The organism is Eoetvoesiella caeni (assembly GCF_003315175.1).
Taxonomy (GTDB): Bacteria; Pseudomonadota; Gammaproteobacteria; order Burkholderiales; family Burkholderiaceae_B; genus Eoetvoesia; species Eoetvoesia caeni.
Genome location: NZ_QNRQ01000001.1, coordinates 512,239 through 568,874, shown reverse-complemented (window position 1 = coordinate 568,874; position 56,636 = coordinate 512,239). Strand labels below are relative to the sequence as shown.

Annotated in this window: 54 protein-coding genes and 2 tRNA genes (2 of these 56 only partly in view); 42 read left to right on the top strand and 14 right to left on the bottom strand. The window is 57.9% G+C overall.

Translation table 11 applies throughout. The annotated features are described in order from the left end of the window. Positions 1-1,293, top strand: the 3' portion of a protein-coding gene (locus DFR37_RS02610) for a YdgA family protein (RefSeq protein ID WP_113931675.1). 150 nt of this gene lie to the left of the window's left edge; 1,293 of the gene's 1,443 nt are visible here — the last part of the coding sequence; its start codon lies beyond the left edge, outside the window; it ends in the stop codon at positions 1,291-1,293. 18 nt (positions 1,294-1,311) lie between these two features. Here the strand turns inward: DFR37_RS02610 and DFR37_RS02605 are convergent, their stop codons facing one another. Both DFR37_RS02605 and DFR37_RS02600 read right to left on the bottom strand, forming a co-directional pair. After that, positions 1,312-2,328, bottom strand: a complete 1,017-nt coding sequence (locus tag DFR37_RS02605) for an AraC family transcriptional regulator (protein ID WP_211317197.1) — start codon at positions 2,326-2,328, stop codon at positions 1,312-1,314. A 204-nt stretch (positions 2,329-2,532) separates the two neighbouring features. Then, positions 2,533-3,618, bottom strand: a complete 1,086-nt coding sequence (locus tag DFR37_RS02600) for an LLM class flavin-dependent oxidoreductase (RefSeq protein ID WP_113931673.1) — start codon at positions 3,616-3,618, stop codon at positions 2,533-2,535. A gap of 364 nt (positions 3,619-3,982) precedes the next feature. Between DFR37_RS02600 and acnA the strand changes: the two genes are divergently transcribed. From acnA to DFR37_RS02520, 16 genes are all read left to right on the top strand, one after another. Continuing rightward, complete coding sequence (gene acnA, locus DFR37_RS02595) at positions 3,983-6,793, top strand: aconitate hydratase (RefSeq protein ID WP_113931672.1); 2,811 nt, start codon at positions 3,983-3,985, stop codon at positions 6,791-6,793. A gap of 67 nt (positions 6,794-6,860) precedes the next feature. Then, positions 6,861-7,229 (top strand): succinate dehydrogenase, cytochrome b556 subunit, encoded by a 369-nt coding sequence (gene sdhC, locus DFR37_RS02590; protein WP_113931671.1) that lies wholly within the window; start codon positions 6,861-6,863, stop codon positions 7,227-7,229. Beyond that, positions 7,169-7,564 carry a succinate dehydrogenase, hydrophobic membrane anchor protein gene (gene sdhD / locus DFR37_RS02585; protein ID WP_113931670.1) on the top strand — a complete coding sequence of 132 codons (396 nt, stop codon included), beginning with the start codon at positions 7,169-7,171 and terminating at the stop codon, positions 7,562-7,564. Before sdhC ends, sdhD begins: the two co-directional genes overlap by 61 nt. Positions 7,565-7,600: 36 nt before the next feature. After that, positions 7,601-8,299: a succinate dehydrogenase iron-sulfur subunit gene (locus DFR37_RS02580; protein WP_113931669.1), complete on the top strand. Its 699-nt coding sequence runs from the start codon at positions 7,601-7,603 to the stop codon at positions 8,297-8,299. Positions 8,300-8,371: 72 nt separating this feature from the next. Continuing rightward, complete coding sequence (locus DFR37_RS02575) at positions 8,372-9,103, top strand: nitroreductase (RefSeq protein WP_113931668.1); 732 nt, start codon at positions 8,372-8,374, stop codon at positions 9,101-9,103. A 31-nt stretch (positions 9,104-9,134) separates the two neighbouring features. Then, complete coding sequence (locus tag DFR37_RS02570; protein WP_113931667.1) at positions 9,135-10,082, top strand: LysR substrate-binding domain-containing protein; 948 nt, start codon at positions 9,135-9,137, stop codon at positions 10,080-10,082. A gap of 188 nt (positions 10,083-10,270) precedes the next feature. Beyond that, on the top strand, positions 10,271-11,755 hold the full coding sequence (locus tag DFR37_RS02565; protein WP_242341670.1) for a 2-hydroxymuconic semialdehyde dehydrogenase: 1,485 nt from the start codon (positions 10,271-10,273) through the stop codon (positions 11,753-11,755). A gap of 56 nt (positions 11,756-11,811) precedes the next feature. Then, on the top strand, positions 11,812-12,618 hold the full coding sequence (locus DFR37_RS02560; RefSeq protein WP_113931666.1) for a 2-keto-4-pentenoate hydratase: 807 nt from the start codon (positions 11,812-11,814) through the stop codon (positions 12,616-12,618). 49 nt (positions 12,619-12,667) lie between these two features. Next, complete coding sequence (locus DFR37_RS02555) at positions 12,668-13,627, top strand: acetaldehyde dehydrogenase (acetylating) (RefSeq protein ID WP_113931665.1); 960 nt, start codon at positions 12,668-12,670, stop codon at positions 13,625-13,627. Positions 13,628-13,637: 10 nt separating this feature from the next. After that, positions 13,638-14,684 (top strand): 4-hydroxy-2-oxovalerate aldolase, encoded by a 1,047-nt coding sequence (gene dmpG / locus DFR37_RS02550; RefSeq protein ID WP_113931664.1) that lies wholly within the window; start codon positions 13,638-13,640, stop codon positions 14,682-14,684. Further along, on the top strand, positions 14,681-15,454 hold the full coding sequence (locus tag DFR37_RS02545; protein ID WP_113931663.1) for a 2-keto-4-pentenoate hydratase: 774 nt from the start codon (positions 14,681-14,683) through the stop codon (positions 15,452-15,454). Before dmpG ends, DFR37_RS02545 begins: the two co-directional genes overlap by 4 nt. Further along, on the top strand, positions 15,451-15,870 hold the full coding sequence (locus DFR37_RS02540) for a RidA family protein (RefSeq protein WP_113931662.1): 420 nt from the start codon (positions 15,451-15,453) through the stop codon (positions 15,868-15,870). Before DFR37_RS02545 ends, DFR37_RS02540 begins: the two co-directional genes overlap by 4 nt. 63 nt (positions 15,871-15,933) lie before the next feature. After that, the gene (locus DFR37_RS02535; protein WP_113931661.1) at positions 15,934-16,497 is read left to right on the top strand and encodes a 3-hydroxyanthranilate 3,4-dioxygenase; all 564 of its coding nucleotides are present in this window, start codon (positions 15,934-15,936) and stop codon (positions 16,495-16,497) included. Between the two features lie 57 nt (positions 16,498-16,554). After that, positions 16,555-17,565: an amidohydrolase family protein gene (locus DFR37_RS02530; protein ID WP_242341671.1), complete on the top strand. Its 1,011-nt coding sequence runs from the start codon at positions 16,555-16,557 to the stop codon at positions 17,563-17,565. A gap of 239 nt (positions 17,566-17,804) precedes the next feature. After that, positions 17,805-19,127, top strand: coding sequence for an aromatic ring-hydroxylating oxygenase subunit alpha (locus DFR37_RS02525; protein WP_113931660.1), 1,323 nt, complete (start codon positions 17,805-17,807; stop codon positions 19,125-19,127). Next, positions 19,124-19,609: an aromatic-ring-hydroxylating dioxygenase subunit beta gene (locus tag DFR37_RS02520; RefSeq protein ID WP_113931659.1), complete on the top strand. Its 486-nt coding sequence runs from the start codon at positions 19,124-19,126 to the stop codon at positions 19,607-19,609. The genes DFR37_RS02525 and DFR37_RS02520 overlap by 4 nt, the downstream gene beginning before the upstream one ends. A 78-nt stretch (positions 19,610-19,687) precedes the next feature. On the opposite strand, the gene DFR37_RS02515 is transcribed toward DFR37_RS02520, so the two are convergent. Next, complete coding sequence (locus DFR37_RS02515; RefSeq protein ID WP_147251579.1) at positions 19,688-20,932, bottom strand: DUF3300 domain-containing protein; 1,245 nt, start codon at positions 20,930-20,932, stop codon at positions 19,688-19,690. A gap of 301 nt (positions 20,933-21,233) precedes the next feature. Here DFR37_RS02515 and DFR37_RS02510 point away from each other — a divergent pair, with 301 nt between their 5' ends. The 4 genes from DFR37_RS02510 to DFR37_RS02490 all read left to right on the top strand — a co-directional run bounded on the left by DFR37_RS02510 (position 21,234) and on the right by DFR37_RS02490 (position 24,209). Next, positions 21,234-22,091: a M90 family metallopeptidase gene (locus DFR37_RS02510; protein ID WP_113931657.1), complete on the top strand. Its 858-nt coding sequence runs from the start codon at positions 21,234-21,236 to the stop codon at positions 22,089-22,091. Between the two features lie 377 nt (positions 22,092-22,468). After that, positions 22,469-22,843 carry a glutaredoxin family protein gene (locus tag DFR37_RS02500; RefSeq protein ID WP_113931655.1) on the top strand — a complete coding sequence of 125 codons (375 nt, stop codon included), beginning with the start codon at positions 22,469-22,471 and terminating at the stop codon, positions 22,841-22,843. A 79-nt stretch (positions 22,844-22,922) separates the two neighbouring features. Continuing rightward, complete coding sequence (locus tag DFR37_RS02495) at positions 22,923-23,285, top strand: DUF2784 domain-containing protein (protein ID WP_113931654.1); 363 nt, start codon at positions 22,923-22,925, stop codon at positions 23,283-23,285. A 75-nt stretch (positions 23,286-23,360) separates the two neighbouring features. Further along, positions 23,361-24,209, top strand: coding sequence for a ParB N-terminal domain-containing protein (locus DFR37_RS02490; RefSeq protein ID WP_113931653.1), 849 nt, complete (start codon positions 23,361-23,363; stop codon positions 24,207-24,209). Between the two features lie 128 nt (positions 24,210-24,337). Here DFR37_RS02490 and DFR37_RS02485 read toward each other — a convergent pair whose 3' ends face one another. Continuing rightward, complete coding sequence (locus tag DFR37_RS02485; RefSeq protein ID WP_113931652.1) at positions 24,338-25,465, bottom strand: aminotransferase class V-fold PLP-dependent enzyme; 1,128 nt, start codon at positions 25,463-25,465, stop codon at positions 24,338-24,340. A gap of 350 nt (positions 25,466-25,815) precedes the next feature. Here DFR37_RS02485 and DFR37_RS23235 point away from each other — a divergent pair, with 350 nt between their 5' ends. From DFR37_RS23235 to DFR37_RS02410, 15 genes are all read left to right on the top strand, one after another. Next, positions 25,816-26,697, top strand: a complete 882-nt coding sequence (locus tag DFR37_RS23235) for a DUF4142 domain-containing protein (RefSeq protein ID WP_242341672.1) — start codon at positions 25,816-25,818, stop codon at positions 26,695-26,697. 211 nt (positions 26,698-26,908) lie between these two features. After that, complete coding sequence (locus DFR37_RS02475) at positions 26,909-28,450, top strand: ABC transporter substrate-binding protein (RefSeq protein ID WP_113931651.1); 1,542 nt, start codon at positions 26,909-26,911, stop codon at positions 28,448-28,450. A gap of 79 nt (positions 28,451-28,529) precedes the next feature. Beyond that, the gene (locus tag DFR37_RS02470; RefSeq protein WP_113931650.1) at positions 28,530-29,534 is read left to right on the top strand and encodes an ABC transporter permease; all 1,005 of its coding nucleotides are present in this window, start codon (positions 28,530-28,532) and stop codon (positions 29,532-29,534) included. Next, a complete protein-coding gene (locus DFR37_RS02465) occupies positions 29,527-30,402 on the top strand; it encodes an ABC transporter permease (RefSeq protein WP_113931649.1) in 876 nt (291 codons plus the stop codon). Before DFR37_RS02470 ends, DFR37_RS02465 begins: the two co-directional genes overlap by 8 nt. Before the next feature lie 5 nt (positions 30,403-30,407). Further along, a complete protein-coding gene (locus DFR37_RS02460) occupies positions 30,408-31,295 on the top strand; it encodes an ABC transporter ATP-binding protein (RefSeq protein WP_242341674.1) in 888 nt (295 codons plus the stop codon). Further along, on the top strand, positions 31,285-32,121 hold the full coding sequence (locus tag DFR37_RS02455) for an ABC transporter ATP-binding protein (RefSeq protein ID WP_113931647.1): 837 nt from the start codon (positions 31,285-31,287) through the stop codon (positions 32,119-32,121). The genes DFR37_RS02460 and DFR37_RS02455 overlap by 11 nt, the downstream gene beginning before the upstream one ends. A gap of 417 nt (positions 32,122-32,538) precedes the next feature. Beyond that, positions 32,539-34,869 (top strand): xanthine dehydrogenase family protein molybdopterin-binding subunit, encoded by a 2,331-nt coding sequence (locus DFR37_RS02450; RefSeq protein WP_113931646.1) that lies wholly within the window; start codon positions 32,539-32,541, stop codon positions 34,867-34,869. Continuing rightward, positions 34,862-35,746: an FAD binding domain-containing protein gene (locus DFR37_RS02445; protein WP_113931645.1), complete on the top strand. Its 885-nt coding sequence runs from the start codon at positions 34,862-34,864 to the stop codon at positions 35,744-35,746. The genes DFR37_RS02450 and DFR37_RS02445 overlap by 8 nt, the downstream gene beginning before the upstream one ends. Beyond that, complete coding sequence (locus tag DFR37_RS02440; protein ID WP_113931644.1) at positions 35,743-36,222, top strand: (2Fe-2S)-binding protein; 480 nt, start codon at positions 35,743-35,745, stop codon at positions 36,220-36,222. Before DFR37_RS02445 ends, DFR37_RS02440 begins: the two co-directional genes overlap by 4 nt. Then, positions 36,212-37,024 (top strand): SRPBCC family protein, encoded by an 813-nt coding sequence (locus DFR37_RS02435; RefSeq protein WP_113931643.1) that lies wholly within the window; start codon positions 36,212-36,214, stop codon positions 37,022-37,024. The genes DFR37_RS02440 and DFR37_RS02435 overlap by 11 nt, the downstream gene beginning before the upstream one ends. Positions 37,025-37,158: 134 nt before the next feature. Next, the gene (locus tag DFR37_RS02430) at positions 37,159-38,334 is read left to right on the top strand and encodes an ABC transporter substrate-binding protein (protein WP_113931642.1); all 1,176 of its coding nucleotides are present in this window, start codon (positions 37,159-37,161) and stop codon (positions 38,332-38,334) included. Positions 38,335-38,409: 75 nt separating this feature from the next. After that, positions 38,410-39,459 carry a branched-chain amino acid ABC transporter permease gene (locus DFR37_RS02425; protein ID WP_113931641.1) on the top strand — a complete coding sequence of 350 codons (1,050 nt, stop codon included), beginning with the start codon at positions 38,410-38,412 and terminating at the stop codon, positions 39,457-39,459. Beyond that, a complete protein-coding gene (locus DFR37_RS02420) occupies positions 39,456-41,234 on the top strand; it encodes a branched-chain amino acid ABC transporter ATP-binding protein/permease (protein WP_113931640.1) in 1,779 nt (592 codons plus the stop codon). The genes DFR37_RS02425 and DFR37_RS02420 overlap by 4 nt, the downstream gene beginning before the upstream one ends. Beyond that, positions 41,231-41,950 (top strand): ABC transporter ATP-binding protein, encoded by a 720-nt coding sequence (locus DFR37_RS02415; RefSeq protein WP_113931639.1) that lies wholly within the window; start codon positions 41,231-41,233, stop codon positions 41,948-41,950. Before DFR37_RS02420 ends, DFR37_RS02415 begins: the two co-directional genes overlap by 4 nt. 46 nt (positions 41,951-41,996) lie before the next feature. Then, on the top strand, positions 41,997-42,485 hold the full coding sequence (locus DFR37_RS02410) for a MarR family winged helix-turn-helix transcriptional regulator (protein WP_170139809.1): 489 nt from the start codon (positions 41,997-41,999) through the stop codon (positions 42,483-42,485). Positions 42,486-42,631: 146 nt separating this feature from the next. Here the strand turns inward: DFR37_RS02410 and DFR37_RS02405 are convergent. Next, a tRNA-Thr gene (locus DFR37_RS02405) sits at positions 42,632-42,707 on the bottom strand. Positions 42,708-42,983: 276 nt separating this feature from the next. Here DFR37_RS02405 and DFR37_RS02400 point away from each other — a divergent pair. Together DFR37_RS02400 and DFR37_RS02395 are read left to right on the top strand one after the other, a co-directional pair. Further along, entirely contained in the window at positions 42,984-44,432 is a 1,449-nt protein-coding gene (locus DFR37_RS02400) for a carotenoid oxygenase family protein (RefSeq protein ID WP_170139808.1), read from the top strand. Between the two features lie 63 nt (positions 44,433-44,495). Next, positions 44,496-44,909, top strand: a complete 414-nt coding sequence (locus DFR37_RS02395; protein ID WP_170139807.1) for a DUF2141 domain-containing protein — start codon at positions 44,496-44,498, stop codon at positions 44,907-44,909. A gap of 114 nt (positions 44,910-45,023) precedes the next feature. On the opposite strand, the gene DFR37_RS02390 is transcribed toward DFR37_RS02395, so the two are convergent. From DFR37_RS02390 to DFR37_RS02380, 3 genes are all read right to left on the bottom strand, one after another. After that, positions 45,024-45,785: a flagellar brake protein gene (locus DFR37_RS02390; RefSeq protein ID WP_170139806.1), complete on the bottom strand. Its 762-nt coding sequence runs from the start codon at positions 45,783-45,785 to the stop codon at positions 45,024-45,026. 205 nt (positions 45,786-45,990) lie between these two features. Then, a complete protein-coding gene (locus DFR37_RS02385) occupies positions 45,991-46,737 on the bottom strand; it encodes a flagellar brake protein (RefSeq protein ID WP_113931634.1) in 747 nt (248 codons plus the stop codon). A 108-nt stretch (positions 46,738-46,845) separates the two neighbouring features. Beyond that, positions 46,846-47,910, bottom strand: a complete 1,065-nt coding sequence (locus DFR37_RS02380) for an AI-2E family transporter (protein WP_113931633.1) — start codon at positions 47,908-47,910, stop codon at positions 46,846-46,848. Between the two features lie 172 nt (positions 47,911-48,082). Between DFR37_RS02380 and DFR37_RS23230 the strand changes: the two genes are divergently transcribed. Then, on the top strand, positions 48,083-49,756 hold the full coding sequence (locus DFR37_RS23230; RefSeq protein WP_242341675.1) for a glycosyltransferase family 39 protein: 1,674 nt from the start codon (positions 48,083-48,085) through the stop codon (positions 49,754-49,756). On the opposite strand, the gene DFR37_RS02370 is transcribed toward DFR37_RS23230, so the two are convergent. Both DFR37_RS02370 and DFR37_RS02365 read right to left on the bottom strand, forming a co-directional pair. After that, positions 49,753-50,019, bottom strand: a complete 267-nt coding sequence (locus DFR37_RS02370) for a hypothetical protein (protein ID WP_113931632.1) — start codon at positions 50,017-50,019, stop codon at positions 49,753-49,755. The two genes, DFR37_RS23230 and DFR37_RS02370, sit on opposite strands and share 4 nt — an antisense overlap. A 203-nt stretch (positions 50,020-50,222) precedes the next feature. Continuing rightward, positions 50,223-51,344: a 5-methyltetrahydropteroyltriglutamate--homocysteine S-methyltransferase gene (locus DFR37_RS02365; protein ID WP_113931631.1), complete on the bottom strand. Its 1,122-nt coding sequence runs from the start codon at positions 51,342-51,344 to the stop codon at positions 50,223-50,225. A gap of 250 nt (positions 51,345-51,594) precedes the next feature. Here DFR37_RS02365 and DFR37_RS02360 point away from each other — a divergent pair. Together DFR37_RS02360 and DFR37_RS02355 are read left to right on the top strand one after the other, a co-directional pair. Further along, positions 51,595-51,670, top strand: a tRNA-Asn gene (locus tag DFR37_RS02360). Positions 51,671-51,898: 228 nt separating this feature from the next. Beyond that, on the top strand, positions 51,899-52,108 hold the full coding sequence (locus DFR37_RS02355) for a cold-shock protein (RefSeq protein WP_113931630.1): 210 nt from the start codon (positions 51,899-51,901) through the stop codon (positions 52,106-52,108). 133 nt (positions 52,109-52,241) lie between these two features. On the opposite strand, the gene DFR37_RS02350 is transcribed toward DFR37_RS02355, so the two are convergent. Continuing rightward, positions 52,242-52,514: a hypothetical protein gene (locus DFR37_RS02350; RefSeq protein ID WP_113931629.1), complete on the bottom strand. Its 273-nt coding sequence runs from the start codon at positions 52,512-52,514 to the stop codon at positions 52,242-52,244. Between the two features lie 642 nt (positions 52,515-53,156). Then, a complete protein-coding gene (locus DFR37_RS02345; RefSeq protein WP_113931628.1) occupies positions 53,157-53,585 on the bottom strand; it encodes a multidrug/biocide efflux PACE transporter in 429 nt (142 codons plus the stop codon). A gap of 244 nt (positions 53,586-53,829) precedes the next feature. Between DFR37_RS02345 and DFR37_RS02340 the strand changes: the two genes are divergently transcribed. Further along, positions 53,830-54,249, top strand: coding sequence for an HIT family protein (locus DFR37_RS02340; RefSeq protein WP_113931627.1), 420 nt, complete (start codon positions 53,830-53,832; stop codon positions 54,247-54,249). Between the two features lie 29 nt (positions 54,250-54,278). Here the strand turns inward: DFR37_RS02340 and DFR37_RS02335 are convergent, their stop codons facing one another. Beyond that, positions 54,279-55,868, bottom strand: a complete 1,590-nt coding sequence (locus DFR37_RS02335; RefSeq protein ID WP_113931626.1) for a DHA2 family efflux MFS transporter permease subunit — start codon at positions 55,866-55,868, stop codon at positions 54,279-54,281. Continuing rightward, positions 55,865-56,636: the 3' portion of an HlyD/EmrA/EmrK family protein gene (locus tag DFR37_RS02330; RefSeq protein WP_113931625.1), read on the bottom strand. 413 nt of this gene lie beyond the right edge of the window; the window shows 772 of its 1,185 coding nt (coding positions 414-1,185); its start codon lies beyond the right edge, outside the window; it ends in the stop codon at positions 55,865-55,867. Before DFR37_RS02330 ends, DFR37_RS02335 begins: the two co-directional genes overlap by 4 nt.

Here is a 56,636-nt window from a genome sequence, read left to right as displayed (position 1 = left end):
AACGTCCCGGAAAATGGCTTCAAAGTGGCCATCAGCGAATACAAGCGCCATGTTTTCTCGTCGGACGTCGTCTATACCTTGCAAATGCAGGACAGCCAGGGTGCTCCCGTCGAATACCTGCTAAGCGACCATTTGCAGCATGGGCCATTTCCTCTGGGCGCGCTTCAGTCGGGGCATTTTGCGCCGCTTATGGCACTAAGCCGGGCACAAATGATTCCGTCGGTGGCAACTCAAAAATGGTTCGACAGCCTGCAAGGCCAGTCGCCCGTGGTTGCCACGACCCGGGTCACATTTTCCGGAGAAGGAAATTCAGTTTGGCAACTCAAGCCTTTGGCCGTAAAAGAAGGGGGCGACAGCCTGAAATTCAGCGGCGGGGTCATCAACGCAACGCTTAGCAACAACTTTCAGGACAGCGTGGTCAAGGGTACATTCGAGGCCCTGGAGTACGCATCGGCGCGTAGCGGCGACAGCGTGCAAATCCACGGCATCGTTCTTGGCAGCACAACGAATGTGGCGGGCGAACCCAGCACGGTCAAAAGCAGCAGCCAGGCCGTTGCCGAACAATTCACACTGGCTTCGGCCGACAGCGTGCCTGTGCAATTAAGCAAGGTGGCCATCAACCTGGACAGCCAGCAGCGTAATAACCAGCTTGAAGGCGCATTGCAATATAGCCTTGGCGGGATCCGCTTGGGCGAGGCCGACTTCGGCAGCCTGACCGCCGGTTTCAAGGGCAGCAATCTGGACGTTCAGGCACTTACCGACCTGGTCGTAACTTACGACCGGATCAAGGCGCTGCACAACCTGGGCCCGGATGACGAACTCGAGCTTACCCCCGACGAAGCGGCGCAACTGCGCAACAAGCTTTGGGCGGTGCTGGACAGCCAGCCGACAGTCTCGATAGATCCGTTCATCTGGAAGAACGGCCAGGGCGAAAGCACCTTGAAGCTGGCCGTCAACCTGGCGCGTCCGGCGGGCTCCGACGCTTCGGAGGCCGCTTTGCTTTTGCCTCAGGTCATCAAGCGGCTGGAACTGAACCTTGCCATAGCCAAGCCCATGTTCATTCAGACCTTCAGTCAGTTTCAGGGCGTGCCGGGCGGCAACGGCAATGCAGCCATGATGGGCGCCATGGTGTTCGATATGTATGCCGCCAGGCTGGGGCGAGCAGGCCTGGCCGTGCAAGCGGAAGACAAGCTCAGCACCGCCATACGTTACGAAAATGATAGCGTCGAAGTCAATGGCAAGGCCATGTCGGTGCCTGAGTTCTTGCAGCGGGCGATAAGTGCCGTAATGTAGGCTTTGCTGGAAGCCGGCTTAGCGGCGCGGCTCGCGCCCGCCGGCGCGCTGCAGGGTAAGCGACGGCGTTTCGCCGTAGCGTTGCCGGTAAGCGGCCGAAAACTGCCCAAGATGGGAGAATCCCCAGCGCATGGCAATGCGCGTGACGCTTTGCGCCCCGGGCGGGGGCGAGACGAGGTCGGCCCGTACTTTTTCAAGGCGCAATGCGCGCAAGTGGGCCATGGGCGTGGTGTCGCGATATTTTCGAAAACCCGCAAACAGGCTGCGCGTACTTACGCCGGCATGAGTCGCAATATCGCTTGCGCTTAAGGGTTCGTGCGCGTGGTGCTGCATGTATTCTTCGGCGCGACGCACGAAATGCGGTGCTACCGAAAGGGGGAAGTGTGGCTGGCTGCCCTGGTTATGCGGTAGCGTGCTAAGCAATGAAGCCATGAGCGTGTCTTCGAATTGCGCGGCAAGCAAGGGATAGTCCAGCAAGGGCCCGTCGGAGGCTTCTTGCATAAGCCAGCTTATAAAGCGGTACAGAGCCTGGCCTTGCGCGGTGTCCAGGGCAATGCCCGGTGCGAATTTCAAAGGACCTTTAAGGGCGCGGCCCGAATAGCTGACAAGCTCGTGCTCGAGTGCCCGGCGGTCCAGCCGGACGAACAGTTTTTCGGTGCATTGTCCATGGCGCATCCGAAAGTCCACGCCGGGGCTGACGATGGTTGCCATATTGGCCGTGGAAGATACCGACTGTCCTTCGGAAATAATGGTTTCTTCTCCGTGCAGCGGAAACTGAAGCAGAAAAAAATCATCAAGACGGCCCGGGTCGATATCGACGGTGGCGCCGTAGCTCATGCGTCCATAGCCGGCGTAGCGCCCTGGCCGAAAATACATTTGCGTACTGAGCCGCTGCGATTTGCCGACGACGTTCAGGCGGTGATCGCAGAAAACGTGGGCGACGCGGTCACGGACTTCTTCCAGGTCGCAGGAGGCTATAACGGGGAAACGGCTGAACAAACGGGTACGGCCAACGGCGAAATCCGATCGCAACACGATAGCTCCCTGGGTAACGGAAAATTGGCATAGGACGAGGCGCCCTATGCCTGGATTTTCCTATAACTGTTTGAATTCAAAAAGTTTATACCTGATCGGGCGTTATTGCTGCGAGGGTTTTCCTTAATCTTCAGCATGCCGCAACGGTATGGCTTCGGTCCAAATGGCCGTACGGATTGCGGGCACGGGCGCGGCGCCAGCCGCCTATCTGATACCGCGCGCATGCAGGATGGGAAGCACCTCATCGCGGAAGTAGGGAAACTCTTCAACATAGTCGAAGAACGAAAGCGTAGTGCCCCGAAAGCCTGCTTCATGCAGGGCACAAATGCCGTCGGCCACTTGTTGGGGCGTGCCTACCAAAGGGTAGCCGCCGTGGCCAGCCGCCATGCGTTCGCGGATCAGGGCCAGCAGGTCGTGCGGAAACGATTGGGCATGGGCGAACTGCAAGGCAATCAGGTTGTCCACGGCGGCCCAGTCGGCGTTGTCCTGCAGCTCTTGCCACTTGGCCTTGGCTTCGGCTTCGGTGGGCCGGCAAATGACATGCGAGAACGTCAAGACATCCACGCGGCGCTGATTATCACGGCCTTGCTGCTTAAGGTCGGCAACTTCTTGCTTGGAGCGGCCCAGGTCAATGGCCGGTGTAAACAGGAAATTGGCGTTGCGGCTGGCAAACTCGCGTCCCAGGCCGGACCCCGCCGCATTGAAAATAGGCGGCATGGTGTCGGGCTTGGGGTCGCCGTAAGTGTTCTTGAGCTGAAAGTATTTGCCGTCCCAATTGAATGCGCCCTCATGGGACCAGAGTTTCTTGACGATATCGAACCATTCCTGGGCATAGCCGTAGCGGGTTTCGTGATCGTCGGGCAGATTCAGGCCCAGCGCCTCATATTCGGGTTTGTTCCAGCCGGCCACAATATTCAGGCCGACGCGGTTATTGCTTATCTGCGCAATCGTAGCCAACTGCTTGGCAACAATGACGGGATGGTTTGCAACCGTATGGACCGTTGCAAAGACCGTAATATTCTTGGTGTTGGCCAATAGGGCGGTTGCCCAGGTTACGGTTTCCAGTACATAGCCATGGAAATTGGTTTCACCACCGTAACCGATCCAGCGGGCAATCGGCAACATGAAATCGATGCCCGCATCGTCCAGCATTTGCCCCAGCTTCAGGTTGTTCTGCCAAGTTGCCTGCCAGCGTTTGGGCAGCTTGGAGACAGTCATGCCGCCGGAACAATTGCTTGAAAATGTACCCAATAAAAACCGTTCGCCGGCAAGAAAAGGATGGCTGTCCATGAGGGTCTCCGTGATGGTGATGCGCCATTGCGTATGGCTGCGTATTTGTTCATCACAGTACGGGATACATGGGACCTCAGCTATCTATTTTGTGCAGGCAATGTCCAATTAGCGCAAATATTCCTTTGACCTCGCTATGGACATGTTCTGCGACTATAGTCAGAGAGGTCGGCTTCGGTCGTAATGTCGCACTGCGTAGATCGGACTAAGGCAGGACCGCGGGCTGCTTGATCATATCTCTTAACCGTTTTCTGGCTCATTAATCCCCTAGTCGCAAGAATGCTATGAGAGCAGCCGGCTTATGTGGATGGTACAAGCGATGTACAGGCTACAGTCAAGTGATACCACACAGGAGGAAAGCATCATGGGCAGTATTGACACCTTCAAAGCCAAAGGTTCCCTGCAAGTTGCCGGCAAGTCCTACGCCATTTACCGGCTTGATGCACTGTCAGATGCCGGATTCGATATTGCCAGCCTTCCTTACAGCCTTAAAATTCTCTTGGAGAATCTGCTAAGAACCGAAAACGGCGTCGACATCACTGCGGACGATATTCGCGCGCTGGCGGGCTGGGGGGTTGAGTCGCAATCTGAACGCGAGATTTCGTTTACGCCTGCCCGGGTAGTGTTGCAGGACTTCACAGGAGTTCCGGCCGTCGTCGACCTGGCTGCCATGCGTGAAGCAATGCATACGTTGCGAGGGGACGCAGGTCGCATCAACCCACTTGCTCCTGTCGAATTGGTCATAGATCATTCGGTCATTGTGGACGCTTTCGGTGACGAAACGGCGTTTGATCGGAACATCACGATCGAATACGAACGCAACCTTGAGCGATATCAATTTCTACGCTGGGGGCAGACCGCTTTTGACGATTTCAAAGTAGTGCCGCCCGACACAGGAATAGTGCATCAAATCAATCTGGAGCATTTGTCGCGCGTTGTCTTCACCCACGAAGTGGAGGGGGGTACAGCAGCCTATCCAGATACTTGCGTGGGTACGGACTCACACACGCCCATGGTCAACGGATTGGGAGTCGTGGCATGGGGAGTCGGCGGCATCGAGGCCGAAGCCGCCATGCTCGGCCAGCCAATTTCAATGCTGATTCCCAAAGTGGTGGGTTTCAAGCTTATCGGTTCATTGCCCGCGGGTACCACGGCTACTGACCTTGTTCTGACCATAACGGAAATGTTGCGCGAACACCGGGTGGTAGGAAAGTTTGTTGAGTTTTACGGTCCCGGCGTAGCAGCGGTGCCATTGGCCAACCGCGCGACTATCGGCAACATGAGCCCAGAATATGGTTCCACCATTGCAATATTTCCCATAGATAACGTTACGTTGCGATATCTTGAGCTCACGGGCCGTTCTTCCGATCACATCGCGCTCATCGAAACCTACGCAAAACAGCAAGGCCTGTGGCATGATCCCGGGCTTGAGCCGCGTTATTCCGAGCGCCTTGAGCTGGACCTCTCCACGGTGGTGCCGTCTATAGCAGGGCCCACGCGCCCTCAAGACCGAATTTCGCTGACTGATGCCAAGCGGGCCTTTCGCAGAACGTTGCCGGCCTTTGTAAGCGAGGCCCCGCACAAGCTCAAGGGTTATGACGTAGCTGTAGCTCAGTCATTTCCCGCGTCGGACCCTCCCTCTCACGAGCAACCGGAAAGCTTTTCCGATGCTCCCAATATCAACAATGACCGAACATCCGAAGGCGGAGAGCGAAGCGCCAATCCAATGCCGGTGCTCCTTGGCGATGGGACGACATGTCATGTCGACCATGGCGCGGTCGTCATTGCCGCGATTACCTCGTGTACGAACACATCCAATCCCACAGTGATGTTGGCGGCGGCGCTGCTGGCTAAAAAGGCCGTGGAGCTCGGCCTGTCGCGCAAGCCCTGGGTCAAGACAAGCCTGGCTCCTGGATCGCGCGTGGTGACCGACTATTTCAAAAAGGCCGGTCTAATGCCGTATCTTGAAGCGCTTGGCTTTTATCTAGTCGGTTACGGCTGTACCACCTGCATCGGTAACTCGGGCCCGCTCATCCCTGAAGTCAGCGACGCGGTCGCCAGTGGCGATTTGTCGGTCGTTTCGGTACTGTCTGGCAACCGCAACTTCGAGGGTCGCATTCACGCGGAGGTCAAGATGAACTATCTTATGTCGCCACCGCTGGTAGTCGCCTATGCTCTGACCGGAACGATGGACACAGATCTGTCCAATGACCCATTGGGCTACGGCAAGGATGGTCTACCGGTGTACCTTCGCGACATCTGGCCGTCAAGCCAAGAAGTGGCGGCGGTCGAGCATTCGATTTCCACCGACATGTATACTCGCGGTTATACCGATGTGTTCGCCGGGAATGAACGTTGGCGTGGGCTGCCGACTCCACAGGGCGAGCTGTTTGCGTGGGATGACACCTCCACCTACGTGCGCAAGCCGCCCTATTTTGCCGAAATGCAGCGCAAGCCCGCACCCGTGAGCGATATCGCGGGCGCGCGAGTACTGGCCAAGCTTGGCGATTCGGTCACTACCGACCACATCAGTCCGGCTGGCTCCATTGCCCGAAATTCGCCCGCTGCGCAGTATCTGACCGATCACGGCGTCATGGCCAAAGACTTCAACTCTTATGGCTCGCGGCGCGGCAACCACGAAGTAATGATACGTGGCACCTTCGCCAACGTGCGCCTGCGCAATCAGCTCGCACCTGGCACAGAGGGCGGCTATACGCGTGACTTCACCCGCACGGGGGCACCCGTTACAGCTATCTTCGACGCTTCATGCAATTATCTGGACGAAGGCATTGCGTTGGTGGTGCTGGCCGGCAAGGACTACGGCTCGGGCTCATCGCGTGATTGGGCTGCAAAAGGAACGAGCCTGCTGGGCGTGCGCGCCGTCATAGCGGAATCTTACGAGCGCATTCATCGTTCGAATTTGTTGGGGATGGGCGTATTGCCGCTGCAGTTTCCGCCAGGAGAAACAGCCGAGTCGCTCGGTTTGACTGGCGAAGAAGTGTTCAGTATTGCAGGAATCACGGCGCTGAACGGGGGAGGCATCCCGCCTACGGTTAAAGTGCGCGCGGGCGACGTTACGTTCGAGGCTGTGGTGCGTATCGATACCCAGACTGAAGCGGACTATTACCGTCACGGAGGCATTATGCAATACGTCTTGCGCAATCTTTTGAACTAGGGGCTATGCATCGTAGCGTCAGAACACCAGCGTATTTTGACATGATCCAACATAATATGGGGCGACTATGCGAAGACCTGTTTTTTTCAACGTGCTGCAGATCCAGATGCCGGTGGGTGCTATCACTTCCATCTGTCACCGAATCAGTGGGGTATTGCTTGCCCTCGGTCTCCCCTTCAGCATTTACGCGCTTGATTTGTCGCTGAAAGATCCCGGTGGCTACGAACGGGCGATCGGCCTGCTTCACAGTATTCCCGTTCGATGTGCGGCAGTTCTCTTCGCATGGGCGCTGGGTCACCATCTGCTGGCCGGCGTGCGCCATCTGCTCAGCGATATCGATATCGGATCCGGACTGCATCAAGCCCGGCGCAGCGCATGGATAGTCAACTGCGTCAGCCCTTTATTTGCGGTCCTTGCCGCAATGGCCTTCCTATGAAAAAGTCACCTGTAAGCGGATTGAAGCCCTGGCTCATTCAGCGGTTTACCGCTATTTATCTGCTTTTTTTCTTTTTGTTTTTGTTGATCTACTTCGCTTTTTACCAACCAGTGTCGTACGAAATATGGCGTGACTCGATGTCGAGCGCGGAGTTCATCGTCCCAACCAGCGTATTTTTTATAGTTCTGCTCGTTCACGCCTGGGTCGGCCTTCGTGATGTGGTCTTGGACTACATCAAACCCCTGTCTCTTCGGATTACCGCGCTGGCGTTACTTGCGCTCTTTTTAATCAGCATGGCTGCCTGGGTGATGCTGGTATTGTTCGCCGCAACCTGACGAGCGCGATACTTACTATTAATATCGGAGCCATCCATGCGATTCTCTATATATAGATTTGATCCAGACACGGATTCCAGACCCAGGATGCAAGAATTCGACATGGAGATTCGGCCCAACGAACATATGCTGCTAGATGTCATTCTGCGTATTAAAAGCGAGAAGGACGATTCACTGACGTTACGCAAATCATGCCGCGAAGGTGTGTGTGGGTCGGATGCCATCAACATCAATGGTCGTAACGGGCTCGCCTGCATTACGCCAATCAAGGACCTGAAAGATCCGGTTGTGCTTCGGCCTCTGCCCACTTTTCCGGTCATTCGGGACCTGGTAGTGGATATGACCCAATTCTATAAGCAGTATTGGTCGATCAAGCCCTATTTGATCAATCATGAGCCTCCACCCGAAAAGGAACGTTTGCAGTCTCCCGAGCAACGCGAGTCGCTCAATGGCCTTTACGAATGCATCCTTTGTGCGTGCTGTTCGAGTCAATGTCCGTCGTATTGGTGGAATCCGGACAAATTTGTAGGACCTGCGGGGCTATTGAATGCATATCGGTTTATTGCCGATAGTCGCGACCAGGCGACCGAGGAGCGGCTGGATGAATTGAACGACGCTTACCGGCTTTTCCGTTGTCGCACCATCATGAACTGTACCGAAGTCTGTCCAAAAGGCCTCGAACCATCTCGCGCCATAGAGCATATTCGGCTGGCGATGGTCAACCATACACTATAAGATCTGCATTTATTGGGGCGGCTTTCGGGCCGCCGCCAATCCGTGCATCAAGAATCAGGAGCTTTTCGCATCATGTCCAGCAGCAGTACTGTTGAAAACCATTCGTCCGAGGCTGCCGCATTGGTCGACCAGGCCATCGAGGGCCGCCAATCCATTCGCGCGTTTACCGACAAGCCTGTGCCCCGTGCCCTGATCGAAGAAATACTTGCCGTTGCCAGCCGGGCGCCGTCGGGCGCCAATACCCAGCCCTGGAAGACCTACGTGCTGCAGGGGGCTGTCAAAGACAGCCTGATCGACAAAGTATGTGCGGCCCATGATGCGCTGCGGGCCGACCGCTCTTTGGCAGACGAATATACCGAAGCCTTTGATTATTACCCGCGCACCTGGGTCAGTCCTTTTATCGACCGCCGGCGCGAGAACGGCTGGGGCTTATATGGCTTGCTGGGTTTGGAACGTGGCAATAAAGACGGCATGCACGCGCAGCACCAGCGCAACTTTCGGTATTTCGGCGCGCCGGTCGGGCTGATGTTTACCGTCAATACCGTTATGGGCAGCGGATCGCTGATGGACTACGGCGGGTTCCTGCAAAGCATTATGATTGCCGCCCGCGCCCGCGGCCTGGATACCTGCCCGCAGGCAGCGTGGAATTCCTACGGGAAAATCATCCTGCCGCATATCGGGGCGGGGCCGGACGAAATGATAGTCTGCGGCATGGCGCTGGGCTATGCCGACGAGTCGGCATTGGTCAATACCTTTCGTACGCCGCGGGTGCCGGTCAGCGATTTTACGGTTTGGCTGGGCTGAGCCTTCAGCCTGCAATTTATAGTGGCATTCCATGGAACATTCCAAAAGCTCGTTGATTCGCCGGCTTAAATTGCAGCAAATAGCCATTTTTGAAAAAGTCGTGGAAACCGGTTCGATGCTGGCTGCATCGCGCGAACTTCACATGACGCAGCCCGCGGTCAGCAAGTCCATCCGCGAGCTGGAACAGCATTTCGAAGAAACCTTGTTCACGCGCGGCAAGCGCGGCGTGCAATTGACCGAGTTTGGCCAATTGCTGCAGCGGCATACGCAGTCGCTGCTGGCTGGCCTGCGCTTTCTTGCGGACGATGCAAACTCATGGAATGCGGGCATCTCCGGTCAGGTCGTGGTCGGAACCTTGTTGACGGCGTCGGCCAAATTGCTGCCGCGGGCTATTTTGCGTTTGCGTGAAATAGCCCCCAATATCATTGTGAAGGTTCGGGTTGGGTCCAATGATGCACTATTTCCGGAGCTGGCGCGGGGCCAGTTCGATGTGGTCATCGGCTTTCTCCCGGAAGAAAACGTCAATCCGGCATTCGTCCATGTTCCCCTGTACGACGAAACATTGTGCGCCGTCGTGTCGCGTCACCATCCCCTGGCCCTGGAGGCGACGGTCGACGCCCACCAGTTGGAAGAGATGACCTGGATAGTGCCGACGACGGAGTCTGTTGCCAGGCGCTCGGCCCAGTCTTTTTTTGAAAAGGCGGGCATGGCCATGCCCCGCAAGCTGGTGGAATCGGTCTCGTTTCTGACCAACCTGGGTTTGTTGCTGGAGTCGTCCCTGGTTGCGCTGATGCCTTACGCTGTGGCCGAGCAGTTCGTGCGTGCCGGCTTGCTAAGCATCCTGCGCCTGGGCGTAGTCAGTCCTGTCGGCAAGGTTGGCTATACCTTGCTTGCCGAGAGGGCGCCCACTGCGGCAACCGCGCGCCTGCTGGCCGCGCTGGAGGAAGTGGCCGGTATCGAAGCATTGGGCGGCCTGTAGGCGGTGGATACCTACGGCGCGCCGGACATGCGTTGATACGGCGGACAGTGCGGCCTAGGATATATGTATTGATTTTGGTTATACATGACCGCTTATTTTTCAATAGTCACCGCCTCGGAATGAATCTATAGTTTCCAGAGAAAACCCGCAGTAGCGTTATTTGCGGATGCCCCTCTCAGGAGACAGTTTTGAACCACAGATTTCCTTTGCCGGATTCCCTTGCGGAGCTGCGCAATTACGTCAACGGCGAGTTCGTCGCGACCGGCAAACTATTTGCCAATGTCAGCCCCATCAACGGTGCGGTGCTGGCCCAGGTGCACGAGGCCGACGCGGCCCTGGCCGATCGCGCGGTGAAGTCCGCCAAGGCGGCGCTTGACGGCCCATGGGGCAGTATGTCTGTGGCGGAACGAGCCGCGGTCCTGGACAAAGTCGCGGACGCCATCGAGCGCCGCTACGACGAGTTCGTTGCCGCCGAGGTCGCCGACACAGGCCGCTCGATCGAGCAGGCCCGCACGCTTGACGTTTATCGCGGCGTGGCCAATTTCCGCACATTTGCCGACTTGGTCAAGGTCGCTGGCGGCGAAACCTACGATATGCGCACGGCCAGCGGGCATGACGTCATGAATTACACCGTACGCAAGCCGCATGGCGTCATTGCGATTATTTCACCCTGGAACCTGCCGCTGCTCTTGTTGACCTGGAAGGTTGCGCCGGCGCTGGCCTGCGGCAATACCGTGGTGGTCAAGCCTTCGGAAGAAACCCCTTCGTCGGCCACATTGCTCGCGCAAGTCATGGACGAAGCCGGCGTTCCGCCGGGTGTGTTCAATCTGTTGCACGGCTTCGGGCCCGACTCGGCCGGCGAATTCCTGACCGGCCATCCCGATATTGACGCAATTACATTTACGGGCGAGTCCAGCACCGGCTCGACCATCATGAAAGTGGCCGCCGAGGGGGTCAAGGAAGTATCGTTCGAGCTGGGCGGGAAAAATGCCGCCGTTGTCTTCGCCGACGCCGATTTCGATGCTGCCGTGGCCGGCGTCATCCGCTCGTCGTTTACCAACTCGGGCCAGGTTTGCCTGTGTTCCGAACGCGTCTATGTCGAGCGTCCCATCTTCGATCGTTTTGTCGCCGCCCTGAAAGAAAAAGCCGAGGCTCTCAAAGTCGGTTATCCCGACGAGCCGGGTGTCGACATGGGCCCTCTTATTTCCAAAGGCCATCGCGACAAAGTCCTGTCGTACTACAAGCTGGCTTTGGAAGAGGGCGCAACATTGGTCTGCGGAGGCGGGGTGCCGGCATTCGGCGATGAACGCGACGAGGGGGCTTTCGTGCAGCCAACCATCTGGACCGGCTTGCCCGACACCGCGCGCTGCGTGCGCGAAGAAGTGTTTGGTCCGGTGTGCCATATTGCGCCGTTCGATACCGACGAAGAAGTCATTGCCAGGGTCAACGACAGCCCTTACGGCCTGGCGGCAAGCGTCTGGACGACCAGCCTCAAGCGCGCCCATAACGTATCGCGCCGTTTACGCACCGGAATCACCTGGGTCAATACCTGGTTCTTGCGCGATTTGCGCACTCCTTTCGGGGGCGCCAAGCAGTCGGGCCTGGGACGTGAAGGGGGGCAATACTCGCTTGATTTTTATTCCGAGATCAGCAATATCAGCATCCAGCTTTAGTATCGTAAGCTGCAAGTATGCGATTATGTATTTTGTCTTTTAGTCCGGAGTGAAAAATGGCTTTATCCCTGAATGAAATAGCTGAATTGTTGTGGCAGGCCGAGAGCACTGGCACCCCTTGTGCGCCGCTGCGCGAGCAGCTTGCCGAGGCAGCGGCGTCAAGCAGCACAGAAGATATCGTCGCCGCGGCCTACGCGGTGCAAAGCATGAATATCGAACGCAAGCTCAAGACGGGCGAGCGCCTGGTGGGCCGGAAAATCGGCTTGACCTCGGTGGCCGTGCAAAAACAGCTGGGCGTCGATTCGCCCGACTTCGGAACATTGCTGGCCAGCATGGCGGTGGGGCATGGCGAAGAAATCGCCGCCGGCCGCGTCATGCAACCCAAGGTCGAGGCCGAGATCGCCCTGGTCCTTGAGCGCGACCTCACACACGAGCAAAATACAGTGGCAGACATCATCAACGCCACCGCCTATGCCTTGCCAGCCATCGAGGTCGTGGGCAGCCGCATTGCAAATTGGGACATCCGCCTTGCCGACACGGTGGCCGACAACGCTTCGTCGGGCCTGTTCGTCCTTGGCGCCCGTCCGGTCAAGCTTTCCGATTTCGACCTGATCGGTTGCGGCATGGTCATGGAACGGCGCGGCGACCAGGTTTCCCTTGGCATAGGTTCGGCCTGCCTGGGCAACCCGTTGAATGCCGCCGTGTGGCTGGCCAATGTCATGGCGCGTGCCGGTTCGCCCTTGCGCGCCGGAGACGTGCTGATGTCCGGAGCGCTGGGTCCCATGGTGGCCGTGCAGCCCGGCGATGTGTTCAGCGCGCAAATTGAAGGCCTCGGGTCGGTAAGCGCTTATTTTTCCGCCTGATCCCGAATGTCCGGCGGGCAGCCGCCGAATCGAATTTCTGAAGAGTTTCATGAATCAACGAGACAACGCAATTTCAGTTGCAATTATTGGCTCGGGCAATATCGGCACCGACCTCATGATCAAGGTCATGCGCAACGGCCGCAATCTGCGCATGGGCGCCATGGTCGGCATCGACCCCGCTTCGGAAGGGCTGGCGCGTGCCGCAAGACTGGGCGTGCCGACTACTGCCAACGGCATAGAGGGCTTGCTGGAACTGCCCAATTTTGCGGAAATCGGCATTGTGTTCGACGCCACCAGTGCTGGAGCTCATGCCCGGCATAACGAACTGCTTCAGCCTCATGGCGTAAAGGTGGTCGACCTGACGCCTGCCGCCATCGGCCCGTACGTCATTCCGGTTGTGAACCTGGAACAGCACCTGGAGGCTTCGAATATCAATATGGTGACCTGCGGCGGCCAGGCTACGATTCCCATGGTGCACGCGGTTTCGCGCGTGGCGCCGGTGCATTATGCCGAGATCGTTGCCTCGATCGCCAGCAAATCGGCGGGCCCCGGTACCCGGGCCAATATCGACGAATTTACCGAGACCACTTCCAAGGCCATTATCGAGGTGGGCGGGGCGCGCACCGGCAAGGCCATCATTGTGCTGAATCCCGCCGAACCGCCCATGATCATGCGCGATACCGTGTACTGCCTGGCCGATGTCAATGCCGACCAGGACGCCATCGTCGAATCCGTAGAGCGTATGGTCAAGGACGTCACGGGCTATGTGCCTGGATACCGCCTAAAGCAAGAGGTCCAGTTTGAAAAGTTCGATGCCGCGCATCCGCTCAATGTGCCGGGGCTGGGCCGCATGCCGGGCCTGAAAGTGTCGATATTTCTCGAGGTCGAGGGTGCGGCGCATTATTTGCCATCCTATGCCGGCAACCTTGACATCATGACCAGCGCCGCGCTTGCCGCAGCAGAGCAACAGGCCCTGGGCCTGATTTCCCGCGATAGCGTGCGGGTCTAAGGAGCTTCCCATGTTCGACAAAACGAAAAAAATCTATGTCTCCGACGTTACGTTGCGCGACGGCATGCATGCCATCCGCCACCAATATTCGCTGGAGCAGGCCGTGCAGATCGCCCAGGCTCTTGATGAAGCAAAAGTCGACAGTATCGAAGTCGCCCATGGCGACGGCCTGCGCGGTTCCAGCTTCAATTACGGCTTTGGCGCGCATACCGACCTGGAGTGGATCGAAGCCGTGGCGGGCGTCCTTAAGCACGCGCAAGTAGCGACCTTGCTGTTGCCGGGCATAGGCACCATTCACGATTTGCAGGCGGCGTACGACGCCGGCGCGCGTGTTGTGCGGGTTGCCACCCATTGCACCGAAGCCGACATTTCGCGCCAGCATATCGAATACGCCCGCAAACTGGGCATGAACGCAGTCGGCTTTTTGATGATGAGCCATATGAATACGCCGCAGGGCCTGGCCGAACAGGCCAAGCTCATGGAAAGCTATGGCGCGCAATGCGTCTATGTGGTCGACTCAGGCGGTGCAATGAATATGTACGACATTGCTGATCGCTTCAAGGCTTTTAAAGACGTGCTCAAGCCGGAAACCGAAACAGGCATGCACGCCCACCATAACCTTAGCCTGGGCGTGGCCAATAGCCTGGTTGCGCTAGAGCACGGCTGCGACCGCATTGACGCCAGCCTGGCAGGGATGGGCGCGGGTGCGGGCAATGCGCCGCTTGAAGTATTTATCGCTGCCGTGGACCGCATGGGATTGAATCACGGCTGCAGCGTCAAGAAGCTGATCGACGCCGCCGAAGACATCGTTCGCCCGATCCAAGAGAGGCCGGTGCGGGTCGACCGCGAAACGCTGGCTTTGGGCTATGCGGGGGTGTATTCAAGCTTTCTGCGCCACAGCGAAGCGGCTTCCGCGAAATATGGCATCCCGGCCTTCGATATCCTGATCGAGCTGGGCCGCCGCAGAATGGTTGGGGGGCAAGAAGACATGATCGTCGACGTCGCGCTGGACATGCTCAAGGCCCGCGCCGCCAATCCACAGAAGGCACACGCATGAACCAGACCACTGAACACATTGCCGGCTTGCTCGATGATGCGGCCGCCAAAGCCCAGGCTATAGAGCAATTCGTTCCGGGCAGCTTCGACCTGGACCAGGCCTATCGCATCCAGCGTGCCTCCATCGAACGCCGCATTGCGCGCGGCGATGGTACGCGTGGCATCAAGCTGGGGTTCACCAGCCGCGCCAAGATGATACAGATGGGTGTCAACGACCTGATTTGGGGCTGGCTGACCGAGCGCATGCTGGAAGAAGAGGGCAGCACGGTGGACCTGGCCCGCTATATTCATCCTCGCGTAGAGCCTGAAGTCTGCTTCCTGACACGCCGCGACATTACCGGCCCTATCAATGCGCTCGAGGCCGCCGACTATCTGGAAGCCGTTGCGCCCGCCATGGAGATCATTGACTCGCGTTATCAAAACTTCAAGTTCACGCTGGAAGACGTCGTCGCGGACAACTGTTCCTCTGCTGGCCTGGTCGTGGGCGCCTGGTCGCGCAGGTTCGACCGTCTGGGCAATGCGGGTGTTTCCATTGCTTTCAATGGCCGCTCCGTACTGGCCGGTTCTACTGCCGCAATTCTCGGCCATCCGCTGCGCAGCGTGGTTCAGGCGGCGCGCCTTGTGGCCGCGTCCGGCCATACGCTGCCTGCGGGTTCGCTGATCATGGCGGGGGCGGCGACGGCGGCGCAAGAACTGGTGCCGGACGCACATATACGATGCGACGTGGGCGGTCTTGGCCATGTTGAATTCTTTACGGTAAAAAAATCATGACATCCACACAAGCTGGGGTGATCCCCGGTAAAGCCGTCCCTCGCGGCCGTTTCCCGCACTTCAAGCGCGCCGGCGATTTCATCTTTGTCTCGGGCACCAGCTCGCGCCGGGCCGACAATAGTTTCGAAGGCGCGCAGGTGGACGCGATGGGCACCACGGTCCTCGACATCCGCGCGCAAACGCGCGCGGTCATCGAAAACATAAGCGACATTCTTGCCAGCGCCGGTGCCGGGTTGTCGGACGTCGTCGAGATCAGCGCCTACCTGGTCAACATGAACGATTTCGGCGGCTACAACGAAGTGTATGGCCAGTTCTTCGATGAAACCGGCCCGGCCCGGACCACAGTCGCAGTGCATCAGCTTCCGCATCCGCACTTGCTTATCGAGATCAAGGCAATCGCGTACAAGCCTGTTTGACAAAAGCAATTGCACCGACTGACTGCTGGGTCAAGAAAATAGCTATAGACAAAGGAGACAATCATGTACAAGTACGGACGCCCCCTGAATTTCCAGCGCTGGCTGGACGATAACGCCCATTTGCTCAAGCCGCCCGTCGGCAATCAGCAAATATGGAAGGATGGCGATTTCATGGTTACCGTTGTTGGCGGACCCAACCAACGCAGCGATTTCCATGACGACCCCATTGAAGAATTTTTCTATCAGTTCAAGGGCAATGCCCATCTGCTGATGTGGGACCGCGGGCAATACGAGAAAGTGCCGCTGAAAGAAGGGGATATGTTCCTGATGGCGCCCCACACATTCCATTCCCCCCAGCGTGAAGAGAACAGCCTGTGCCTGGTCATAGAGCGCCAGCGCCCGAAGGGCCAGCAAGATGCGCTGCAATGGTGTTGCGCCAGTTGCGGCACGATGGTCAAGCGCTATGAGTTCCAGCTGGAAAGCATAGTCGAGGACCTGCTGCCGGTATACGAGCGTTTCTACAGCACCAGCGAAGCAGAGCGAACTTGCCCAAATTGTGGGCTTGTCCATGCGGGCCGGGATTTTCAAACCTGGCACAGCGACCTTAACAAAGCGCATAAGCTATAGCAGTCCAGCTTGCTGGAACACAATGACAAAACGCCAAGCATCACACGAAAAGCAGCCATGACCACACCTAAAAAAATTGATATGCATTCCCATCACTTTCCTCGCCTGTCCGAGAAGGAAGGTGCGGCCCTCGGCAACGAAAGCAGCTTGTGGCTGAGCGTTGATCCCAATGGTGAAACCGGCCAGATCATGACGGGAAGCAAGGCTTTCCGGCCGGTCGAGCGAGTGCTATGGGACGCGCATGCGCGCCTGGCCCAAATGGACGAACAGGGTGTGGATATTCAGCTTAGTTGCGCTACGCCGATCATGTTTCGATATAGTGCGCCCGCTACCGTTGCCGCCGACTGGTCCGCACGCATGAACGATCACGCCCTAGAGTTTGCCAGCGCCGATCCGGCCCGGCTGAAAGTCCTTGCCCAGATACCGCTGCAAGACCTCGACATGGCGTGCGCCGAGGCAAGCAGCGCCAAGGCCAAGGGCCATGTGGGCGTTCAAATTGGCAATCATCTGGGCGATCTCGATATGGACAGCGACCATCTGGTCGGTTTTCTGACGCATTGCGCGAACGAAGGCATACCTGTCCTGGTTCATCCCTGGGACATGATGGGCGGCAAAGAACGCATGCAAAAGTGGATGTTGCCTTGGCTTGTCGCCATGCCCGCCGAAACGCAACTGAGCATACTTTCATTGATACTTTCGGGCGCCTTCGAACGAATTCCAAAAAGCCTGAAACTATGTTTTGCCCATGGCGGCGGGGCGTTCGCCTTTTTGCTGGGCCGGGTGGAAAACGCCTGGACGCACCGCGACATAGTCAGGCAGGACTGCCCCAATCCCCCTTCCAGTTATGTCGATCGCTTCAGCGTGGACAGCGCGGTGTTCGACCCGGGGTCGCTGCGTTTGCTGACCAGCGTCATGGGGGTAGAGCGCGTCATGCTCGGTTCGGACTACCCCTTCCCTTTGGGCGAACCGAGAATCGGATCTCTGATCCGGGGCGCCGACTTTCTATCGGAAGACGAAAAGGCCCGCATGCTCGCCCGTAATGCCTCGGATTTTTTCAACTTGACGTGATGCGGGCTGGCCCTTTGCGGCCCGCGTAAGTCTCAACGCCATTGCCATGCCTGTGACAGTCCTTCCGCCAGCAACCTCGCTTGTTCCGAGGCTGGTCTCTGGCGGGCTTCGGCATTTTCAGGGTCCCGTGTGGCGGTATGTATGCCGGGGTTGTCCACATCGCGTCGTTTCAGATATGCTTTTAAGGCAAGAGCCATACTGGAGCCTCCAGGAAAGACTCTGGAGCACAGGAGGTAATCATGATAGGTTACAGAAAAGATGCCGATGCCGTTGCGGGGCTGTTTGTCGACAACCAGATTCATCGCGACGCTTATATCAGCGAAGAGATATTTCAGCTCGAGCAAGAGCGGGTCTTTGCCCGTTCGTGGCTTTACGTCGGCCACGAAAGCCAGGTGCCGGCCATCGGCGACTACATAACGCTTGATCTGGCCGGCAGTCCTGTGATTATGATCCGGCACACTGACGACAGTGTGCGCGTGCTGATCAATCGCTGCGCCCATAAAGGCGCTGGCGTCTTGTCGCAGCCCAAGGGTAATGCGGGCCGCATGCTGCGCTGCCCTTATCATGCATGGTGCTACAAGACCGACGGCTCCTTGCTTGCGGTGTCTCTCAAGGCCGGCTATGAGGACACAGGGCTTGACCAAAGCCCTGCTTCACAGGGCATGTCGACGCCGGGCGGTGTGGCGACGTATCGCGGCTTTGTCTTTGCGCGGCTCAGCAAGCAGGGCCAGTCTTTCCATGAGTATTTTGGGCAAGCATTGACGGCCTTGGACAATATGGCCGACCGTTCGCCGCAAGGCGAATTGCAGATAGCGGGCAGTTGCATACGCAGCGTCATTCGCTGCAACTGGAAGATGTACCTGGAAAACATCAACGATACGGTCCATCCTATTTCGGTGCATGAGTCCGCGTCGGCCACCGCCGGGAAGGTAGGCCAGGAGTTCCTGGAAACCGATCCGACCGCGCTGGAACAATTGCTGCCCTTCGGTGCCGGCTACGATTTTTATACCAAGATGGGTGCCCGGACGCTGCCTAACGGCCATAGCATTCTGGGTACCAAGTTCAGCATCCACACAGGTTATGCCGATGTCCCGAGCTACCGGCAGTCGCTTGAACAGGCGCACGGAGAGAGCCGGGCTCAGGAGATTCTTTCGTTCTCTCCGCAAAATGTAGTGTTTTATCCAAGCCTGGCCACGAAAGGTTCGCCGCAAATCATCCGTGTATTGCGGCCCTTGTCGGCGGGCCTGACCCAGCTTGAAGTGTGGGCATTCCAACCCAAGGGCGCTCCCGACATCATGCTCAAGCGTGGGCTGACCTACAGCCGACTGGTGTTCTCGCCCACAAGTGTCGTCGCCCATGACGATATTCATTTGTTCGAAAGCCAGCAGGCAAGCCTGGCGGCGGCCGGGAATCCGTGGGTGAACCTGCAGCGCCAATTCAATCCGGCCGAGCTGGGGGCTGGCGATTGCCAGTTTGAGGACGGCAACAACGAACTGGTCATGCGCAATCAGCATCGTGCTTGGCATTCCATGTTAATGAACCCCGCGGGAGACCAAGCATGAGCACAGCGGACTTGCACGATAGCCTGGTTGATTTCGTGTACTACGAGAACCGCCTGCTGGACAACCGGCAGTTCGGGCTATGGTACGACTTGTTCACCGATGACGGCGTCTATTGGATGCCGTCGCAGCCGGGGCAAACGGATCGCGAAACGCAGGCTTCGATTTCCCTAGAGGACAAGATGCTCTTGAAGCTTCGTATCGAACGCTATGAGCATCCGCGAGCGTATTCGCTGCAGCCGCAAGTACGCGGCATGCGCGTCGTGCAACGCCCTGAAATCGAAAGCGCGAAAGCCGGGGACGGATTGCCGGCGGTATCCTGCAATGTCATATACATGGAGTACCAGGCCGGCAACCCGCTTGTGCTGGGCGCACGCGTGCGCTATTGCCTGCGCCAGGTCGAAGGACAACTGCGCATCGTTGAAAAGAAAGTCGAACTGCTGAACATGGACAGCTTCTTGCCGGCCATACAGTTGTTTATTTGATGCTGGCGCTTAAGCGGCCGCCGCAAAAAACCGAGTCAGGTGCAGGTTAGCAGGGTTGGCGCTCAACCGTTGTTGCGGCTATCCGTCACGGTCTTTTCCTTTGCCGCCTGAGTTCTCGTGGCGCGATGAGCGCCGTTCTTGCCGTTCGGCCTGACGCTGCTCCCGCGGCCTGGCCGCCTCGCTGCGGCCGCCTCCGCGATTGCCGTAACCATTGCCGCTATTACCGGATTCCCGCGGTGTGCGCGTTATGTTCGCCGGCCGTTCCATGCGGGGCGCACGGTGCGATTCTGAAGACGGCATTTGGCTTTCTCTTTGAGCTTGTGGGCGCGCCGGCCTTTCGGTACGGCTGTCGTGACGCGGCGCACCGCTTTCGTTGCTGCGGCGTTTCTGGTCTGGATGACGGTCCCTGTTGCTGCTACGACTCGGAGTGTCCTGGCCTCTGCGTTCTTGCTTGAAATCCCCACGCGCCGGCGCTTGCATATTGTTACGCCGTTGATCCTCAAAACGATCGCGCGCAACGGAATTGCGGTGCACCGCTGCGGTGCGCCTGCGCTCGAAGTCCCGATGCCAGCCTTCGCTGGTAATGCGCGTGCGGTTAAAGCGGTTGTAGCGGTTTACATCGACATGAAAGCGGTGGTGGTGCCAATCGTAGCTGCTCCACAGGACGCTGCCTACGACAAGCGCGCCGGCGAAGGTGATGACCGGGCCGCTTACTGCATAACGGGGCGGATGCCAGTAATAAGGCGGATAGTCCGGATAAGGCCAGGCGCCGTAGATGACGGTGGGGTTATAGATGGGAACGTAGACGACGTCGGGTCGCGCCGGAACAATGGTGATGATGGCGGGGTTGCCCGATGCGCTGACGACTTGCTGCGGACTTGATTGCAGATGGCCGGCGGCCTGCGCCCTGGTTCGCAGGCGTTGTACTGCATCCATCACATCTTCCTGCTGGTCGAGAAATGCATCGCCCAATTGATCGGTCCAGCTGATGTTTTCGTTCATCATGTTCAAGACATCGGGGAATGCGGCCACTGACTTCACGCTCGGGTCCCAGGGCTGATCTTGCAGCATTTGCCCCAGTTGCGCGTCTGAAAGTTTTTTAGGCTGATCGGCACGCCAGCGGGCCGCCTCTACGACTTCGACAGGGTAGGTGGCGGCCATCAGTACCTGCGACAGCAAGGGATCGGGATAAAGCGCGACGGGAGCCACCAACTGTTCGATTTCTTGCTGGCTGTAGGCGTCAGCGGCATGGGCGGACGTGCTGCCGAAAATAAAGGGCAAGCATATCAACATGAGCGCTATGCGAGAAAATAAGTAAGTCACGGCCTGCTCCAGATTACGAAACGGCAACTTGCCTTGAAGTGCCTGTTTCACTATAGAGCAGCATATGTTTCCAAGCGCTACAGCCTTGTAGCCGTTTGGAGCAGTCCGTATCTGAATGTCGGTTTGGCTGCCAGTACCGCCGCGGCTTTCCGCGCCCGCCGAGCGCGTTTGAGGGCTCGTCGGTGAATTTCGTCGCGGCCTGGGGTTCCGTCAGGCATGGACAGGCCCCTTACGGGTATGATCACCGGGTATTCAGCACAAGTTGTGCGCAGTCCTTTGTTCATCATTTTCGGTACAGCAAATGTTTAGATGGCTTGCCGGCCGCGGCGCCAGCCGGCGGCGCGTGGCCCAGGAATTGTCCTTGATCTCGCCCCAGGCCTGGCGGCATGCGATGGCGGGCCTGCCGTTCTTGGCGGGCTTGTCGCGGCAGGAGCAAGAGGCCTTGCGCGACCGCGTTGCCTGGCTGCTGGCCAGCAAGGTCTTTAACGGCGCCCGGGGGCTGGAAGTGACCGACGACATCAAAATGGCGATTGCCATTCAGGCGGCCTTGCCTATTATGCAGCTTGATCCTGCATTGTATGAAGGCTGGATTGAAATCATCGTGTATCCGGGCGGATTCTTGATTCCGCGCAGCGAAGTCCACGAGGACGGCGTCGTGGCTGAATACATGCTTGAAGCTTCGGGCGAGGCCTGGGACGGTGGTCCCGTCATTCTTTCATGGGAAGACAGCCAGCCGGGCAACCCGCAAACCGTGAATGTCGTCATCCATGAGTTTGCCCACAAGCTGGATTTATACGGCGGCATTGCCGACGGCATGCCCAGCCTGCATGCTCATTCCGACATTCGGCCGTCAGTGTGGATGCGGGTGCTGGACGCCACCTTTGACAGTTTCGGCGATGCGCTCGATGCCATCGAGCGCGAGATTCCGCGTCATATCGACCCCGAATCCGAGGCTGCAGCGCCGTGGTACGACAGACTGCCGCTGGATCCCTACGCCGCTACGGATCCGGCCGAGTTCTTTGCGGTCAGTACCGAAGGGTTTTTTGTGAACCCGTTACCCTTGGCGCAGGCGCTGCCGGAATGGTATGGGCTGCTTGCGCAGTATTACCGGCAGGATCCTTTGCGGCGGCTGGGGTTTGCGCCGCATGGCATGCGATAGTGCGTCCTGGACGCGTTGCGGGCAGGGGCCAGCGGGCCAGGCTATGCTCGTATGCGGGCAGGTGCCGGCTTCGGTTGGGGCTTTTTGCCCTTTGATTCCTTTTTCTTGTCCTTGGTACCCATGGTGTTTACTCCTTGCTAGGTGATGTACTGCCGGCTTTAGGGCCGAATGAATTAAGCGGTGGGCAAGCGTGGCCGTTTCCGCACGTATTGGTGCCAGCGCACATTGCGTACATCATGCCAGAAACCGTTGCGCGAAAGGGGCCCTTCGGTTGTTATTTTCTCAAGCCCGCCTGCCTGGCTCGCTGCGGCCTGCAAAGCGCGGCCGTATTGAAGTAGACTGGGCAGCTTTTCCATCTGTTTTTCGAGATAGTCTTCATGTTGATAAAAGCCCTGCGTACCGGCCTTGGCCAGTTGATTGTGTTTGGCGATGCGCTTACCCGTCCGCGTCCCCAGCGGCGTTCGGCGCAAGGCCAGGCCGCCGTGGTCAAGGAAGCATCGAACCTGTCGCTTTACCAGTTCCATGCCTGTCCTTTCTGCGTTAAAACGCGCCGTGCGCTGCATCGCCTGAACGTGCCCGTGACTTTGCACGACGCAAAAAACGACGCAGTGCAGCGAGAGCGCTTGCGGACCGAAGGCGGCAAGATCAAAGTGCCTTGCCTGCATATTCAAGAGCACGGCCAGTCGCGCTGGCTGTACGAGTCGAACGAGATCATTGCTTATCTTGAACAGCGCTTCGGCGGTATCGCCTGATTGATCGGCGCTTGATTTTCTAGCGGGCTGGCTGGCCCGCACGCTGAGCCGCCGAAGTCCGTCAACATCGTCGTATATCATGACCTATAGAGTTCTTGCCGACCTGGTTCTTCTGGTGCATGCGCTTTTCATTGCCTTTGCTGTCTTCGGCGGCTTTCTGGCTTTATGGAAGCCCAGGCTTGCTTGGCTGCACTTGCCTGCCTTGGCGTGGGGCGCAACCGTTATTGCTCTGGGTTGGATATGTCCGTTGACGCCGCTTGAAAACGCCCTGAGACTCATGGCTGGCCAGGAAAGTTACAGCGGCGGTTTTATCGAGCATTATCTGCTGCTTGCCATTTACCCGCCGGGATTGACGCGGGCCATGCAGATCGCGCTGGCAGTTCTACTGGTAGCCGGTAATTTTATTGTCTACGCTATTTTGTTTTACCGCCGCAAAAATTAGAAGCGTGTTCGTGTCCGGCGTAAAACGACATCGATGTGTACACTACCGGCGCTATTGTTTTATTTTGCCTGAGTTATGACCATCAATATCAATGAAGACCTGCGCGCTTATATCGACCCATTGACCGAAGACGAGTACGCGGCGCTTGAGCGCAGTCTATTGGCTGAAGGGTGCCGCGACGCGCTGGTGCTATGGGGCGACTTGTTGGTGGATGGGCATAATCGCTATGCCATTTGCAAAAAGCACGGCATTGCGTTCAATACAGTCCAAGGCCATGCATTTGAGTCCATGGACGACGTGCATTTATGGATGATAGACAATCATCTTGGCCGGCGCAGCGTATCGGATTTCCAGCGTGGCGTGCTTGCGCTGCGTAAAAAGGAAATTATCTCCGCTCGCCGGGATTTGGCGCGGGTGCAGAAATCGCCGGCACAAGCCGATGATGCCGGCGCACAAGACGATGCCGGGGCGGCCGCTGCCGACGCGTCTGCCGAGGCGGGATCTTACCAAGAGCCGCCATGGACCCGCGAAGCCCTTGCGCGCGCGGCCCGTGTCAGCAGTACGACTTTGGGCCAGATCGAGAAAATCCAGAAGACGGCCGCACCGGAGTTGGTAGGCGCGGTCAAGTCGGGGGTGATTTCAATCAATGCCGCGGCGGCTGTGGCCACCTTGCCCAGCGACGAGCAAGTAGCCGCCGTTGCCGGCGGCAAGAAAGAACTGCGCCAGGCTGCACGGCAGGTGCGCGAGGCCAAGCAACCGCCTAGGCCCGAGCCCGAGCCGCCTCCCAGCGACGCCACGCCCGACCAGATCGAAATCCATCGCCTGGAGCAATTGGTCGCCGCGTTGACGGAAGAACGGGATCAACTGAAAAAGAAGGTCCAGAATTTGACCATTGCCTTGGCGGAAGAGCGCGCCAAGCTCTAGAAAATACGGGCGCCATAGCCGCACAGGTGCCGCTCGCGGTTGCACCTGTGCCATTCGCAGTTGTGCCGGCGGTATCGGCTTTTGGCCGGATCGCCCGCAAGGACTTCTTCGCGGCTCGGGCGATTGGCTCAGGCGATTTTATCCAGCGCCTTGGCCAGATATTCCACCGTGCGATCGACGTTATGCAGCTTGTCCAGGCCGAACAGCCCGATGCGGAAGGTCTTGAAGTCGGCCGGCTCGTCGCATTGCAGGGGCACGCCCGCCGCGGCCTGTACGCCTGCTTGCGCGAATTTTGCGGAGGACTGGATTGCGTCGTCATCGGTGTAGCTCACGACCACGCCTGGTGCTTGGAAGCCTTCGGCCGCCACACTTTTGAAGCCTCGCTGAGCAAGCAGGGCGCGCACTTTGTCGCCGAGTTCTTGTTGTTCGGCGCGGATCTTGTCAAAGCCATAGGCTTCCATTTCAGCCATGACCTTGCGCAAGGCGGTCAGGGAGTCAGTGGGCATGGTGGCGTGATAAGCGTGGCCGCCTTGCTCGTATGCCCGCATGATTTGAAGCCACTTGCGCAGGTCGCAGGCAAAGCTGGTGCTTGCAGTGGACTCGATCTTCTGCAGCGCTAAAGCGCTTAGCATGACCAGGGCGCAGCATGCCGGACCGCTCCAGCCTTTTTGCGGCGCACTGATAAGGACGTCGACCCCGGTCGCCTGCATATCGACCCAGATAGCGCCTGACGCAATGCAGTCCAGTACCAGCATTCCGCCTTGCGCGTGAACGGCGTCGGCAATCTTTCGTATATATTCGTCGGGCAGCATGATCCCGGATGCTGTTTCGACGTGGGGCGCAAATACAAGAGCCGGCTTTTCGGCCTTGATCGCGGCCAGCACTTCGTCGATAGGCGGGGGAGCGAAGGCCGCCTGGCGGCCGCCGGCGACAGGACGGGCCTTGAGCACGATGGTGTCGGAAGGGATGCCGCCCATATCGAAAATCTGGCTCCAGCGAAAACTGAACCAGCCGTTGCGGATCACCAGGCATCGCTGGTTTGTTGCAAATTGCCGCGCTACGGCCTCCATGCCAAAGGTGCCGCTGCCGGGGACGACGACGGCGGCCTGAGCGTTATAGACTTGTTTCAATGTCCTGGATATGTCTTTCATTACGCCTTGAAAGGCATGCGACATATGGTTTACCGCGCGGTCGGTATAGACCACGGAGTATTCCAACAGACCGTCCGGGTCGACATTAGGCAATAGGCTGGGCACGTTCTTCTCCAGGAGTACAGAGTGAAATGGGCTGGGCGATGCAACCCGATAAACCAGCAGTATCCCGCTGTTTACCCGGAATGTCGACTGCAGCGTATTTCGACGAAAGGCCGTGCGCCAGTATCGTTCAATCCATGGGCTTGTTGTTGGCGCCCGGTTCCTGGCATGGCGTTCTTGCCGCGGATGCGCCTGTTTGCGTCCCGTTCCGGCAAGCGTCGTCGTGCTGTGTATCCCGATACCGGTCGGTGCTTGGCGTACCGGGACTGGATTCGTTTTCTTTGCTGCCACTGCGCGGTGTCGAGCCCGAATTATTGTAGGGGTCTCTTATCGAGTCCGGTAGGCGGCGATCGGTGGCCGTTCCTGTGCCGCCGCTGGGCGGGGTGCCGGCCGTGGCCGGGCTGTGGGTGGAGCTGGACTCCACGCTACTGTTGTTGGCGCCGCTCACAGGAGCTCCAGTACTGTTCTGGGCGTGGACCGCAGAGACCAAGGCCAGCGGTACGGAATACAAGGCAATTGCTAGTAAGTTTTTCATTTGCATTTCCCGGGTGATTGATTCGAACAAGCCGCCTGAAACCAGCAACTGGCGTGCCGCATCGTACGGGGTCCGGCGGGACTACGGCTTGCTGATTGCTGATGCAGCACATCGACAACTCAACCTCCGAAGGAATCTCATGAAACTGCGTACTGCAATCTTTAGCTCCATAGCCTGCTGCTCGCTGACATGGGCAGGGGCTTTTGCCCAACCCGCGCCCACGGCACCGGCGTCGATGCCGCAAAGCTCAAGCCAGCTTTCATCCAACGACAAGGACTTTATGGAACATGCCGCACAAGCGGGTCACACCGAGATCGAGGGAAGCAAACTTGCCCAGACCCATGCGAAAAGCGAAGAGGTCAAGACTTTTGCGAACCAGATGATCATGGACCATACCAAAGTCGGCAACGATCTGGAGGCGTTGGCCAAGCAAAAATCCTATAAGCTTCCCGACGGGCCTTCGCTGGCGCAAAAGGCCAAGCTCAAGACGCTGGACATGAGGGACGACAGCTTCGATAAAAAATATGTCTCTCAAATTGGCGTCTCCGCCCATGAGGACGCCGTCAAGCTCTTCAAGAAGGCCTCGGCCGATGCCAAGGACCCGGACGTCAAGGCCTTTGCTGCCAAGAATCTGCCGACGCTGGAGCACCATCTGGAGATGGCCAAGGCGCTGCAGCAGAAGCTTGGCATAAACAAGTAATCCCGAAGTGATTCCGCCGCCGGCCTCGTCAGCCGGCAGCCTCGAAAATAAAGTGAAATGCCCAGGGGCGGCACGGGGCGCGCCTTGTCCTGTGGGGTAAATACTACTGTGTACTTTAACCCTCGACCTTTAAGATATGAAACATAAATAATCGGCCTCGCGAAAACGTTTTTGCGGGGCCTTAATAGTTATCTAAAAAAAGGGCAAGAGGATGACACACACACGTCGCGAGTTTCTACAGCGCAGCGCAACCCTGGCCGGTATTTCCCTGGCTGGCATATCGCTGGTAGGCGCACCCGCATTCGGGCAATCTATAAAAGACTTGGTAATTGCCTATAACGTTGGCGTGCCAAGCTGGGATCCAACGGTCGGACCCTCGGGCGTGAATCCGTCGCTGCAGTCCATTTACATGTCGGTATTCGATCACTACATCATGCAAAAGCCCGACCTCAGCTTCCAGCCTGGGCTGCTGACCAAGTGGGGTTTTTCCGACGACAAAAAGAAAATCTCCATGACCGTGCGCGAAGGCGTGAAGTGGCATGACGGTTCGGCTTTCGGTCCCGAAGACGTGGTTTGGTCTTTAAAGCGCGCGGGCGACCCGGCAACGGGCAATCCGGGCCAGTTCGTCTGGGGCAAGATCGGTAATTATTCCATCAACGGCAATGTCGTTACCGCCGACGTGCTCGAGTTCGAACCCACAATCTTCAAATGGATGGCCTTCCTGACCGGCTATATATTGCCCAAGGCTTATTTCGAAAAAGTAGGAGCCGCCGGCTTCGAAAAGGCGCCTATCGGTACCGGCCCTTATAAAGTAGAGGCCTACGAGCGCGGCGCTTATGTCCGGCTTGCCGCCAACAAAGATTATTGGGGTCCCAAGCCTGCCTACGAAACCGTGACCATCAAGTTCGTTACCGACGCCGCCAGCCGCGTGGCGGAAGTCGAGTCCGGCAATGCGCACGTTACGCTCGAAATCCCTTACGAAGAATATGATCGCCTTCGGAAAAAACAGGGACTTAAGGGCATAGCTTTCCCGGTATCCGATGTCGGCATGATCTTCCTGAACGACATCGACGTCATGCTCGATAAAAACGTGCGTCTGGCGGCCCACCATGCCATCGACAAAAAGTTGATTATCGACCGCTTGTTGCGTGGCTACGGCGTGCCTCTGTCCACCCTTGAAACGCCCGAATACACGGCTTACGATCCAAATCTGAAATTCGAATACGACCCTGAAAAATCCAAGCAGCTCCTGGCTGCCTCGGGCTATTCCACCAAAAAACCGGTCAAGTTCACCATCCAGACGACCAAGGGATTCAAGCCCAAAGATTACGAAATGATCCAGGCCATCGTGGGCATGTGGCGCAAGGTAGGCATCGAGGCCAACATCGAAATCTACGAAATCGCCAAGCACTTCGAATTGCGCGCCGCCGACAAACTGGCTCCCGCGGCCTTCTACAACTGGGGCAATGCCATCGGCGATCCAACTACGTCCACCGGCCACGCCATGTTTGGCCCATCGCCGCATTCGGTCTGGGACTCCAAAGACCTAGTCGACAAGATCATTCCCTTGTGGGGCGAAGCCGACGAGGCCAAGCGTATTCAAGGATGGAAAGACGTCAGCGCCTATATCATGGAAAACTGCTACGTCATTCCAGTGCTGCAATATGTGCTGCCCGTCATCCATTCCGACAAGGTGGTTGTGCTTCCGGCAGCCACGGGCGACGTTCAGCCGGCAATGATGAAACGTGCCTGAGCCTTGCCCCGGCGTGGTTTAAGCCTTACTTTCGGCGGTCCATCTGGACCGCCAATGCTTTCGCAACAACCTGTGTTTTATGCTGAAACCTCTTATTATCAGGCTCGCCTCAATGATCGTGACGCTCATAGGCGTTGCCATCGTGGTGTTTGTCCTGATTCGCGTCGCGCCCGGCAATCCTATTGCCATGATGCTTCCTCCCGGCGCTTCCGACCAGGATATCGCCCAGCTGGTTGCCCTGTACGGGCTCGATAAATCCCTCTTCCAGCAGTTCATCATCTGGGCGTCCGGGGTGCTGCAAGGAGATTTCGGCACCTCGATCGTACTGCGCCAGCCGGTTCTCGGCCTGGTGCTGGACCGTCTGCCGGCAACCCTGGAACTATCCTTTCTGGCGCTTTTTATAGCGGTGGCCATCGGCGGGGTTACGGCCATCTGGGGCGCTCGCGAACGCGGCCGCAGCCCTGAAGCGGCGGTGGACCTGTTCAACGGAGCGGCTTTGTCGATACCGGATTTTCTTTGGGCGCTTGTGTTCATTCTTTTATTTGGCGTTGTATGGCCGGTGTTTCAGATTTCAGGGCGGATTTCGCCGCACCTGGATTTGCCTTTTTCGACTCAGTTTTATCTGTTCGAATCAATTTTCCGGCTGCGTTTCGACCTGTTGGGCAATTTGCTCAACCACATGCTGATGCCGGCCTTGTCGCTGGCATTGCCGCTGGCAGCAATCGTGTCGCAGTTGTTGAAGCAGGGCTTGAAAGACGTGCTGCAGCTGGACTACACGGTTCTGGCCCGCGTGCGCGGCTTCACCGAGACGCAGGTAATCCTGCGCGAGGCGCTGCGCAACGCCGTGCTGCCCACGCTGACGCTCGTGGGGGTTCAATTTACGTTTCTCATCGGCGGCACGGTAATCGTCGAGCGTATCTTTTCTTACGAGGGGCTGGGAAACATGGCGATCGATGCAGTGATAAACCGCGACCTGCCGCTTATCCAAGGCATAGTCCTGATGTTTGCGCTGCTGTTCATTTTTGTGAATCTGGCCGTGGATATCGCTTATACATTCCTGAACCCGAGGCTACGCCATGGTTGATTTAACAGTAAGCGCGGTCGCATCCGAGCCGCGCACGCGGTCGCGCAAGCCCAACTTGCGGCTTGTCCTGTCCGTCGCCTGGATAGCCGTAGTCATCCTGGCTGCGCTGGCGGCGCCGCTGCTTGCGCCACATGACCCATTGGCGCAAGACCTCATGCTGGAACGGTTGCCCCCCATGGGATTTACCGGTGCCGAACCGGGCTATTTTCTGGGCACGGACAGCCTGGGTCGCGATGTGCTGTCGCGTCTGATCTATGGTTCGCAGATCGCCATCACCGTAGCACTGACCGCGGCCTTTGCCGCCTGCGTGGTGGGCTCGGCGCTTGGGCTGATCTCGGGTTATTTTGGAGGCTGGGCCGACCGCATTATTTCGCGCCTGATCGAAGTATGGATGGCGTTCCCGCCGGTCCTGTTCGCCATCTTGCTGGTGGCGGTCCTGGGCGCCAGCCTTACATCGGTCATTCTGGCCATTGCGGTCATCGACTGGACGCGTTTTGCCAGGGTGATCCGGGCCGAAAGCATGGTCCAGTCGCGCATGGACTATGTACAATCCGCACAAATCGGCGGCGCGTCGCGGCTGCGGGCGCTGTTTAGCGAAGTCCTTCCCAACGTCCTGCCCACCATTGTTGCGCTATTGGCGCTGGAAATGGGGGTGGCCGTCATTGTCGAAGCTATATTAAGTTTCGTGAATCTGTCGATCTCCACCGATGACCCCACCTGGGGCGGCATGATTGCCGAAGGACGCGCGGCAATACATTTTGGCTGGTGGGTTCTGCTGTTTCCGCTTATTGCCTTGTTCTTGACCGTGCTGTCTTTCAGCCAACTGGGCGAAGGTCTGAAAGACCAGTTCGACCCCTTGGCGAGGTAATGCATATGGTTTCGAATCATTCCGCTCTTGAAGTCCAGTCCCTGAGCGTCGCGATTGAAGGCGGCCCCCGTCTTTTGCGGGGCGTCAGCCTGGTAGTGCAGCCCGGCGAAGTCCGTGCGCTGGTGGGCGAAAGCGGTGCCGGGAAAAGCATGATAGGCAAGGCCGTATTGGGCGTTTTGCCTCGTGGTATCTCGGTCACGGCAGGCGAAATCCTGCTGCAGGGCAATAACCTGGGCAGCCAAAGCCCCCAGGTTCGCCGCCAAACGGTGGCGTCGGTCGCTTCGCTCATTCCCCAGGATCCCCTCACGGCATTGAACCCTTCGCGCCGAATTGGTCCGCAGATTACAGAGCGGCTGGTGCGCTTGCTGGGCTGGAGCAGCGACGATGCGCAACGGCGCGCACTCGACTTGCTCGACCGCGTCCAGATCCGGGACCCTAAACGGGTGATGTCCTCGTATCCGCATGAGTTATCGGGCGGTATGCGGCAACGAGTCCTGATTGCTGCCGCATTCGCGCCGCGTCCCAAGCTGATCGTGGCGGACGAGCCGACAACCGCGCTGGACGTGACGGTCCAGAAGCAGATCTTGCGCTTGATCCGCGAACTGCAGGCCGAGTCGCAAACCGCCGTTCTATTTGTGACTCACGACATGGGCGTAGTTGCCAAGATCAGCCAGACCGTGACGGTCTTGTTTGCCGGCAAAGTCATGGAAAGCGCGGCAACCCAAGAAGTTCTTGCCAATCCGCAGCACCCATATACCCAGGCGCTGCTTGCGGCAACGCCGCGCTACACCCATCCAGAAGAATCCTTGCTTCCCGTGCCGGCCGAGCTGATTGCCAGGCTTAAACACGAAATTGCATTAAGCGACGCACAAGAGGCCGCCCATGCCGGATAAGCCGCTGTTCCGTATTGCCGATTTGCGCCTGTCGCTGCCCGACATGACGCGCAAACCATTGTTTGGCGCGGCTCCTCGAATCGATATTCTCAAGGGGCTTTCGTTTGATTTGCCGCAGGGCGCCATTGTCGGCATCGTCGGCGAGAGCGGCTCGGGCAAGACTACGCTCGGACGTGCCCTGGTCCGGTTGCTGCAGCCATCCTCGGGGCAGATTCTGTTTCGGGGCCAGGACATCTCGCGTCTTGGCGAAGCCGAGATCAAGCCGCTACGCCGCGATTTGCAGATGATCTTCCAGGACCCCATGTCGTCTCTCAATCCGCGCCATACCGTAAGGCGCATCATCGCCACCCCGATGGAGCGCTACGGCATTGCCAATGCCAAAAACCGGGCTATCGAGGTGCTGGAGCGCATTGGCCTTTCGGCCCGTTTTACCGACCGATACCCGCACGAGTTGTCGGGCGGGCAGCGGCAGCGGGTGGGCATAGCACGCGCCATCGCGCTGGATCCCGCCTTTATCCTGGCCGACGAGATCGTTTCGGGGCTCGATGTCTCGTCCCAGGCGCAGGTCCTGGCGCTGCTGAAGGATCTTGCCGCCGACATGAACCTGACCATGGCTTTTATCAGCCACGATCTTTCCGTTATCCGCAGCCTTTGTTCCCACGTCATAGTGCTTAATTACGGCGTTATTGCCGAGGCGGGCCCTTGCGAGTCGGTCTTCAACTCGCCCCAAAGCGAGATAACCCGAACCCTCATCGACGCCATTCCTTTGCCGGAAATCGATGCGGGGTGGTTCGATACGGCCGAAACAGCGGAGGCCGTTGCCTGAGTACCGCGGCGCCGCGCCAGCGGCCGCCACCGATTGACGCTCCCCGCCGACACAGCCCCCCGACACAGCCCCCCGACACAGCCCCCCGACACAGCCCCCCGACACAACCCAGACCGACCCCGCCAGCGCGGGGTTTTTTGTTTTAAGGGAGGCGATTTTCGGTTCAGCACAGGCCCTGCATACGTGTTTACACTAATTGAGTTGTCAATATAAGAAGAGCAGAATGCTTGGCAATAGCGGAAATAAAACAATGTTTCGTATATGAACCGTAATATGAGTTGTCAATAATGCGGTTGCCGCGGGCCCATCGCCTGCAAATGAAAGAGCCGCGGCGTCTACTTGCGGCTTCATTCGAGGACTTGCCGGGCGGTTGCAGGGCAGGTCAATTTATGGGCGAACTAAAGAGCGGTATTCATTATGGAAAATTCAGCAAAAGGAAGTGAGTTGTCCAAGTATTCCACGTTAGGCAAGGAAATTCCCCAGGTCAATCATCGTGCAAAAGTCATGGGCCGGGCGCAATATGCCGGCGACCTCAAATTGCCGGGCATGTTGCATGGCGCCATATTGCGCAGTCCCTACGCGCACGCCCGCATTGTGCGCATAGACGTCTCCGCCGCCCGGGCTTTGCCCGGCGTGAAAGCCGTGCTTACCGGCGAGGACGCGCCGGCCACGCCGTGGGGCGGCGGCCCCATCAAAGAACGCTACGTCCTGGCCAAGGGCGTGGTCCGCTTTGCGGGCGAAGAGGTCGCGGCGGTGGCCGCCCTGACCGAGGACATTGCTCGGGACGCACTGGACTTGATCCAGGTCGAATACGAAGAATTGCCGGCTCTCCTGACGCCTGAACAGGCCTTGTCCGAAGATGCTCCCACAGTTCATCCAGAGCGCAAGAACAACATTGCCCACGAGATCGAGTTTCATCGCGGCGATGTAGAGGCCGGCTTCGCGTCCGCCGATCTCGTCTTCGAGGCCACTTACAGCACGTCCCGGCAATACCCCGGCTATCTGGAGCCTATGGTGTCGGTGGCTTCGCTCGAGTCCGACGATCGCCTGCATGTCTGGACCTCCACCCAAACGGTATTCCTGGCTCGTTCGCGGATAGCCAAGGCGCTGGAGCTGCCCATCTCTTCGGTGCGCGTCATCCAGCAAACAACGGGCGGCGGCTTTGGCGGAAAAATCGTCGAAGACGACAATCAATTGGTTGCGGGGCTGCTGGCCTTGCATACACGCCGCCCCGTGCGCCTGCTCAACAACCGGCTGGAAGATTTCCTGTCGTGCTGTACCAGCGTTCCTGAACAAATCACGCTCAAGCTGGGCATGACGCGCGAAGGCCTGGTCGTTGCAAAAGACGTTCATATTGTTGCCGACTGCGGCGCTTATTCCGGCCTGGCGGGCGAAGTCATGCACGTCAGCGCTATGCGCAGCGACAACATGCAGCGCAACATGAATGTCCGCTGCCACGCCGACCTGGTCTACACCAACACACCTCCGCACGGCGCGTTTCGCGGGTTCGGCGGCAGCCAGATGCTGTTTGCCTTGAACAGCCATATCGACGCCATGGCTCGCGAGCTTGGGCTGGATCCGGCCGTCATCCACGAACGCAATGCCATGGAGCAGGGCGAAACCACGGTGCACGGCTGGAAGATCCGAAGTACTGGATTCAAACAATGCCTGGTCCACGCAACCGAAGCGATCGACTGGGCGAACAAGCGCGCTGCTCCGCGCGGCACCGGCGTACGACGCCGCGGCGTCGGTCTGGCCGCCGCCATGCACGTTTGCGGCAACCGGACGATGGGCGACTGGGACGGTTCCACAGTCATGCTTGCACTCAATGACGACGGCGGCATCACAGCGCGCAGCGGCGAATGCGACATGGGCCAGGGCGCCATGACGATGATTACCCAGATCATTGCCAATGAATTCAAAGTGCCGCTATCCGCCGTGCGCTTGCTGCCGCCCGATACCGACAGCGCGCCATTTGCGTTGGGCACGTTTGCATCGCGCGTAACGATGTCGGCAGGCAATGCGGCTATTCGCGCCAGCCATGCCGCGCGCGACAAACTGTTTGCGTTGGCGGCAACCTTGCTGCAAGTGGCGCCAGGCGACCTGGAAATGGCCGATGGCGGGGGCGTGCAATTGCGGGGTTCCGACAAAACGCTCAGCCTGGCGGAGCTGGCGCGCGCGCACGTGTGGCGCCATGGCGGCGAAATTCTACAAGTCAGCGGAACCTGGGATCCGGACACCGAAGAGCCCGACGAGCAGTTGTACGGTAATTGCGCGCCCACCCACTCTTTTGCCGCGCAGGCCATCGAGGTAGAGGTGGACACCGAAACCGGCCAAGTAACTGTGCTGGACAGCTTCCTGTCGGACGACCTGGGCAGGGCCCTGAACCTCACCGCCGTCCATGGCCAGGCCAATGGCGGCAATGTCCAGGCCATTGGCTGGGCGTTGTACGAGGACCTGCGGGTCGAGGACGGCCGCATCGTCAATGGCAATTTTGCCGACTACACCATGCCCACGGCCGAGTCCGTGCCGATGTTGCGCGGCGACTTCGTCGAGTCCATGGACCCTGTCGGGCCATATGGCGCCAAGGCCTCCAGCGAAACAGCTATTTTGATGGCGGCGCCGGCCATCGCGAATGCGGTGTACGACGCCGTGGGCGTGCGTATCCGCGATCTGCCCATTACGCCGGAAAAAGTGTTGGCCGGATTGCAGGCCAAGAAGGAACAGCAAGGAGCAGTAAATGCGTGACTTTGACTATTTAGAGCCGACGTCCGTCGAAGAAGCCAGCCGCATGCTGGCTGATCTGGAAGATGAAGAAGTACGGCTGATTGCCGGCGGTACGGCCCTGATACTTACATTGCGCCAACGGATGCTGCGGCCGCAATATCTGGTGTCGCTGGCCAAAGTCGACCGCCTGCACGGCATCGAGTTCGACGAGAAGGCAGGCTTGCGTATTGGCGCACTGTCGCGCCACGCCGACATAGCGGCTTCGCCGCTGGTGCGACAGCATTTTCCGGTGCTGGCCAGCATGGCCCAGCGTGTTGCCAATCCCCAAGTGCGCAACCAGGGCACCATCGGAGGCAACCTTTGTTATGGAGACCCGTCAACCGATCCCCCCAGTTGCCTGCTGGCATTGGACGCTTCGGTCGTGCTTGGCAGCACGCGCGGCGAACGTACGATGCCTTTGGATGAGTTCATCGTGGACTACTTCGAGACCGCGCTCGAACCCGACGAAGTCCTGCTGGAAATTCGAGTTCCGCCGTTGGCCCAGGGCACGGGTGCAGTCTATTCGCGCTTCCTGCGCACGGCGGCCGAACACCGTCCCTTGGTCAGCGTTGCCTTTGTGGCGCATCGCGACGGCACCGTGTGCCGCGATGCCCGCATCGCGGTAGGCGCCACCACCCCCATACCCACGCGCTTGCGCCAGGTCGAAGCGTTCCTGGAAGGCCGCTCCGTGACTCCCGCCGTGGCGGCAGAGGCGGCGGACATGGTCGCCCAGGGCATCGAGCCATTGTCGGATTCGCGTGGCGACGAAACGTATCGGCGCAATATGGTGCGCGCCGTGGCTCGCCGCAGCATAAGCGAACTGTTCGAGCTGTCTGTTGATGAAGGAGTATCCGCATGAGCACGCATCGTATTGAATGCACGGTTAACGGCGAGCCGCATAGCGCCGACGTACCGGCAAGCCGCCTGCTTTCGGATTTTTTGCGCGACGATCTGCACCTGACCGGTACCAAGCGCGGTTGCGAAACAGCCATTTGCGGCGCCTGCTCGGTGCTGGTCGACGGCGAGGTAGTCAAGTCGTGCCTGCTACTGGCTGTTCAGGTGGCAGGCCGTGAGATAACCACTATCGAAGGTCTGGCCCAAGGCGACGAACTGCATCCTTTGCAGGCCAGCTTCATGGAATGCGGCGGCTTGCAATGCGGCTATTGCACCCCCGGCATGATCATGGCTTCGTGCGATCTTCTGAAGAACAATCCGGAACCCAGCATCGAGGAAGTCCGGCGCGGCTTGTCGGGCAATTTGTGCCGCTGTACCGGGTACACCCAGATCGTCGAGTCCATCATGCATGCAGCGGAAGAAATAAATCGTGGAAATTGAAAAAAAACTTGTGGTTGCCGCTACGCGCGAGCGGGTTTGGGAATTATTGCTGGATCCTCATGTCATGACCGGCGCCGTGCCGGGCATGAAGTCGATCGAGGTCATCAGCCCGACCGAATACATCGCGCTGATGCAGGTCAAGATTTCGTTCATCAGCGCAAAGTTCAAGCTGCACACCAATATCGTCGAGCAGCGTGCACCCGAATATCTTCGCGCCCAAGGCACAGGCGAGGACGCTTCGGTGGCCAGCTCGCTCAAGCAGACCAGCGAAATATTCCTGACTTCCACGCCGGAAGGCGGCACCGAACTGCGTATCAAGGTCAACGTCGACGTGCTTGGGCGTCTGGGAACTTTCGGATTGTCCGTAATGAAGACCAAGGCAGACCGCATGTGGGACGAATTCGGCAAGAACCTTGCCGAACGCATCGACGGCCCCGATGCGGGCGCGCAGGCCGTTGCCGATAGTCAAGACAGCCAAGCGGCCGCGGCGGCAAACAGTACGGCAGGCAATGGGGCTTCCGCACCCGCCTTCGCAGGCTCGACGCCGGCTTCTGCCGCGTTGCCCGCGTCGTCGTCGGCGGCTGTCCATACAGCGTCCCGTGAGCCCGAACGCCGGGGATGGCTTGCACGCTTGCTGGGCGACGGCCGCTTGGCGGCTGGCGCAGTGCCGCAGCGGTCTGCCGATACCATTCGTGTCGAGGTCAGGCAGGCCGATCGTGTCATAACGATAGAGTGGCCCGTGGAGGCGGCCGGCGAGTGCAAGGACTGGTTGCGGCAATTGCTGGGTCAGTCCGCAACCTAAACACACCAATCGTGCCTGCGGCTTCGTCATGAACTTGTTCCGTATAAAAGTTCCTTCTTGCCGCCGGTGCTTCAACTAGATGATGTTCGGCTGTTCACAGCTTGTATGTTCATTCCTCAGGAGGGGGTAAGTAAATGTCTTTTTCCACTAAAAATACCAAGGTCTTGCGAGTCGTGCGCAGCGCGCTTGCTGTAGGTCTTTTAAGCGCGGGCGCCATGGCGCAAGCGGCCGATCTTACTATTGGCGTCATCCTGCCGTTGTCCGGGCCTATCGCGGCACAGGGCATAAGCACCACCAAGGGCATCAAGGCGGGCATCGAGTATCAGGACACGGTCAAGGGCCACAAGATCAAGATGATCCAGTTGGACGACGCATCGAATCCGTCGCTGTCCACCCGCAATGCGCACAAGCTGATCAGCCAGGACAATGTCGACGTCCTGATCGGCACGGGCGGCGTCCCGGGCGCCATGGCCATGGCCACGGTATCGCGAGAAAGTAAAACACCGATGGTGTCGTTTACTCCCATCGGCCTTGGCGGCGATAAAGCCGAATGGGTCGTCACGACAGCACAGTCCGGCGAGACCATGGTGTCGGCCGTAGTCGACGAGATGAAGCGCAATGGCGTCAAGTCCGTCGGGTATATCGGCTTTGCCGATGCCTGGGGCGACGTTGCTTTTGCCGCCCTGAAGAAATTCTCGGCCGAAGCCGGAATCAAGGTGGTGGCCGACGAGCGCTATGCGCGTGCCGACAGCTCGGTTGCCGCTCAGGTGCTTAAAGTCATGGCGGCAAAGCCGGATGCGGTTTTGGGCGGCGGGGCAGGCACTCCGGGCGCATTGCCATACATTGGCTTGCATGACCGCGGATACAAAGGAGCCATTTATGGCACGCACGCCATTCTCAGCCCCGAATTCGTGAAGCTGGTCGGCGACGCGGGCGAGGGACTGATTGTTCCGACAGGTCCTGCGCTGGTCGGCGACCAACTGCCCGCCAGCAATCCCAGCAAAGCCATTATCGACGACTACCGCAAAGCCTATAAAGCGGCCAACGGCGAAGAACCCTACGATGTGTTCTCGGCCTACGCGTTCGACGCCTGGCTGGTCGTCACCAAAGCCGCCGAGCGCGTGCCCGCCGATATCCAACCCGGCACCGAAGCGTATCGCCTTGCCTTGCGCGACGCGATCAAAACCACCAAGGCCCTGCCGGCAACCGAAGGCGTGTTTACCTATTCGCCCGCCAGCTCCTTCGGCGATGCCAAAGACTCTGTAGTCATCGTCAAGCTGCAAAAAGGCAAGTGGTTGCTGCAGCATTGAAATAGCGCTTTCGAGCCGTGCCCGGCTCTTGGCTTTTGAATCACCGAAGCAATAACCTACAAGAAGTAGTCTAGGATGGATGCAAATATTGCGATGATCCTGCTGGCCGATGGGCTGGCAACCGCCGCCGTTTATCTGATAATCGGGCTTGGGCTCGTGTTGATATTTTCAGTGACACGAGTAATTTTTGTCCCCTTTGGCAGCATAGCGGTCTTCTCGGCGCTAAGCCTGGGAGCCATGGAAATGGGGCGCTTGCCGGCGGCCATCAATCTGGTCTGTCTGTTCGTGGCGCTGGCATTGGTAATGGAGTTTGTCCGCTTATGGCGGCAGCAGGCTCTGCGTCAATTGCCGCGGGCGCTGCTTTTCTGGGGTGTGCTTCCTTTGCTGCCGTGCGCCTTTGCCGCTTGGGCCACGGGCCAGCAGTCCGAGCTCTTGCGAGTGGTTGCGGCGGTGCTGCTGGTCGTTCCACTGGGGCCTCTGGTCGAGCGTGTCGCATTGCGGCCGGTCGCCCGGGCCTCGGTTCTGGCGCTGCTTATCGTTGCGCTGGTTCTTGATTTAATTTTGTCGGGGCTTGGGTTGCTGTGGTTCGGGCCGGAAGGCCTGCGCACAAAGGCCGCGCTCGACGGCTCCTTGGCCTTGTCGGCAAACCTTACCGTAAGCTACCAGACTTTGTTGACCATCTCGGTGGCGCTGGTGCTGGCCCTGATGTTTTATGTGGGTTTTCAACGAACAAGAATGGGTAAAGTACTTCACGCAACTGCTTCGAACCCGACAGGCGCCCGCCTGGTCGGGATCCGGCCGGCATTCACGGCCACCATCGCGCATATTGTAGGCGCCTTGCTGGCGGGTATTGTCGGCGTGCTGATTTCGCCGGTCGCCACGATTTATTACGACAGCGGCCTGATCCTGACTCTTAAGGCCTTTGTTGCCGCCATCATCGGCGGCATGGCCAGCTATCCCCTTACGGCGCTGGGCGCGCTATTGGTTGGAGTGTCCGAGAGCTTCGCGGCATTCTGGGACAGCGGCTTGAAAGACGCCATCGTATTTGGGCTGCTGATTCCTATCCTGGTTATCCGTTCCGGAATTTCCAGGCACGAGGAATCGGACGAGGAGGAGGGCGCATGAAACAACGTGTCTGGGCAGTCGGGATTCCTGTCGTCTTTTTATTATTGATTGCCGTCGTTCCGCGGTACTTGGGTAATTTCCACATTGCCTTGCTGAACGATATTGGCATAGCTTCGCTGGTCGTCCTGGGACTGGTGCTGGTTTCGGGCATAGGCGGAGCTTTGTCTTTCGGCCAAGCCGCGTTTGTCGGCATTGCCGCGTACGCCACCGCCTGGCTGACCACAACGCAAGGGCTTTCACCCTGGCTTGGGCTGGTGTGTGCCTTGGTGCTTACCTGCGGTAGCGCGGGTCTGCTGGGTTTGATTACCATGAGGCTTGGCGGCCACTATCTTGCCTTGAGCACCATCGCGTGGGGCCTGGCCGTGCCATTGGTATTTTCCAACAGCTCGGCCCTGGGTAGCCACTCAGGTGTGGACGGTATCCCGCCGGTCTCGATCGGCTCATGGTCGCTAGAGCAGGGCAGCGCCATGTTCGTCCTGATCTGGCTTATGGTGTTTTGCGGCGGCTGGTTTGCCCTCAACCTGCTGCGTTCCCGAGTGGGCCGCTCGGTCCGGGCTTTGCGTGGCGGTAAGGTCCTGTTGGCGAGCTTTGGCGCCGATGCGTTCCGGGTCCGGTTGATGCTGTTCGTCATTGCATCCGCATACGCGGCCCTGGCCGGATGGCTATACGCCCATACAAACCGCTTCATCAGCGCCGCCCCGTTTTCGCTGCATGCCAGCATCGACTACGTCTTTATGATGGTGGTTGGCGGCATGGCTCAACTGGGCAGCGCATTGCTGGGCTCGACGCTTTATATAGGCCTTAGCAATCTGCTGCAGGACATACTGCCCCATATCACCGATCGCGGCGCGCAAGTCCATTCGCTGGCATTTGCCTTGCTCTTTCTATTGATCCTGGAATGTTTGCCCGGCGGTATCGGCAAGCCTCTAGGACGCCTGTTGTCGCCGTTGTGGGCCGGTCCGCGCAAAGCCCGGATACCGACGGAAACACTGGCGCGCTGCGCCATGCCTCAGCGCGGAAGTCCCGTGCTTAACGTTGAAGGCGCTGTCAAGCGCTTCGGCGGCCTGGTCGCAGTCAACGACGTCAGCTTCCAGATACAGGCGGGTGAAATCGTTGGCTTGATCGGCCCCAACGGTGCGGGAAAATCAACCATGTTCAACTTGTTGACTGGCACTCTTCCCCTGACCGAAGGCGCGGTTCAGTTTCTTGGCAAGCCGATCTCGGGTCTGTCGCAACGCGACATTGCAGTGCGCGGAATAGCCCGCACATTCCAGCATGTGAAGTTGCGTCCGCAAATGACCTTGCTCGAGAACGTTGCACTGGGCGCCCATGCCCGTGGGCACTGCGGTTTGTGGCGGGGCGGTTTGCGCCTGGACCGCAACGAAGAAGCGCGCATCATGGCCGAAGCGATGACGCAATTGGAGCGCGTCGGATTGGCTGACCAGGCATATGAATTGGCGGGCAGCCTGCCGCTGGGCACTCAGCGCCTGCTCGAGATTGCGCGGGCGCTTGCCGCCGATCCGGTGTTGATCATGCTGGACGAGCCGGCGGCGGGATTGCGCCTGTTCGAGAAGCAGGCATTGGCCAAACTGCTGGATACGCTGCGTACCGAAGGTGTCACTGTCCTAATCGTAGAGCACGACATGGAGTTTGTAATGAATCTGGTTGACCGCCTGGTGGTCATGAGCTTCGGCAGTAAGATCGCCGAAGGAAAGCCCGCTGAGGTGCGCGCAAATCCGCAAGTTCAGGCGGCCTATCTAGGGAGCGACGCATGACGGCCTTGCTAGAAGTCCACGACCTGCATGTGGCCTACGGGCAAGTCGAAGCGGTGCGCGGCGTGTCGTTCTCTTTGCAAGAGGGCCATATCGGTTCCATCATCGGGCCTAACGGCGCGGGCAAGACAACGCTGCTGGCATCCTTGATGGGCTTGTTGCCTCCGGCGCGCGGCAAGGTCTGTTTCGACGGAGTCGATGTGGCCCGCCTGGATGTCGAGGCACGACTGGAACGCGGGCTTTGCCTGGTGCCCGAACAAAGAGAGCTGTTCGGCGATATGACGGTGCTGGACAACCTGGTCCTGGGTGCCTACGTCAAAAAGCTGGCAACGGCGGAATTGCGGCTTCGTCTTGATGAAGCCTATGCGCGGTTCCCGCGTTTGGCGGAAAGGCGGGACCAGCGCGCCGACACGCTGTCGGGCGGAGAGCGCCAGATGCTGGCCTTGAGCCGGGCGCTGATGAGCCGCCCGCGCCTGCTGATGCTGGACGAACCCAGCCTGGGCCTGGCGCCGCTGATCGTCACCGAGATACTGACTGAGATCGGGCATTTGCGCAGCATGGGTTTGTCGGTGTTGCTGGTTGAACAAAATGCCCGCGCAGCGTTGAAAGTGTCGTCCGAAGGGCATGTGCTGGAAGGAGGCCAGATCGCCATCAGCGGCCCCGCCGAGCAATTGATCAACGATGACAGGGTTCGCCACGCTTATCTGGGCGGCGCGTGATTGCTTATACTTGTGCACATCTTTTTCTGTAATTGGACGGTTGACTGTGACGCGCGACACCTCTGCACCATGCCCATGGGAGCACATTGAACCCGATGGCTCCAATCTGACGGTCGAAGATTTTCTCTCAGTACATATTGTGCGGATAGCCGCGCACTTGAAAAGCTTTCCCGCGGTCTATGCCAGGGGCATAGGCCTTACGTTGCCGCAATGGCGACTGCTGTCCACCGTGGCGCATCATAAGTCCATACCCTTAAAGCAGCTGGCCGAGGTTTCGGCCAGCGATAAGGCCCTGGTCAGCCGCACCGTCAAAGAGCTGGTTCAAAAAGATCTGGTCAAGACCGCATCCATGAAAAGCGGCGATCGATCCCTGGCCTGCAACATCACTCCGATGGGTAAAAAACTGGTCGACACCGCAATGCCCCTGGCACGCATGTTCCACGCCCGCTTGCTGCTATCGCTGGACACCGAAGACCGTGTCAGGCTCTACGATATTTTGCAGAAACTGCAAGCGGTTTGCACCGAGCAGGACTAGAGCGAAGCCGTACTCCTTGGTACAGAAGGACCCGGCCTATCAATTAATCGCTTTACCAATTTACCAAGGCCGCATCGGCTTGCTTGGTTGCAGCCATAAAGCAAAAATGCCAATCCCTGAGGATTGGCGTAAGCGCTTGAATATACTGGTGCCGATGAGAGGAGTCGAACCCCCGACCTTCTCATTACGAATGAGCTGCTCTACCAACTGAGCTACATCGGCATGGCTATTTGCAGTGTTGTATGCCCGCATGCTCTGCTTGGGCAAAGCGTAGCCAGCGTGGTACTGCTTTTAGCTAAGCCCATGATTATACATAGCCTGGATATTTTTTGCTTGAACATATGCTGTCGCGCAAGTCCGGAGTTTGGTCGATGTTGTCAAACGAAAATCTCGCTGATCGGCGTTGCCGTTATTTCCTTTTAACGTCTATTAATCTTCATTTTTCTTCTTATAATCCACAAAACTATACCTATTATGTGTTTGCCTTTTGGGGACGTTATGGTGGACCGGAAGCAATCAGGGGCGGATGACGACAAGGCGTGGCTTTCGAGCCTGGCGTGCTCGATGACGCAAGAGCACGATTATTACCCAGAGGTTCAGGGGCATTTGCCGGCCGCCTTGCAAGGCTCTTTGTATCGCAATGGGCCGGGTCGTTTCGAGTTGGGCGGGGTGCGTAAAACGCATTTGCTTGACGGCGACGGCATGATCCAGGCTTTCGACTTTTCCGGCGGGCGGGTGCGTTATCGCAATCGCTTTGTGCGTACGCCCAAGTTCCTGCAAGAAGAGCAGGCGGGGCGTTTTACGTTGCCGACCTGGACAACGCGGGCTCCGGGCGGCTTATGGCCCAATATGGGCAATAAAATCAAAAGCCAGGCCGGGGTTACGGTAGTGGCGCGGCCCAATTGCCTATATGCCTTCGACGAGGTTGATCTGCCTTATGGTCTGGACCCCGCCACATTGGAAACCCTGGGCGAGCAGCCGGTGGGTGCGGCCAATGTGCGGGCCAGTTATAAAGCCCATACCAAAACCGACGCCCGCACGGGCGACTGGCTGTTGTTGGGTGTGGAGTTCGGGCGACGGATGACGCTGCACCTGGCCGAACATGCTCCGGATGGTGCGCTGTTGCGCTCGCAACGGGTGGCGGCGCCCCGGTCTGCGTACTTCCACGACTGGTTCGCGACCGAGCGCTATGTCATTGTGTCGCTGCAACCGTTGCAACCTTCCTTGCCCTTATTCTTGGCCGGGCTTAAAAGCTTCACGGACAGCATGCGGTGGCGGCCTGAACTAGGCAACCTACTGATGATCATCGACCGCAGCGGCGCGCAAAAACCTTTGCTGCTGCCTGCACCGGCCTGCTTTATGTGGCATGCCCTGAATGCCTACGAACAAGGCAATACCATAGTCGCCGACTTCGTCGGTTACGACACGCCGGACCATTTCGTTGGCGCGCAGGCTGCATTCCGAACACTGTTGCAGGGGCGCCAGGGCTTGCAAAGCAGCGTTGGCTCGGTGCGCCGGTATGTTATCGACTTATCGCAAAAGCGGGTGCTTGAAGAAGTCATCAGCGCCCAAAGCCATGAATTTCCAATGCTTAGACCGGCGGCGGCGCTGGCTCGGCATCGTTATGGCTATTTTACGACCGCCTCCGAAGGAACAACCGTATTTCATGACGGGTTGGCAAGAATCGATGTCGATTCGGGGCGGCGCGATACGTTCAGCATGGGAGCCGGCGTGCATTTGGGTGAGGCTGTCTTCGTGGCCGATGAAACGGCTTCTGAAGAGCAGGGATGGTTATTGTCCCTGGGCCTGGATGGCACGACAAATCGCTCATTTCTTGGCGTGTTTGCCGCCCACCGCCTGGCCGACGGTCCGGTGGCCCGCATACAGTTGCAGCACCCCACTCCGCTTAGTTTTCATGGGTGGTGGCGTGCCGCAACGGCAAATTAATATTTATAAAAGGGCGGGACGATGAAACGGTTTTGTATTGCGGTACTTATGGCGGCGTCCGCAATGGCCTTAGCCTGCGCCGGTGCGGCGGCCGCTGCGCCGCTTACCGTTATCACCGAAGGGCTGCGCAATGGCCAGGGGCGGGTGGCTGTGGCTGTCTTTGCGTCGGAACAGGGTTTTCCCAAAGAAGAGGGCAAGGCGGTCAGGCGCGTGTTTGTGCCAATACAAGATCCGCACTCCGAGGTGTCGCTGGTCATTCCGGATTTGCCTGCGGGCACATACGCTGTTGCCGTTTTTCACGACAACGACGAAAGCGGCAAGCTTGAAACCAGCTTTTTCGGCGTGCCCCGCAAGGGCTACGGGTTCTCCAACAACGTCGTTCCGTCCATGCGGCCGGCAAGCTTCAATGAGGCGGCGTTCAAGTTGCCGCAGTCCGGCACAACCGTTCGCGTGCGCCTGGTGTATCGCGGCGACTGAGTCAGCATCGGGTATGGTTGGATTCACGCCGGCAAGTTGGCTGCCGGCTTGACGTTGGCATCGTCAATGCAGGTATTGCGTTGCGGGCTGGCGGCCGCGATTACTTATTTACCGTTAAATAAAGCCGCGCTTTTTGGCGATTTCTTCGCGTTCCAGTTGGCTGATGTAGCGTTGGACCGCTCCCGAGGCGGAATAGCTGGGCTGGACGAAAGAGCAGCCTATGCGATAGCGGGTGATTCCCAGCGCACTGGGCTGCTGGGTAACGTGGGCAACTTGCAGCGCTACCGTTATGCTTCCGACGCCGGGCAGGTCTATGCTGCAGTCCGGGTATATTTTGCCGACAATATAGTCCAGGTCTTGTTGTTCGGTGGTAAGGCAGACGCCGCCCAGGCTGATATCGGCAATCGACAAGGCAACCGGGGCTTTGCTGGAACCGGGGCAGATGTTGCAGTTAACGGGGTTTGTTACCGGAGTAAGAATGCGGTAGCTGTCGCGGCGTTGTACATGCATTAACTGGCTGGGAATGGGAATGCGCAGGGCGGCGTGCTTGTCGTGGTCATGGGGCATGGCATTGTTGCCTGCGAACTGCACATGGCTGGCCCCCAGCGAAGTGTCGGACAGGATTTTTTCGGCGGAAAGAAAGTCGGACGGCTCCAGTTCGTCGTCGGAAGGGCTCATGCGAAGAACCAGGGTGCCTTGCCGGGTATTGATGTCGATCAGTGAAGTTGCCGTAGTAACGCTGATGGGCTCGATAAGAGTTCGGAGCGTTGCGTTGCGGTTTCGTATTGATTGCAGGATATCCAGGATATCTGCGGGCGAGGTCAGGATATAGGGCTCTAAATCGCTTTGTCCTAAAAGGTTTTCAGGGGTATTCATGAAAGCCGCCATCAATGATAATGTAAATAGCAAGTAACAATATCAGTAAAAATGTATTATGTATATCCTGTAAGACCCCAGTGGAAAAGACGGGCCTGTTGGCAAAGGCAAGCCTGTTCCAGGCCGGCGTGGCGGCAATCGGGAATAAGTAGGAGCGGGGTACGGGCATGGCGCGGCGGTCCGCGCTTGAACCCGGCAAGCTTGTTTAGGCGAAGCCCTTCTTTTTGGCGATGAGGTCGCGCTCTAGTTTGCTGACGTAGCGCTGCACAGTCATTTCAGTTGCACGGCCGGGATTCTCGAATGAAAACCCAATACGTTGGCGTACCTTGCCGTTTGCGGTTGTACGCTGCTCGGAATAGGCAACGCGCAAACTTACGATGATTTGTCCCACGCCTGGCAGGTCCACGCTACAGTCCGGATACAGACGGCCAAGCGTCAGATCCAGCTTCTGGTCGTCATCGAAAGCTCCTAAGCCCGAGGTGCTGATATCGTCCAAGGTAAGCGTGATGGGCGTCTCGTTGTGGATAAGCTTGCATTGCACCGGGTTGGCAATAGGAGTGCTTATACGATACGCGTCGCGCCGCTGTATGCGTGAAAGCTGGGCAGGCAGCCCGCAGTAAAGCGCGGGCCGATTGTCGTGCGTGCAGCTTTGGATCTGGGCGACATGAAAGCGGATATTGACGCTGTCCAGCGAGGCTTCGCAGGTAACGCTGTCTGCCGCGATAAGCCGTTGATTTATATCTTCTTGCGGCGCGCAATCCAGGACGATCGTTCGGTCTTCGGTACGAATTTCCAGCAGCGTGGTGACAATAGTGCTGTTCGGGCGGCTGGCATGCATGCGTATCAGCGTCTTGTTTTTTTCGATAGCGCGCAAGATCGACAGAATTTCCAATGGCGAAGTAACTGCATGCGGATCGACTTCGTCTTCGGCTGGCGGGCTAGCGGTATGCATGGTGCGTAATAGTTAATAAATGTTAAAAGTTGTTTGATGATATACAAGATGGCAAGGCGCGTCTATCGTGCGCGGTGCGAGTCCGTCGCGGCCATAACCTGTACGGATTTACTCGGAGGATTGCGTCCGTGCTTTAGGGAATAGGTCCCAGGTGGCAATGAACAGGGCCGCGATCAATGGACCGATTACAAAACCATTAAGCCCGAATGTGGCCAAGCCTCCCAAAGTGGAAATGAGGACGACATAGTCGGGCATTTTGGTATCTTTGCCCACCAGCAGCGGGCGCAATATGTTGTCGACCAGGCCAATAACCAGCACGCCGAACAGAATCAATACAATGCCTTGCCAGATGGCTCCGGTCACCAGGAAATAAATGGCTACGGGCAGCCAAATGATCGCGGCGCCGATGGCGGGCAACAAAGACAGGAAGGCCATGAGCACGCCCCAGAGCAAGGCACCCTCAATACCCAATATCCAGAAAATGAAGCCGCCCAGCACGCCTTGGGTGGCGGCCACGACGATATTGCCCTTCAGCGTGGCCCTGACGACCGTGATGAACTTTTGCAGCAATAGTGTTTTTTGTTCGCCGCCCAGCGGTATCGACCCCATGATCTTGCGTCCCAGGACACCGCCGTCGCGCAGCAGGAAGAACAACAAATACAGCATGATGCCGAAGCTGATCAGGAATTCGAATGTGTTCTGGCCGATATTTACAGCTTGCGAAGCCAGGAACTTGCTGGCTTGCAGCGCTCCCGCGGATAGTTTTTCCTGGATGCTGAAAATATCGGACAGGCCGAAATGGTCCAGGGTTTGATGAATGGAAGGCGGCAGGGCACTGACGATTTGCTCGAAATAAAGGCCCAGGTTCAATTGCCCGCTCTCGATCCGCTTATAGAGCGATGCTCCTTCCTTGACCAGGGAACCGGTAAGCAAGGTAAGCGGCAAAATAACAATAAGCAGGCAAATCAGCAGGGTCAGCAAGGCTGTGGCATTGGGGCGGCGGCCCTTCATGGCGTAGCTTAGGCGCCGGTGCAGCGGCGAGAAGCTGATCGCGAGGACGGTTCCCCAGAAAATGGCGCCGAAGTAGGGACGCAGCACCCAGGCAAAGGCCACTGAAACCAAAAGCAGCAGGATGACGAAGCTGCGGTAGTAGGTGGTTTGACTGTCGTTCATGGGGTTTCCGGAAGGGTTGAACCGCAATGGCGGCAAGGCGCCCCGTATCGGGACAGGGGCAGGAACCGCAGGCTAGCATAGTAATTTAAAATCCATGTCAGCCCGTATCCATGTTTTGCCGATGGATGGTAAAGGTAACAGAAATTAAGCTTCGGTTCGAGAGACAGTCGATATGATAAACAAGGTAGTGGGCATGCACGGCATACCCGGTCGTGAAAACATGCGCAACGGCCTGAAATGGCGGTTTTTTTTGCTGCTGTTGGGAATGGTTGTGTTGTGGACTGTGCTGTGCGGCGTCAGCCATCGGGCACCCGACCTGGACGGAATGGAAGAGCTCGTTTGGGCCTCTAGCTTCGAGCTTGGCTATTACAAGCACCCGCCTTTTCCTTCCTGGGTGCTTTATGCATTGACCTCGGTGGTCGGCAAGCCCGTGTGGCTTACTTTCTTTGCCGGCCAGATTTTTTCGGCGTTGGCCTTGTGGTTTGTCTGGTTGCTGGGCTGTGAATTCACCACGCCGCGGCGCGCGCTGATTGCCACCCTGATGGTGTCGACCACCATATATTTTTCTTTGCGCGGCACCATTTATAACCACAATACGGCTCAGTTGTGGTCCATAGCCGCCGCTACCTGGCTGCTTTACCGCGCCTTGCGTTATCAGAAACGCAGTTCCTGGCTGTGGCTTGGCGCTGTCTGCGCTTTGTCCACAATGACCAAATACAGCGCTCTAATCCAGTTTGCCGTGTTTTTTTGTTTTATGCTGCGTCAGGGGCATTTGCGCCAGGCGGCAACCTTTAAGGGTATTGCTTATGCGTTGGCGGCATATATAGCGGTGTTGTCGCCGCATTTGTATTGGCTGGCCAAGCACAATTTCGCGCCCTTGTTGTATGCCGACAGCTCAATAGCTGCCAGCGGCTATTGGGAGGTCTGGCAAGACATGCTGGACTTTACGCTGGACCAACTGGCCCGGCTAAGCCCCATGGTCTTGGTGTGGTTGGCCTTGCTTTACTGGATCAGGCGCGACGCCAGGCAGGTCCGCAAGACTCTGGCAGGGGGTGAAAACGCAGCCATGCCGCGGCAAGGCGCCAGGAATGTACTGCGCTTCCCCGGGCGTGCTAGCAGTCCGGGAAGCCAGGCTGGCGGGTTTTCGTTTAGCGCCGTCCCGGAAAGCTACGCCAAAGACATGTCGGCCTGGGACCGTTCGTTTCTGTTGTGGATAGGCCTGGGGCCCTTCGTGCTTACTTTGCTGGTGTCGGCTTTGCTTGGTACCCGGCTGGTGGCCTCGTGGGCCAGCACTTTTTTCATGCTGTACGGCTATTTTGCGCTGTGGTGGCTGTTTGGCAACGAGCGCGTCAATTTGCGCCGGACCCTAGTACTGGTTGTTGCGGTGCACGTGCTCATGGCCGTCGGCTACGCGCTGGCGCGCGGACCCTTGGCTTATTACTCGGGCCGGACCGCGCGCTCCACATTTCCGGGCGCTATTATTTCAGCTGAGATGCAAAAAGTATGGCATGAACATGTACCGCAGCTGCCGCTGGGCCTGGTCGCTTCCGATACATGGCTTGGCGGCAACATTGCCGTTCATGCCGAACCGCACACCCAGGTCTTCATTGACGCCAATTATTTCGAGTCGCCTTGGCTGAGTCCGGCGACGGCGCTGGATTGCGGAGTGTTGGTTGTTTACAGCACCACGACGCGCGGCGAGCCCGCGGCCGACTTGATCAAGCTATACGACAAGGCTCAATGGCGCGGGGTTGTCGATATACCGTGGTCGTCCGCCAAAAGTCCTGCCATCGAAGTGACCTGGGGCATTGTGCCGCCGGAGCCTTCGTGCAAGATCAAGCCTTAGATATCGAAGGTCGGCGCGGTCGGGTAGCCGACATAGCCGTCCTGGATCAGCCAGGCGATATTGTGGGGGTTGATCTCCAGGCCGCCGGCCAACAAGCCGAAGGCAGCCAGCAGGGCCCGCTGCTTGGTTCCGCCTATGTCCTTGCCGATACGCACGATTTCTTGCGCAATGGCGGCCGGCTTGGGTGATGTTCCTTCGGTATGGACCCAGCGTTCGACCTCGCGAATCGCCGACAATATACTTTGATTGGTTTCGTAGGTCATGGTGTTTCCATTCACTGACAGACGAATGCACTCGCCCGAACCGCATGTTGGTTATTAATGGCGCCAAAGCGCAAAAACATTGGGTGGCCCGAAGGAGGGTCCACCGGATTCCTTATCGTCTCCAAATGTAACTTGCCTCGTATACGTAAAAAGCGCCGATAAGGCGCTTTTTTTACCGCTAATTCGAAGTTATAAAACCAAGCCTAGTTGTCGCCCCAGACCTCTTGGGCTGTTTCAACGACCAGGCGCAGCTTCTTGCGCTGGTCTTCAACCGCAATGTTGTTGCCATGCACCGTGCTGGAGAATCCGCATTGCGGAGACAAGGCCAATTGATCCAGCGGCGCATACTTGGAGGCTTCCTCGATACGACGCTTCAAGTCATCCTTGGACTCCATCTGGCCAACCTTGGTCGTGACCAGTCCAAGCACAACCAGCTTGTCCTTAGGCAAAAACCGCAGGGGGCGGAAGTCGCCGCTGCGATCATCGTCGTATTCCAGGAAATAGGTATCCAGGTTCATCGCTGACAATAGCGCTTCGGCGACAGGCTCGTAATTGCCGGAGGCTGCATGCGTGCTTTTGAAGTTTCCGCGGCACAGATGCATGCCCAGCGTCATGCCTGCGGGTTTCTGGTCTACCACCAGGTTGATGAAGCGGGCATAGCGCAATGGCAATTCGTTGGGATCGTCGCCGCGCGAGCGGGCGGCTTCACGCATCTTCTCGTCGCACAAATAGGCCAGATTGGTGTCGTCCATCTGGACATAGGTGCAGCCCGCCGCTGCCAGCGAGCGCAGTTCATCGCCGTAGGCGTTGGCCACGTCCTGATAGAAATCGGGTTCCAATTCCGGGTAGGCGTCGCGGCTGATGCCTGCACGGCCCCCGCGAAAATGCAGCATGGTGGGAGAGGGGATGGTAACTTTGGCGGTATGTCCCTCGGAAATCTGGCCTTTCAGGTAATTGAAGTCCGCCAGTTGAATGTCCTTGGCATGCCGGACTTTGTCGACGACACGGATGGTAGGCGGCGCCAATTCCAGGGTGCCGTCCGGCTTTTCAATGGTGAAAGGCTCGTCGCTTTGCACGCCGCCAATTTGTTTGAGGAAGTCGACATGGAAATACGTGCGGCGGAACTCGCCGTCGGTGATGGTCTTCAGGCCCACTTCTTCCTGGAATCTGACAATTTCGGCAATGGCTTTGTCTTCGACCAGGCGCAATTGTTCGGCGCTGATGGCTTTTTTGGCGAATTGCTCACGCGCTTCAAGCAGGTACTGGGGGCGAAGAAAGCTGCCGATATGGTCGGCACGGTAGATTTGAGATGTGTTTTTAGTCATGTTCTATGTGTTTTATCGAGGTGTTAGTCGGCAGATACCAGTATAGATAGAAATGACTCTTATTTAGATGACTTTGCTTCATGTATAGAATGTGCAAGTTGCGTCCATGTTAAGATGTAAAGAACGAAGCTAGGGCCATTTTGGCGCAAATTTAAAAGTCGCCTGCCTGTCTTTCCAGCATTTTGCATGGTGTGTTTTGGCCCGACTTGCACGACTAAAAAGATATATGCTATAGTCTTGCTTCTTTAATTCCCCGATAGCTCAGTCGGTAGAGCGACGGACTGTTAATCCGCAGGTCACTGGTTCGAACCCAGTTCGGGGAGCCAAGAATTCAGCAGGAAATCAAGCCCTTGCGCGTAAGCGTCGGGGCTTTTTTCTTTTTGCGCCGTCAGCCTTCATATAGAGCGCATTTTGTGGCAATTGAACCACGTTGGGGCAAAGAACCGTGAAAGTGCGGCCCGGCGATTGCATCAAACAAAAATAATGGTTGTGTTATGCCGTTTTACAGTCCATAGTGCTATAGGGATAATTTCCTCTTTTACTTAGGACTTACATTGAAAACAGAAATTGGCATCGTGAAATGGTTCAACAATGACAAAGGATTTGGCTTTATTACGCCCGAATCCGGCGGCAAAGACCTTTTCGCGCACTATAGCGAAATCCAGGGCTCTGGCCACAAATCTCTTGAAGAGAATCAGCGCGTTTCATTCGTCGCTGCTGAAGGACAGAAAGGCCCTCAAGCCACTATGATCCAGGTTATTTGATGCATTGGCGCCGGCCTTGACGGCCGGCGCCAGGCTATCAAGCAAACAAGGCCGAACCCTTTGATGCATTGGGTTCGGCTTTTTTGCGCGTGCCGTCTATGCGGCCACAACGCCGCCTCCATGGCGCGACGGCTCAGGGCGTGTCCCGTGTGTTGCGCCAGCCGTTCTTGCCCTGTGGCGTCAAGCGGATTCGGCCGATTTCTTCTGCGGGCTCTATAAGATGGGCGCCGCGCGCCCACTCCAGGATTTGAATCAGCTTGTTATTGTTGAAGCTCAAGGTGGAGTGAGAGTCGTACAGGTACTCTTCCGCAACCGTCGAGTCTTCGCGCATAAAGATTCCAAGCAGTTTTTTCCATGCGGCTTCCAGTTCTATATCCATATGGCCATTGGGTCGTTTATCGATCATGTGCGTATGTCCTCCGTCTTGCAGGACTGCGAAGCTAAGTGTCGCTGTAAGACCGCCAAGATGAAATGCGGCGGCCGGCCGCATTGGGCCGATCTCGTCTAACCGATGAGGTTTGTGTACGGTCCGAGCGGACCGTTGTGCCCGATTTGCGAACGTGCCAGAACAGACATTAGCACCGGGTATTTGCATGACTCAGTATGTTTGGCTGGTGCTCTCGCATCAATCGGACATATGGCCGACAGGACCGGCGATAAGCGCATCCAAATATATCCGCTTGAGGCGAGCCGCCATAGTGTTCTTATCGAATGAGACTCTTGGTTACGGTTTGCAAGACCCCGGGCCCAAGCCATGGCTAGAATCAATAACGTTACAAACACTAAGAGATAACGATGAGATTGCTATTGATTGCCTTGATGTTGTCCGCAATGTCGGGGTGCGTTGGATATGTTCACGACCGTGGCGGCTATTACGACCACGATGGATACTACGACCGCTATCCGCATGACAACAGGGATGGGGGATTTTGTCCGCCCGGACAAGCGAAAAAAGGGCGTTGTTGAGCCGCGTCGCCGCTATTCAGTCCAACCCCGGCAAAGCCGCCCGCATCTATTGCGGGCGGTCCGAAAGCCGGCGGAGCCAATGCTACGCAGAGGGAATGAACCGTTCTCTTAGCTTGTCGTAGCCCAAATTGAAAAAGAAGGCGTAAGGCAAGTAAAACAGGACGAGTCCGATGTCTGTGATCAGGGCATACAGCAGCGTGGCGTCAAGCCACCACGCCACGAACGGTACGGCGACCAGGATCAGGCCAAGCTCGAATCCGCAAGCATGCAGCATTCGGATCCACACCGTGCGTTCGAACCGATAGCGATTTTGCAGATTGTCGAACATCCAGTTGTAGAGCATGTTCCAGACTATGGCCATGAAGGCGATGACGGCTGTCAGGATGCCCATGCTGACGATGCTCTTGCCGGTGAGCCAGGCCGCCAAGGGGGCGGATATTCCGATTGCCAGGATTTCGAACAGAAGGGCGTGCACTATTCTTTCTTTGATACTGCGTTGATACACTTGCATTGCATCTTTCCAAGGGTGGTGCCGTCACCACGGTCGAGAGAGTAAAGCGAGGTCGTCCACGCTTGAAAGCCTGGTGCAATTTTACATTTTTTCGCTTTGCGCGGTCGTGCGGGGCGCTCTGTTTGCCGGCTAGCGGAATTTCGCAGGCGCGCCGGCCAAGGCTCGTTCCGATGTAACATGCATAACAAGCGGCGGCTTGCGCCGTACGGTTTGACGATAATTTAAAGACGTTGAGGTTTTGAAGATGGCTTACGACAGCAACAATATATTTGCCAAGATTTTGCGTGGCGAGGCGTCCTGCATTGCGGTGTATGAAGATACCGAGACCTTGGCGTTCATGGACTTGATGCCCCAGGCGCCGGGGCATGTCTTGATTGTGCCCAAAGAAGCGGCCGTCAATTTGCTGGATTTATCGGAAGCGGGCGCGCAAGCCTGCATCCGGACCACGCGCCGCATAGCCATTGCCGTCAAGAAGGCCCTGGGGGTCGAAGGCCTGCATGTGGCTCAGTTGAACGGCGCGGCGGCGGGGCAGACCGTACCGCACTGCCACTTTCATGTCATTCCTCACGCCGCCGGTACGGTATTGCGCATGCACGCCGCTGTGCTTGCGCCTCAGGACGAACTCAAGGCCATGGCCGAGCGCATTAAAGCCTGCCTGGTGTAAGCGCAGCGCTTTATGCCCGGCGCTTTGTTTCAATGCACCCCCGCCGCTTCCGCGCTGGCGGCTTGGTTGCGTTTGGGCCGGGCAAACCATACCAGTCCAATCAAAAACAGAAACAGTACGGCCGAGGCATAAAAAATATCCACCGCCGACATGGTGAAGGCTTGCTGCTGAATCAGCCTGTCTATCAAGGATAGCGACTGGCCGGTGCTTAGGCCTTGGCGCTGCAAGCCGCTCACGATGTGGTCGAACGCTGGTTCGCCAGGGCGCACTATCTCAGTAAGCTGCGCATGGTGCAGGCTGGCGCGGTTTTCCCAGAGCGTGGTCGTAATGGACGTGCCGAATGCGCCGAACAGCAGGCGTACGAAGTTGGACAGCCCCGCGGCAGCCGGGATGCGATGAGGATCCAGGCCCGACAAGCTGATGGTGGTCAAGGGAATGAACAGCATCGCCATGGCCGCACCCTGTATGAAGGTGGGCCACATGATGTCCCAGATCGTGACTTGCGGCGTGAAGTCGGCCCGCATGAAACTGATCAGTGAGAACAGCAGGCAGGCGCCCGTTACGATATAGCGCGGGTCGTGCTTTTGCAGCATCTTGCCGATGAAGGGCGAGAGAATGATAGCCAGTATGCCCACCGGGGCTGAAGCGATTCCGGCGTCGGTGGCCGTGTAGCCCAGCGTATTCTGCATCCACAGGGGAAGCAGCACGACCGTGCCGAAAAAGACGCCGTATACGATGGACACGGTAATGACGCCCGCATTGAAGTTGCGCACCTTGAACAGCGTCAGGTCGACAATAGGATGCTTGTCCGTCAGTTCCCATATTATGAAGAACACGAAAGCCACAACGGCGACCACCGCCATGATTGTGATGGCGGTGCTTTCGAACCACTCCAGCTCTTTTCCTTTGTCCAGCATAAGCTGCAAAGCGCCTACCCACACGACAAGCAGCGCAAGGCCGGTACGGTCGATAGGCAGCTTTCGACGCACCGAGTCGCGATCCTTATAGATTTGCCAGGAGGCCCAGCCGGCCAGCAGGCCCACAGGGACATTGATGTAGAAGATCCATGACCAGCTTATATTGTCGGAGATCCAGCCGCCCAGCAGCGGGCCGACGACAGGGCCGACCAAGACCGTCATGGACCAAAGCGCCAGGGCCATGCCCGCTTTTTCCTTGGGATAGCTGCCCAGCATCAGGGATTGCGACAAAGGGATAAGCGGGCCGGCTACGGCGCCCTGCACGATCCTAAAGAAAACCAGTGACTCAAGCGACCAGGCAAATCCGCACAGCCACGACGAGATGACGAACAGCAGCACTGACAGGACGAACAGGCGAACCTGTCCGAAACGCTGTGTGAGCCAGCCGGTAAGCGGCACGGTAATGGCGTTGGCCACGGCAAATGAGGTAATGACCCAGGTGCCTTGTGTAATGCTGACTCCAAGGTCGCCAGCTATGGTCGGGATGGACACATTGGCAATGGAGGAGTCCAGCACGTTCATGAACACGGCCGACGACAGCGCTATGGTGCCGAATGTGCGCATCCGGCCTTCTAGCGGGGCATAGACGCCTGGCGGTAACGGCTTGTCCGCCGACGAGCTGGAAGAATTGCCGGCGCTCATGATCCCAGATTGTCCTGGATGATCTGGTTGATCAAGGCGTCGGCGCCTTGTGCGCCCTCGGCGTAAACGTTGGTCTTCAGGGTGGTGTTGGGTGTGGCGGCGCCTTCCGGCGTTGCGCTGCTGGCCAGATCGACTTCTACCTGCATGGACAAGCCGATGCGCAGCGGATGGGCGTCAATGTCTTTAGGGTCCAGTGCAATACGCACCGGCACGCGTTGCACGACCTTGATCCAGTTGCCGGTGGCGTTCTGCGCCGGCAGAAGGGCGAAAGCGCTGCCGGTGCCGGCAGCAAGGCCTTGTACCGTACCGTGATACACCACTTTGCCGCCATACAGGTCGGCGGTCAGGGTGGCTTTCTGGCCCGGCTTCATTTTGCGAACCTGCACTTCTTTGAAGTTGGCTTCCACCCAAACCTGATGCAGGGGAATGACTGTCATGAGCGGAGTGCCGGGAGCTACATGCTGGCCTACCTGCGCCGAGCGCTCGGCAACCATGCCGTCAACCGGCGCCCGCAGTTCGGTGCGGGCATTGGCCAGCCAGGCCTTGCGCAGTTGGCCTGCGGCCTGCAATACGTCGGGATGCTTGGCGACGGTGGTGTTGGCGGTCAGCGCCTGGTTGGTACGCAGGGTTGAATTGGCGGCAGCCAGGGAAGCTTTGGTTTGTGCCAGGCCTGCCTGGGCAGCCTTCACCGCGGTCTGCGCGTGCAAGATTTCTTCGCCGCTGACTCCGCCCGAGCGTGCCAGCGTTTGGCGCCGCTTTAAATCGCTT

Bases quoted from the DNA above. Each gene is read 5' to 3' on its own strand.
- DFR37_RS02600 (WP_113931673.1), bottom strand. From the start codon at position 3,618: ATGGACAGCCATCCTTTTCTTGCCGGCGAACGGTTTTTATTGGGTACA.
- acnA (WP_113931672.1), top strand. From the start codon at position 3,983: ATGGGCAGTATTGACACCTTCAAAGCCAAAGGTTCCCTGCAAGTTGCC.
- sdhC (WP_113931671.1), top strand. From the start codon at position 6,861: ATGCGAAGACCTGTTTTTTTCAACGTGCTGCAGATCCAGATGCCGGTG.
- sdhD (WP_113931670.1), top strand. From the start codon at position 7,169: ATGGATAGTCAACTGCGTCAGCCCTTTATTTGCGGTCCTTGCCGCAAT.
- DFR37_RS02580 (WP_113931669.1), top strand. From the start codon at position 7,601: ATGCGATTCTCTATATATAGATTTGATCCAGACACGGATTCCAGACCC.
- DFR37_RS02575 (WP_113931668.1), top strand. From the start codon at position 8,372: ATGTCCAGCAGCAGTACTGTTGAAAACCATTCGTCCGAGGCTGCCGCA.
- DFR37_RS02570 (WP_113931667.1), top strand. From the start codon at position 9,135: ATGGAACATTCCAAAAGCTCGTTGATTCGCCGGCTTAAATTGCAGCAA.
- DFR37_RS02560 (WP_113931666.1), top strand. From the start codon at position 11,812: ATGGCTTTATCCCTGAATGAAATAGCTGAATTGTTGTGGCAGGCCGAG.
- DFR37_RS02555 (WP_113931665.1), top strand. From the start codon at position 12,668: ATGAATCAACGAGACAACGCAATTTCAGTTGCAATTATTGGCTCGGGC.
- dmpG (WP_113931664.1), top strand. From the start codon at position 13,638: ATGTTCGACAAAACGAAAAAAATCTATGTCTCCGACGTTACGTTGCGC.
- DFR37_RS02545 (WP_113931663.1), top strand. From the start codon at position 14,681: ATGAACCAGACCACTGAACACATTGCCGGCTTGCTCGATGATGCGGCC.
- DFR37_RS02540 (WP_113931662.1), top strand. From the start codon at position 15,451: ATGACATCCACACAAGCTGGGGTGATCCCCGGTAAAGCCGTCCCTCGC.
- DFR37_RS02535 (WP_113931661.1), top strand. From the start codon at position 15,934: ATGTACAAGTACGGACGCCCCCTGAATTTCCAGCGCTGGCTGGACGAT.
- DFR37_RS02530 (WP_242341671.1), top strand. From the start codon at position 16,555: ATGACCACACCTAAAAAAATTGATATGCATTCCCATCACTTTCCTCGC.
- DFR37_RS02525 (WP_113931660.1), top strand. From the start codon at position 17,805: ATGATAGGTTACAGAAAAGATGCCGATGCCGTTGCGGGGCTGTTTGTC.
- DFR37_RS02520 (WP_113931659.1), top strand. From the start codon at position 19,124: ATGAGCACAGCGGACTTGCACGATAGCCTGGTTGATTTCGTGTACTAC.
- DFR37_RS02510 (WP_113931657.1), top strand. From the start codon at position 21,234: ATGTTTAGATGGCTTGCCGGCCGCGGCGCCAGCCGGCGGCGCGTGGCC.
- DFR37_RS02500 (WP_113931655.1), top strand. From the start codon at position 22,469: ATGTTGATAAAAGCCCTGCGTACCGGCCTTGGCCAGTTGATTGTGTTT.
- DFR37_RS02495 (WP_113931654.1), top strand. From the start codon at position 22,923: ATGACCTATAGAGTTCTTGCCGACCTGGTTCTTCTGGTGCATGCGCTT.
- DFR37_RS02490 (WP_113931653.1), top strand. From the start codon at position 23,361: ATGACCATCAATATCAATGAAGACCTGCGCGCTTATATCGACCCATTG.
- DFR37_RS02475 (WP_113931651.1), top strand. From the start codon at position 26,909: ATGACACACACACGTCGCGAGTTTCTACAGCGCAGCGCAACCCTGGCC.
- DFR37_RS02470 (WP_113931650.1), top strand. From the start codon at position 28,530: ATGCTGAAACCTCTTATTATCAGGCTCGCCTCAATGATCGTGACGCTC.
- DFR37_RS02465 (WP_113931649.1), top strand. From the start codon at position 29,527: ATGGTTGATTTAACAGTAAGCGCGGTCGCATCCGAGCCGCGCACGCGG.
- DFR37_RS02460 (WP_242341674.1), top strand. From the start codon at position 30,408: ATGGTTTCGAATCATTCCGCTCTTGAAGTCCAGTCCCTGAGCGTCGCG.
- DFR37_RS02455 (WP_113931647.1), top strand. From the start codon at position 31,285: ATGCCGGATAAGCCGCTGTTCCGTATTGCCGATTTGCGCCTGTCGCTG.
- DFR37_RS02450 (WP_113931646.1), top strand. From the start codon at position 32,539: ATGGAAAATTCAGCAAAAGGAAGTGAGTTGTCCAAGTATTCCACGTTA.
- DFR37_RS02445 (WP_113931645.1), top strand. From the start codon at position 34,862: ATGCGTGACTTTGACTATTTAGAGCCGACGTCCGTCGAAGAAGCCAGC.
- DFR37_RS02440 (WP_113931644.1), top strand. From the start codon at position 35,743: ATGAGCACGCATCGTATTGAATGCACGGTTAACGGCGAGCCGCATAGC.
- DFR37_RS02430 (WP_113931642.1), top strand. From the start codon at position 37,159: ATGTCTTTTTCCACTAAAAATACCAAGGTCTTGCGAGTCGTGCGCAGC.
- DFR37_RS02425 (WP_113931641.1), top strand. From the start codon at position 38,410: ATGGATGCAAATATTGCGATGATCCTGCTGGCCGATGGGCTGGCAACC.
- DFR37_RS02420 (WP_113931640.1), top strand. From the start codon at position 39,456: ATGAAACAACGTGTCTGGGCAGTCGGGATTCCTGTCGTCTTTTTATTA.
- DFR37_RS02415 (WP_113931639.1), top strand. From the start codon at position 41,231: ATGACGGCCTTGCTAGAAGTCCACGACCTGCATGTGGCCTACGGGCAA.
- DFR37_RS02400 (WP_170139808.1), top strand. From the start codon at position 42,984: ATGGTGGACCGGAAGCAATCAGGGGCGGATGACGACAAGGCGTGGCTT.
- DFR37_RS02395 (WP_170139807.1), top strand. From the start codon at position 44,496: ATGGCCTTAGCCTGCGCCGGTGCGGCGGCCGCTGCGCCGCTTACCGTT.
- DFR37_RS02390 (WP_170139806.1), bottom strand. From the start codon at position 45,785: ATGAATACCCCTGAAAACCTTTTAGGACAAAGCGATTTAGAGCCCTAT.
- DFR37_RS02385 (WP_113931634.1), bottom strand. From the start codon at position 46,737: ATGCATACCGCTAGCCCGCCAGCCGAAGACGAAGTCGATCCGCATGCA.
- DFR37_RS02380 (WP_113931633.1), bottom strand. From the start codon at position 47,910: ATGAACGACAGTCAAACCACCTACTACCGCAGCTTCGTCATCCTGCTG.
- DFR37_RS23230 (WP_242341675.1), top strand. From the start codon at position 48,083: ATGATAAACAAGGTAGTGGGCATGCACGGCATACCCGGTCGTGAAAAC.
- DFR37_RS02370 (WP_113931632.1), bottom strand. From the start codon at position 50,019: ATGACCTACGAAACCAATCAAAGTATATTGTCGGCGATTCGCGAGGTC.
- DFR37_RS02365 (WP_113931631.1), bottom strand. From the start codon at position 51,344: ATGACTAAAAACACATCTCAAATCTACCGTGCCGACCATATCGGCAGC.
- DFR37_RS02350 (WP_113931629.1), bottom strand. From the start codon at position 52,514: ATGATCGATAAACGACCCAATGGCCATATGGATATAGAACTGGAAGCC.
- DFR37_RS02345 (WP_113931628.1), bottom strand. From the start codon at position 53,585: ATGCAAGTGTATCAACGCAGTATCAAAGAAAGAATAGTGCACGCCCTT.
- DFR37_RS02340 (WP_113931627.1), top strand. From the start codon at position 53,830: ATGGCTTACGACAGCAACAATATATTTGCCAAGATTTTGCGTGGCGAG.
- DFR37_RS02335 (WP_113931626.1), bottom strand. From the start codon at position 55,868: ATGAGCGCCGGCAATTCTTCCAGCTCGTCGGCGGACAAGCCGTTACCG.